Raw genomic sequence first — 55387 nt, forward strand, 5'->3', positions numbered from 1 at the left:
GCTGCATATCAGGCCATCAAGAAAATTCTTCTCTCGGCCGCCGCATCAGGTCAGACAGATGTCGAGCCGATGGAAGCTGCGCTCCTGCGCGCGCGCCATATGCGGCGCGTTGCCGAAGCCGCTCTCAAGGCCGAGCGCCGCCTGCACCCCTGGACCTACATCACGCATGACCCCGGCGAGCCCGCCGACCCTGCCGCAACCCCCGCCTAGAACTTCAGCAGCAACTGGCCGCTGGCCGTTGCCAGGGGCTGGAACAGATCCGTCCTCAGTGGCTGACGGGGAGCTGTCAAACCGAAGCGCGCCAATGCCTTGTGGAAACGCTGACTGATCAGGTCTGCCATCGGTCCGCTTCCGCGCCCGCGTTCGAACCATTTCGCATCATAGTCTCGCCCGCCGCGCATCTCGCGGATCAGGTTGATCACCCGCGCCGCCCGGTCAGGCACATGCTGCACCAGCCATTCGTGGAACAGGTCCTTGATCTCATAGGGCAGCCTGAGGACCACATACCCTGCCGACCCCGCGCCATGTGCCGCCGCCGCCTCCAGCAGCGCCTCGATCTCATGGTCATTCAGGCCCGGAATGATCGGCGCGGTCATCACAGTCACGGGAATGCCGGCCTGCGACAACGCCTTCACAGTTTCCAGCCGTCGCTCCGGTGTGGCTGCGCGCGGCTCCATCTTGCGCGCCAGCATCCTGTCCAGCGTCGTGATCGACACGCCCACCCGCGTCAGCCCCTTCGCCGCCATTGGCGCAAGAATATCAATGTCGCGCTGCACAAGTGCCGACTTGGTCAGCAACGTCACCGGATGATTATGCGCGGCGAGCACTTCCAGCACGCTCCGCGTGATCTTCTGCTCGCGCTCGAGCGGCTGGAACGCATCCGTATTCATACCCAGCGCAATGGGCCGCGGCACATAGCCCGGCCGCGACAGCTCCTGCACCAGCAAGTCCGCCGCATTCCGCTTCCGGAAAATGCGGCTCTCGAAATCCAGCCCCGGCGACAGACCCGCCCAGGCATGGGTCGGGCGCGCAAAGCAATAGATGCAGCCATGCTCGCAGCCGCGATACGGATTGATCGTCCGGTCAAAGCTGATGTCCGGCGAGGTATTGAACGTGATGATCGACTTCGCGGTATCGTCCAGAAGCTCCGTGTCGAGCCGCCCCGCCTCTTCCTCGATCGTGTCCCAGCCATCATCGAACGCGTCGCGGGTTTCCTTTTCATACCGCCCGGTCTGGTTCGAGATCGCCCCCCGCCCGCGATGCGCGAAACGCTCCGACACTTCGCGCGCTTCAAGCAGGGTCACGCGGCCTGATTTCTTCAGCTTCTGTCCGGTTCTCATGGCCGGAGAGAGCCACACTGAAAAGAACAAATCAAGAACTTTTGGAATGGTTTCTGGGGAAATCCAGACTGTAGTCAGGCCTTGGAAATGCCCGAAACACCGGCGAATGTGACCCCCGCCCGACAGGTGCAGAAGGAACTGGCCCCCCGATGAAATGGCATACGACCGCGCTGGCGCTGGCCTCCTCCATCGTCCTGACTGCCTGTTTCCTGTCGGGTGAAGCCCGCATCCAGACCGGCACCCTGCTTGCTGACGGTCCGGTCCGCTTCTGCACCGATGACAACCCGCCCTGCCAGACCGGTTTCCGCGAAGGCGACGGCTACATCATCTATTCTGGCGACCCGGAGGAAGAGGACATGCACCTGCGGTTCGAGGTGCTCACCGGCTCCGGCGTTTCAACCGTCTATGTCGGCGAAGCCGAACTGCGCGAAGACAGCGAGCCCGCTTGGGCCTATGTCCTCGTCCGCGCCTCGGCGGACCCGAGCGACGGCTTCCCGCAATTCGACCTGATCCTTCCGTCCTGCAATGACCGGGACGACGCGGCACACTCCGCATACGGCATAATCCGCTCGGATGCCTATACCTGTGAAGTCAGGGACTTTGCCGCCTTCAGGACCTATCTCATCGAGACCTATTCGGATCGCTTCTCCGATCCCGCTTTCTGGCGCGAAGGCGCCGCGAACTAGACCTTCCCGCCCATCATGAAGCGCACGAACTGGCCGGCATCCCGCCACGCCGTCCGCCGCCATCCGCCTTCAACATACCGCGCCGCCGAGCCCCGCGCTTCGGCATCCAGAGGCACGATCCGCGCCTTGCCAATCGCCCGCGCCAGCTTCAGGTCCTCCAGACGATCCGTATCCGGATAACCTCCCAGTTCATCATACAGCGCGCGAGAAACCAGCAGCCCCTGCGCGCCCACCGGCAGCCCGAACCACAGCGCCCGCCGGTTCATCCGCGCCTCGACCAGGCGCGCCTCGCGCGCGTCCGATCTCAGCCTGAACCGGAAAACCGCTGCCATACCCGGCCGCTCGTCGATTTGTGCGCCCGCCCGCTCCGGCCATTCCCGCGACAGCACAATGGATGGATAAAGAAACAACAGCCACTCGCCCCGCGCCGCCGCCGCGCCCGCGCGCAGCTGCCTCGCCCGGCCGGGCTCGCAGTCGATCACCACCGCGCCCGTTGCTCCCGCAATCGCCCGTGTCGCGTCTGCCGATCCGCCATCGGCAACAATCACTTCACGAATCAATCCCGCCTCCAGCCCCGGCAGCAGGCTTTCAAGACACGCCGGCAAGTCGTTCGCCGCATTCAGCGCCGGAATGATGATCGATACCGGCGCCGGCATTCAGCCGCCCAGCTCCGCCAGCCGCTTCTCGATAAGCAGCAGGTCGCGCCACGCCCGGCTCTTGTCCTGCGGCCGGCGCAGCAGGTAGGCCGGATGCAGGATCGGAATCAACGCCACCGAATATCCGCCCGGCGTCGCATACGCGAACTCGTTGCCGCGCAGCTTCATGATGCCGTCCGTGCTGGCGAGCAGCGACACCGCCGGCACCCCGCCCGCCGCCACGATCAGCTTCGGCTTCGACAGCTCGATCATCCGGTCCACAAACGGCCGGCACACGGCCAGCTCATCCGCCTCCGGATTACGGTTGCCCGGCGGACGCCAGTAATTGACGTTGGTGATCAGCGCGTTCTCGGCCCGAGACCGGCCGATCGCCGCCAGCATCTTGTCGAGCAGTTGCCCGGCCTTGCCGACGAACGGCAATCCGCGCCGGTCCTCCTCTGCGCCAGGCCCTTCCCCGATCACCATCAGGGATGCGCCGAACACGCCGTCGCTCACCACTGCCTGCTCGCAGGAGGCCTTCAGCGGGCTGCCCTCGAATCCCCGTATGGCTTCCGCCAGCGCGTCAAGCGTGGTCGCCGCCGCCGCTTTCGCTCGGGCCTCGGTCGCCCAGTCGGCAACAGTTTTCGCGCCCCTCCGGCGCACCGGCGCCGCCACAGGCGCGGCAGCCTCCGGCTTCGCCGCTTTCCTTTCATCCCCGGCAGGGGAAATCTTCAGCAGCGCCTCAACCCGTGCGATATCCACGGGCACGCCCATCTCCGTCCACCATTCGGTGAGCGCGGTCATCGGCTCTCTTGACGCAGGGGTGGGCATTGCGGACAGGGTGGACCTTCAGGAAACAGGCTGTAAGTGCTTACCCGTACAGGCATGAGCCGCAAAGACCAAACGAGGAGCTGACCTATGGCCGAGACCCCCGAACGCGAGTCGATGGAATTTGACCTCGTCATCGTCGGCGGCGGCCCGGCCGGACTCTCTGCCGCCATCCGCTTCAAGCAGCTCGCCAACGAATCGGGCCAGGACCTCTCGGTCGTTGTCATCGAGAAAGGCGGCGAGATCGGTGCACACATCCTCTCCGGCCTAGTGCTCGATCCCAAGGCGCTCGACGAACTCCTGCCCGACTGGCGCACCCGCGCCGACCGGCCGCTGACCACCGAGGTCAAGACTGACAGTTACAAGCTGCTAGGCGAGAACGGCTCGGCCGAAGTCGGCTGGGCGCCCTTCCCGCCGCTGATGAGCAATCATGGTTGCTTCATCGGCTCGCTCGCAAACGTCTGCCGCTGGCTCGGTGCCGAAGCCGAGAAGCTCGGCGTCGAAGTCTTCCCCGGCTTTGCCGCCTCCGAGATCGTCTATGATGACAAGGGCGCGGTGCGCGGCATCGTCGCTGGCGTCATGGGCATCGACAAGGAAGGCAAGCCGGGCCCGGACTACCAGCCCGGCATGGAACTGCTCGGCAAGTATGTCCTCCTCGCCGAAGGCGCGCGCGGCTCGCTCACCAAGCAGCTGCAGGCGAAATATGATCTGTGCAAGGACAGCGATCCGCAGAAATTCGGCATCGGCCTGAAGGAAGTCTGGTCGGTTCCGGAAGAGATTTTCGAGGAAGGTCTCGTACAGCATTCGTTCGGCTGGCCCGTCATGGGCAAGAACGGCGATGGCGGCGGCTTCCTCTACCACTTCCGCGACAAAGGCGAGGCCTTCGTCTCGGTCGGCTACGTCGTCCACCTCAACTACAAGAACCCCTATCTCGCGCCCTACAGCGAGTTCCAGCGCTACAAGCATCACCCCGATGTCATCCGTTACCTGAAAGGCGGCAAGCGCGTTGCCTATGGCGCGCGCGCGATCACCTCGGGCGGCATCCAGTCGATCCCGCAACTCGCCTTCCCCGGCGGCGCGCTGATCGGCTGCTCGGCCGGCTTCGTGAACCTGCCGCGCATCAAGGGTACGCACAACGCCATGAAGACCGGCATGCTCGGCGCCGAAGCTGCGTTCGATGCCATCATCGCCGGCCGCCAGAGCGATGTGCTCGAAAGCTATTCCGAAGCCGTGCGCGATTCCTGGGTCTGGAAAGACCTCTCGCCGGTGCGCAACATGAAGCCGCTGATGTCGAAATTCGGCACCCTCCTCGGCGCCATGATCGGCGTGCCGGACATGTGGATGCGCGTGCTGTTCGGCTTCGGCTTCCTGCCGACCTTGCATCACACCAAGACCGATGCGGAATCCCTCCAGCCCGCCAAGAACTTCAAGCCAATCGATTATCCGAAGCCGGACGGTGTCATCAGCTTCGACAAGCTGACCAACGTCTCCTTCACCAACACCTATCACGGTGAAGACCAGCCAGTGCACCTCATCGTTGCCGACATGGCCCTGCAGAAATCGTCCGAGCACGATGTATTTGCCAGCCCCTCGGCCCGCTACTGCCCGGCCGGTGTATATGAATGGGTGGGCGAAGGCGCAGACCTGAAGTTCCAGATCAACTCGCAGAACTGCATCCATTGCAAGACCTGCGACATCAAGGATCCGAACCAGAACATCAACTGGACTGTCCCCGAAGGTGGCGGCGGCCCGGCCTATCCGAACATGTGATCACATTCGTGTCGCCGGGGGCCTCTGTCCCGTTTTCACGCACCCGGCCGCCTTGCTCTTGCCCCAAGGGCCTGCTTCACTCCGGCACAATCCCGGTGGAGTCTCCCCTTGTCCAAGTCCGTAACGCCGAGCCTGCTCGTTTCTGCCCTTGCCCTGGCGCTGGCCGCCTGCACCACCACCAGCGGCTCGGCGCAGGCCCCCGTGCCCGCCCTCGCTGCGGAAACCGGCCCGGCCCTGTCGCCCGCCGCCCTCGCCACGGCCATCCGCCGCCCTGACGGATCGCGCGCCAGCTACGCCTCCGCGCTGGAGGCCCTCAAGGCGGGCGACACCGCCGGCTACCTCACCCAGCTCAGCCTCATGCCTGAAGGCGTGCGCGCCGAGGACCGCTTCAACACGGCCTATCTCGCGCTCGACCGCGCCGCGGCCGGTGACACGTCCGGTGCCCGCGCGCTGCTCGGCATCGGCGCGGACGAGGCAGACAATTTCACGGTTCCGGACTTCTTCCTCTGGATGGATGCCTGGTTCCTCGCGATGGACGGCGACCTGCCTGCAGCCATCGAACGCCACCGCAAGCATTCCAGCGGCATGCCCGGCATCACGGCCGATCTGTCCCTCGCCGCCCTGCTCGAGATCGCCGGCCGCAACGACGAAGCCCTGGCCGTCTACGAAGCCCTGACGCCGACCCTGATCAAGGCGCCCGAACACGAGTTCGACCCGCAAGGCATTGTCTTCGCCCATATCAGCACCGTCATCGTGCGCCATGCCCTGCTCCTGCAGCGCATGGGCCGCGTACAGGAGGCTCAGACCGTCTACCAGCAGCTCGCCGATGCCGAGCCGGAACAATCCACCAGCTACGCCGCCGCCATCGAGAGCCTCGAAACCGGCAAGAACCTCAAGAACAAACCCCTCACCGTCTCGGCCGGCTTTGCCCTCGCCCTGTCGGATGTCTCCTACGCGATGCAGCAACAGCGCTTCATCCAGACCATCATGATGGGCGGCACCATCGACGGCTTCGACGAACGCCGCGCCTCATTCGATCTCGTCACCCTGCTGATCGACCCGGCCAACGAAAACCTGCGCAGCAACATCATCGACGCCTATTATGAGGAGGCGCTCTATGCCGGCGCGGCGCATATCGCGACCACCGCGCCGGAAGCCACACCCTCGCTGGAGATCGCAGCCGCCCAGTCGCTCCTGATGGACGGCGACGAATCCGGCGCACGCACCGCCATCAAGTCCGCCCTGACCCTGACCAATGACGAGGATCGCCTGTCGACCCTCTACGGCGCCATGCAGATCCGCGCCCTGCTGAACGACCGGGACGCGGCCTATGCCATCGTTCCGGAACTTCTCAGCCTCGCCGAGAACCCGGCCGAGAAAGCCGCCGCCCACGGCGCCGCCAGCTCGATCTACCAGCACTTCGGCGAAATTTCGAAAGCTGCCGAACATGCCCGCGACGCCCGCCGGCTGGACGACACCCACCAGCGCCGCATGGCCCTTGCCGATGTCCTCGGCCAGGCCGGCGAGATCAATGATGCCCTCGTCATCCTGCGCTCCGAGCGGCTCGCCCGCCCGAACGATCCCTATACACTGAATTCCCTCGGCTATTTCCTCATCACCCGCACCGACCGCTACGAGGAAGGCTACAAGATCCTCGCCCGCGCCATGCTGCTGGCCGAGACCGACCCCTACATCGCCGACTCCTTCGGCTGGGCGCTCTACAAGCTCGGCGATCTCGAGCGCGCCCGCGACCTGATCGAAGCCGCCCGTGACGATCTGAAGCCCCAGAACCACTGGGAACTGGAGGATCATCTCGGCGACATCTACTGGCACCTCGGCCGCAAAGACGATGCCCGGACCGCCTGGGAAACCGCGCTGAACACCCATCCCCCGAAAGCCGAGCGCGACTCGATCGAGGCCAAGCTGAAGGACGGCCTGACAACGCCGCCCCCGGAAAAGCGCACCCTGCCCCAGATTTCCCTCGATGACCTCGAAATCGGACGGCAGGACATCTGACACCGGCCCCTTTCATGCGCCCCGGCGGCGCCATAGTATCGCCGGAAACGCATGCGACCCGTCCGGATGCCCGGTCAGGCCGGGCGATTGTGGCTCAAGACTGCCCGAATCACCGCACAGGTATTGTTGATGACTGACGCTCCTCCGCCGACCTTCCGGACCAGCAATCCGGACTCGTTCCTGCAGAAATATGCAGGCCCGCTGAAATGGGCCCGGCGCCTCGCGATCCTGGCCTTTGCGCTCGGTGTCATCGCCCTGATTGCCGTCTGGGGCTATTTCGCCGCGCTCGGCCGCGACGTCCCGTCAATTTCCAAGCTGAAACAGTACGAGCCGCCGATCACGTCGCGCGTGCATGCCGGCGACGGCAAGCTGATCGCCGAGTTCGCCGAACAGAACCGCGTCTTCGTGCCCTACGAGTCGATCCCGGACCATGTCATCCAGGCTTTCGTCGCGGCCGAAGATAAAAACTTCTTCACCCATGACGGCCTCGACTATGCCGGCATCGCGCGCGGCGGCATCAACACGGCGAAGAACAAGCTCTCCGGCTCCGGCGGCATGGAAGGTGGCTCGACCATCACCCAGCAGGTCGCCAAGAACATGCTGCTGACCAAGGACCAGAATCTCGAGCGCAAGGCTAAGGAAGCCATCGTCGCCCAGCGCATGGAGAAGGAGTTCACGAAGGAACAGATCCTCGAACTCTACCTCAACGAAATCTATCTCGGCGGCCAGTCCTACGGCGTCGCCTCGGCGGCCCTGAACTATTTCGACAAGTCGCTGTCAGAGCTCGACCTTTCGGAAGCAGCCGTCCTCGCCTCGCTCCCGAAATTCCCCGGCCGCGTAAACCCCTACACCAACCCCGACCGCGTGCTTGCGCGCCGCAACTATGTTCTCGATCGCATGCTCGAGGATGGCTACATCACAAAGGAAGCGCACGACGAAGCCCGCGCCCGCCCGCTCACCACGGTGAAACGCCTGCGCGGCCCGGAATACACCGCCACCACCTACTTCGTGCAGGAACTCCGCCGCGATCTGGAAAAGACCTATGGCGAGGACACACTGAAACAGGGCGGTCTGTCGATCCGTTCCACCATCGACACGCGCCTGCAGCTCGCCGCCCAGCAGGCCCTGCAGAACGGCCTCATCGCCTATGACCGCCGCCATGGCTGGCGCGGCCCGATCACCACCCTGCCCGTCGACGAGAACGCCGCTGCCGAACTCGGCCGTGTCAAGCTCCCCGGTGGCTACGGCACCTGGGAACCGGCGCTGGTAACGAAAATCGCATCCAACTCTGCCGACCTTCTCCTGAAGGATGGCAACACCATCAAGCTTCCGGCCGAGGAAGTGAAATGGGCCCAGACTTTCAAGCCTGATGGCGGCAAGGCCGGCCTGCAGGTGGGGCATGTCATCCTCGCGGAATTCCGCCGCGAAGAGAAGAAGCAGGACGCGCCCCCGCCAGTTCCGGCTGAAGGCGAAGAAGGTGAAGGCGTGGAACCGCCGGAGCCGCTGATGGTCCCCGTCGGCAACGCCACGCTGCGCCAGGTGCCGGACGTGGAAGGCTCGATCGTCGCGCTGGATCCGCACACCGGACGCGTCCTCGCGATGCAGGGCGGCTATTCCTTCTTCAAGTCACAGTTGAACCGCGTGACCCAGTCGCGCCGCCAGCCGGGCTCCAGCTTCAAGGCTTTCGTCTATGCCGCGGCCTTGGAAAAAGGCTACACACCGTCCTCGCGCGAGCTTGATGCCCCGTTCGTGTCGTATGACGTCTCGACCCAGAAGTACTGGGCGCCGAAAAACTACACGGCAGGCCAGTCCTACGGCAACGTCACGCTCCGTGTCGCGCTTGAGAAATCCTTGAACCAGGTCACCGCCCGGGTCGCCCAGAATATCGGCATGGAGGCTGTTTCCGACCTCTCCGAGCGCGTCGGTGTCTATGAGAAATTGCCGCCCTACGCTGCCATGTCGCTCGGCGCCGGCGATACCGAACTGATGAACCTGGTGCGCGGCTACGCCGCTTTCGTGAACGGCGGCAAGAAAGTCACGCCGACCCTGCTCGACCGTGTGCAGGACCGCTACGGGCGCACGCTCTACCGCAATGACAAGCGCATCTGCGATGGCTGCCAGGCGGCGGACTGGAACGGCGAAGAGCCCCCCGTCCTCGCCGACATGCGCGAGCAGGTTCTCGATCCCATCGTCGCCTACCAGATCACCCACATGATGGAGGGCGTGATCGAGCGCGGCACCGGCCGCCGCGCCCTTCGCGTCGGCAAGCCCCTCGCCGGCAAGACCGGCACGACGGACGACTACCGCGATGCCATCTTCGTCGGCTTCTCGCCGGACCTCGTGGTCGGTGTCCGCATCGGCTTCGATGACAACCGCTCGCTCGGCGAAGGCGAAGCTGGTGGCTCGCTAGCCGCGCCTATCTTCACCGAGTTCATGGAAAAGGCGCTTGAAAAGGAACCGCCAACGCCGTTCCGCATCCCGCCCGGAGTCCGCCTCGTGAAGGTCAATGCCGCAACCGGCGCGCCTGCGCCCGGCGGTGGTCCAGGCACCATCGACGAAGCCTTCCGGCCCGGCACCGAGCCCGGCCTGAACGTCTTCTCCGGCAGCGAAGACTGCCTGTCGATCTCCGGTTCCTGTGGACCCGATACGGATACGCCCACTGAAGACACGGCCACGGAAAACCTCGACGGCATCTTCTGACGCCGCCTGCAGCAATTCCGCCGCTTTGACCCTGACAGCCCGCGCCTATATAGGCCGGGTAAGCCCCCGATTTCCATCACACCGAGGAACCTCCCATGTCCGCCGAAATCCGCTCCCTGATCGATCAGGTCCGCCAGTCATCCGCCCTGCTACGGAGGCGTCTTTGACTGGGATACAGCCACAAAACGCCTCGATGAACTGACCGCCCTGTCGGAACGCCCGGACTTCTGGGACGACCCGCAGGAAGCCCAGAAACTGATGCGCGAGCGGCAGAAACTCGCTGACGGCATCGCCATGGTCGAGGCGCTGGAGAAAGAGATTGCCGACGCGCCGGAGCTGATGGAACTCGCCGAAGGCGACGCCGCCATGCTCGCCGACCTGCAGACCTCCCTCGCCCGCTCCGCCGAACGCGCCGCCAAGGCCGAACTCGCCGCCCTTCTCTCCGGCGAAGCGGACGGCAATGACTGCTACCTGCAGATCAACGCTGGCGAAGGCGGTACCGAAAGCCAGGACTGGGCCTCCATCCTGCGCCGGATGTATGTCCGCTGGGCCGAGAAGCATGGCTACCAGGTCGAGGAGCTCGACGAACGCGAAGGCGAGGAAGCCGGCATCAAGTCCGCCACCGTCCAGATCAAGGGCGAGAACGCCTATGGCTGGCTGAAGTCCGAAACCGGCGTGCACCGCCTCGTGCGCATCTCGCCCTTCGACTCCTCCGCCCGCCGCCACACCTCCTTCTCGTCGGTCAGCGTCACCCCGGTGATCGACGACAAGATCGATGTCGAGATCAACCCGTCGGATGTCCGCACCGACACTTACCGCGCCTCCGGCGCCGGCGGCCAGCACGTCAACCGGACCGACTCGGCCGTCCGCCTCACGCACATTCCCACGGGCACCGTCGTCCAGTGCCAGAGCGGCCGCTCCCAGCACCAGAACCGCGACGAGGCATGGCGCATGCTGCGCTCGAAGCTCTACGAGCTGGAACTGCAGAAACGCCAAGCCGTGGCCGATGCTCAGTATGCGGACAAGAGCGCCATCGGCTTCGGCCACCAGATCCGCTCCTATGTCCTGCAGCCCTACCAGATGGTGAAGGACCTGCGCACCGATGTCGAAACCTCCGACACGGACGGCGTACTCGACGGCGATATCGACCGGTTCCTCTCCGCTTCGCTCGCCGCCTCCGTGGCGAAGGAAGACGCGCCGTGACCCCGCCGGGACGCCCCTCCGAATCTGCGGCCCCGCCGCGGTCCAGAGGGCGTCTCGTCAGCTGGAATGACGAACGCGGCTTCGGCTTCCTCGCGCCCGAGGATGGCAGCGGCGATGTCTTCGCCCATGCCAACGCCTTCGTGAAGGAAGGCCGCCATATCGAAGTCGGCCTGACCTACGAATTCTCCCTCGAGATCGCCGCCGACGGCCGCCGCAAGGCAAAGCGCGTCACCCTGTACACCGCGCCGAAACAGGGCCCGGGCCTCGCCGCAAAAATCCTGCAGCGCGGCGCCCGCTTCCTTGTCATCCCGGCCTTCATCTTCATCGCGCTCGCCGTCGCCACCAGCGTGCCGGTCTCGCCGAACTGGTGGCTGATCTACGCCGTCGCCAGCTTCACCTGCTTCATCGGCTACGGCCTAGACAAGCGCGCCGCCGAGAACAAACGCTGGCGCGTCTCCGAAACCGTGCTCCTCCTCCTCGGCCTCGCCGGCGGCTGGCCGGGCGGCCTGATCGGACAGGAAGTCTTCCGTCACAAGACGCAGAAGAAAACCTTCCGTACACTGTTCTGGATGAGCGTCGCCATCAACATGGCCGCCTTCGTCCAGCTCAACGTTTTCGCCGCGCGCTGAGCCCCGCCAGCGCCGCCGCCTTGGCAAACACCGTCGGCAGCCCCGCCAGATCATCCGTCCCCGCCCAATACCCTTCCGGTAATTTCACCCGCCCGCTGCGCGCCTCATACACATCCAGCCGCAGCGTAAAATGCGTGAACACATGTCGCACTTCGCCCAGATGCGCCCAATTCGCCTCAACCGGGGGCGGCGCCTCATCCTTCGCCTCGCGCCATTCCGGCCCGGGCAAGCCCAGCATCCCGCCCAGCAGCCCCGAAGGCGGCCGGCGCACCAGCCACACCGCCTCCCCGCGCCGCAGCACATAAGCCGCGCCAAACCGCACAGGCTTCACCGCCTTCGCCGGCTTCAGCGGATACCGCTCCGGCGCGCCCTCGCGCCGCGCCGCACACTCCTCCGTGAGCGGACAGGTCCTGCAATTCGGCGCCTTCGGCGTGCACACGGTCGCGCCCAGGTCCATCAGCGCCTCGGCGAAGTCTCCCGGACGCGCCTCCGGCACCAGCGCCGCCACCTCCACTGCAATCCGCTTCTTCTCCTGCGCCCACTCGCCCTTGAGCGCCAACAGGCGCGCAAACACCCGGTCGACATTCCCGTCCACCGCCGCCGCCCTCTGCCCGAACGCAATCGCCGCAATTGCCCCTGCCGTGTACGGACCAATCCCGGACAGCTCCCTCAGCCCCTCTTCCGTCTCCGGAAACGCCCCCAGCGCCGCCGCTTCGCGTGCACATTTCAAAAGGTTGCGCGCTCGCGCATAATAGCCAAGCCCTGCCCAGGCCTGCATCACATCCTCATCCTTCGCCGCCGCTAGCGCCTCGACCGTCGGCCAGCGCCGGGTGAACGCCTCGAAATAGGGCGCCGCATGCGGCACAGTCGTCTGCTGCAGCATGATCTCGGCCAGCCAGACGCGGTAAGGATCACGCCGCACGCCGATCGGCGCGCGCCAGGGCAATGCCCGCGCATTCCGGTCAAACCAGGCCAGCAGTTTCGGGGCGAGCCCCTGAAGGCCAGCTTCACGATTGCGTTGCATGCCTTTCCCTCGCCGCAGAAGCCGTGCAGATTTCCGCTTATGGTGCAGAGATCAACCCTCGATCCGCTGGAAGAAGCCCGCGCGCTGGTCAAGCTGCGCTATTCGCGCGCACGCGCCTTGCACGCCTCCATGAAGCAGCTCGGCCTGACAGCCGACCGGGTCAGCCGCAAGGCGGGCTCCGCGAAGCTGCCGCCGCTGAAACTCCTTCAGGCCCGCTGGCGCCAGATCGCCGGCGACCAGATCTGGCGCTATTCCCAGCCGGAAAAGCTCACGTCCACGAAAGATGGCCGCGTCCTCACCCTGAAAGTCATCCCCCAGGCCGCCCCGCTGGTCCAGCACCAGTCGGAAACCCTCCGCCAGCGCATCTCGGTGGCCGCTGGCGGCGACATCACCGCCATCCGCATCGTCCAGGGCCCCATCCAGCGCGGCGCCGAGACAATTGCCTGGCGCCGACCGCCGCGAGCGCTAACGGCAGATGAAAAGGCCGTAATCGACTCAAAGGCTGCCCCGATCGAGAATCCGCGCCTGCGTGCTGCAATTGTTGCACTGGGCAAGGCTGTGCTATCGGCGGATTAAGTTAACCCGGAGGCCGGTATTGCTTAACCATTTGGCAACCGGTGCGACTCATTTCTTAACACGAGGCTTATGATCATGGCATCTCTTACCCGGCGTCTGGCCCTGCTGGCCCTTCCCGTCCTGGCGCTTGTCGCCTGCGGCGAAGCCAATGGTGCGGGCGGCAAAACTTCCGCTTCAGCCTCCGGCGCTGCTGGTGTCAGCACAGAGCTTGGCCATGCCAAGGGCGCCGCCGATGCCCCGATCACGCTGATCGAGTATGCCTCACCCACCTGCCCGGCCTGCAAATACTTCCATACGGAAGTGCTGCCTAAGCTGGATGAGAAATACATCGCCACCGGCAAGCTGAAATATGTCCTGCGCGAATACCCGCTGCACGGTAACGTCGATATTGCCGCCTTTGTCGTTGCCCGCTGCGCCGGTCCGGACAAGTTCTTTGACGTGATGGACGATCTCTTCGCCAGCCAGGAAGGCGTCGTGCAGGCGGCCCAGATCGGCGCCCTCAGCGCCACGCTCAAAACCATCGCAAAGCGCCACGGCATCGAATCCGACGAGGCCTTTGACGCTTGCATGAAAGAGCCGAAATACCGCGAGGAAATGTCGAAGGTCTACCAGTCCGCAGAGAAGTACAATGTCGGCGGCACGCCCACCTTCGTGCTCGACGGCAAAGTCCGCAACTTCGAAGGCGATTTCCGCACCGCTGAAGGCTTCTCGAAGCACATTGACGCCCTGCTCGCCGAAAAAGGCGTGCAGTAGGGATGAGGCGCCGGCATGCAGATCACTGAACTCCGCATCGCCGGCTTCAAGTCGTTCGTTGATCCGCAGACTGTGCCGATCGAGCCGGGGCTTACCGGCATTGTCGGCCCCAATGGCTGTGGCAAATCCAACCTGCTAGAGGCCCTCCGCTGGGCAATGGGCGCCAACTCCGCCAAGGCCATGCGCGGCGGCGAGATGGACGATCTCATCTTCTCCGGCTCGCAGACCCGCCCGGCGCGCGAGACAGCCGAAGTCACGCTCGTCCTCGACAATTCCAAACGCACCGCCCCGCCGGAATTCAACGGCTCGGACACGCTGGAAATCGAACGCAAGCTTCGCCGCGAAGCCGGCTCCAGCTACCGCATCAATGGCCGCACCGTGCGCGGGAAGGACATCCAGCTCCTCTTCGCGGATGCCTCCACCGGCGCCAACTCCCCAGCCCTAGTCCGTCAGGGCCAGATTTCGGAACTGATCGGCTCCAAGCCGCAGAATCGCCGCCGCATCCTCGAAGAGGCTGCCGGCATTGCGGGTCTCAACAGCCGCCGCCACGAAGCCGAACTGAAGCTCGACGCTGCCGAGGCAAACCTCCAGCGCCTGTCCGAAGTCTCCGCCGAAGTCGAACGCCAGCTTGCCAGCCTGAAGCGTCAGGTCACCAAGGCCCGCCGCCACCGCCGTCTCACGGATGAAATCCAGGCGCTCGACGCGCTCGTTGCTCACCTGCGCTGGGTCGAAGCCCGCCAGACAATGGAAACCGCCCGCGTCCAGCTCGACACGCTGAAGCGCCAGGTCGAAGACCTCTCGCGCGAAGACGCCCTGCGCGAGAAGGAGCGGATCGAAACCGCCGAAGGTCTCGGCCCCCTGCGCGATGCAGAGATGGAAGCCGCCGCTCGCCTCGGTCAGGCCCGCATCACGCTCGCCAAGCTGGAGACCGAACGCCGCATCGCTGCCGACGCCCATGCCCGCCTCGAGGCCGAAGCCGTCCGTCTCGGCTATGACTTCGAACGCGAAACCGCGACCCAGGCCGAAGCCGCAGCCGCCCTTGCCGCCGCGCAGGATGAAGCCGCTGCGCTGCCGCAGGAAGACGCTGCCCTCTCCGAACGCCTCGAAGCCGAAGCCCGCGCCGCGCTCGAAGCCGCCCGCAGCCGCCTCGTCGATGCCGAGAAGGCCGCCGACGACGCCCAGCAACGCCTCTCCGAAACCCGCGCCCGCCGCCGCGCCGCTGAAGATCAGGCGGCCGCCCAGTCGCGCCGTCAGGCCCAGCTCACCGCCGAGATTGACCGCCTGCGCAATGAGATGACCGGCATCGAAGATGCCGGCATCCAGCTCCTGCGCCTGCGCCAGGCCAAGAACGCTGAAGCCGAAGCCGAAGTCGCCCTCGACGGGGCCGAACGCGCGGTCGAAGCCGCCGAGACAGACCTTTCCCGTGCTCGCTCTGCCGAAGGCGAGGCCCAGCCGCCCTTCGACGCCGCCGACCATGCTGTCCGCGCCCTCGAAGCCGAAATCGCCGGCCTGAAACGACTCCTGCGCAAGGCCAGCGAAAACGCGGCGCCGCCAGTCCTCGAACGCATCCGCACCGGCGATGGCTACGAGAAAGCCGTCGCCGCCGCCCTCGGCGATGACATTGAAGCCCCCACCGATCGCACCGCCGCCCTCTACTGGACCGGCGCCTACGCCTCGCCCCAAACCCTGCCTGTCGGCGCCGAACCGCTCGGCGCCTATGTCGACGCCCCCGGCGAACTCGCCGCCCGCCTTGCCCAATGCGGCCTCGTCCCCGCCTCGCAGGGCGAGACGCTCATGGCCCACCTCAAACCCGGCCAGCGCCTCGTCTCCCGCGAAGGTCACCTCTGGCGTTGGGACGGCTTCATCCGTACCCCCGATGCCCCGGTCAGCGCCGCCGCCCGGCTCGAGCAGAAAGCCCGGATCGAAGCCGCTGAAGCCGAACTTTCGGGCCGCCGTGCGGAACTGGAAGAAATCAGTAAAAAGCTGGAATCGGCCAGAAAATCCCGCCAAACGGCTGAGGATAACCTGCGCCATGTGCGCCAGTTTGTGGGCCCTGCGCAGAAGGCCCTGAGCGATGCGCGCGCCGCCGCCATCGAAGCAACACAGGCCAACGAGCGCGCCGTAATGAAGCGCGAAGCCGGCGCGGAAGCCCTCGCCCGTGCCGAATCCGACCTAGCCGCCATCGCCGAAATGCTCGCCCTGGCCACACCCGGCGCCGGCATGGAAGAAGACGCCACCCTCGAAACTGCAGTAAGTACAGCACGTTTCGCCCTCGCCGCCGCCCGCGAAGCAGAAACCGAAACCCGCGGCCAGCTCGCCGATCTCCTGCGCGGACGCGAACAGGCTGCCGCCCGCCGTGCTGCCCTCACCCGCGACATCGAAGCCTGGACCCTTCGCCTCGCCTCCGCCAACGACCGCCTCGCCCAACTCACCGAACGCCGCGCTGATGTCGCCGCGACCTTGCATGCATCGAAGGAACGCCCAGAAGCGCTGAGGCAGGAAATCGAAGGCCTCTCCAGCGAAACGGAGAAGCTGGAATCCGAGCGCCAGGCTGCTGCCGATGCCCTCGCCCGCAAGGAAGCCGCCATCCGCGAAGCCGACAGCGCCGCCCGCCGCGCAACCGCTGCAGCCGCAGAAGCACGCGAGCAGACCGCCGCCTGGGCCGTGAAGCTCGAGAACGCCGAATCCCGTCTCGCAGACTGTATCGAACACGCCCGCAACGCCTTCCAGCGCACGCCGGAAGGCTTGCTCGCCATCGCTGAAGCTGGCCTCGACGAAGAAGAAATGGGCGCCTTCTCCCCGCGCGAAGCCGAGGCGAAACTCGACGGCCTGCGCCGCGAACGCGAACAGCTCGGCGGCGTCAATATGAACGCTGAGGAAGAAGCTGCGGAACTGGAAGCCCGCCTCGGCGTGCAGATCGCCGAGAAAGAAGACCTTGTCGCCGCCATCGCCCGCCTGCGCGAAGGCGTCGAAGCGCTGAACGTCGAAGCCCGCTCGCGCCTGCTCGAGGCGTTCGAGGCGGTGAACACCCATTTCAAGGCCCTGTTCGAGGCTCTCTTCGGCGGTGGCCAGGCCGAGCTGCGCCTCGTCGATGCCGAGGACCCGCTGAATGCCGGCCTCGAGATATTTGCCCAGCCGCCCGGCAAGAAGCTCGGCACACTCGCCCTGATGTCCGGTGGCGAGCAGGCTTTGACAGCCTCCGCGCTGATCTTCGCCGTGTTTCTCTCCCGCCCCGCCCCGATCTGCGTGCTGGACGAGGTGGATGCGCCGCTGGATGACGCCAACGTCGACCGGTTCTGCAACATGCTGAACGAGATGCGTCAGCGCACTGACACCCGATTCGTCATAATCACCCATAATCCTGTCACCATGAGCCGGATGGACCGGCTGTTCGGCGTCACCATGCGGGAAAAAGGCGTGTCGAAACTGGTTTCGGTCGACCTTGCCGGTGCCGAACGTCTCGTTGCGGCGGAGTAGCGCAGCCCGCGCAGGACTTTTGTCAATAAAATCAAGGCAATTCGCGCTCGCAATTCCCGTTGACTTGATAGGGGGTGCCTCATAGTTTGCGCGCAATTTCAAGGGGTGGGGCTCGTCGTCCCTCTGTCTCTGGCAGGAGCCTTTTTCGATGTCCGGACCTGATCCCTCGGATCTTACCGGCCGCATCGCGAAGGCGCAGGCACAACAGGCTGAGCGGGCGAACCAGGCTGAACGCCGGCGGAAGGAAAGCGCTGCATCTCCCACGAGCATGGCCTTGCGCTACAGCTCGGAGCTGGTGGCCGCGGTCCTCGTCGGAGTGGGTCTGGGCCTGCTGATTGACCATTTCGCGGGGACCTCACCATGGGGCCTGCTCGTGATGATGGGCTTCGGCATCGCGGCGGGCTTCCGGAATCTCCTTAGGGCAGCAAAAGAGCTGTCCGAACAAGCACAAGCGGCGGCCAAGCCCGCCGACACGACAGACGAGAAGGCCGAATGACCCTCAACCTGCCTGCCCTGCTCCCGAGCATCGCGACGGACCCGATCCATCAGTTCAAGATCTTCCCGCTGCTGGAATGGTCGGCCGGCGGCTATAACCTGTCCTTCACCAACTCCTCCTTCTGGATGCTGGTCTCGACCGGTCTTGTCCTCGTCATTCTCGGCCTTGCAGCCTCGCGCGGCGGGCTGATCCCGAACCGCCTGCAGTCCCTAGGCGAACTCTCTTACGGCTTTGTCGCGGACATGGTCCGCTCGACAGCCGGTGAGGAAGGCCTGAAATTCTTCCCCTTCGTTTTCACGCTGTTCTTCTTCATTCTCGGCGCGAACCTCGTCGGCATGTTCCCCTATGCCTTCACCACCACCAGCCACATCGCCGTAACCGGCGCTCTGGCGATTGTCGTGATCCTGATCGTCATTGGCTATGGCATCTATAAGAATGGCCTCGGCTTCTTCGGCCTTTTCGCCCCGCATGGCGTGCCGCTGCCGGTGCTGATCTTCCTCGTGCCGATCGAAATCATCTCCTTCCTGGCCCGCCCGATCACGCTCGGCATGCGTTTGTTCGCCAACATGATGGCCGGCCATATCATGCTGAAACTGCTGGCGATTTTCGTCGTCATGCTGGCCGGCGCCGGCCTCGCATGGGCGGCCTGGGTGCCGTATGTGCTGCTGATCCCGATCACCGCGCTAGAATTCCTTGTGGCCTTCCTGCAGGCGTATGTGTTCGCCCTGCTCACCTGCGTTTACCTCAAGGATGCGATCCACCCGTCGCACTGATGCGGAGACACCCCTAACGGTGCGTCCAAACGCACCAAGACCTGCCCCTTGACGGTTCCTGCGGAACACGCTTGAGGGGCGCCAAACAACCCGAAACACCAGATTCCAATCAGGAGAACTCCCATGGAAGGCAATATTCAAGAAGGTCTGCGTTACGTCGGTGCTGGCCTTGCCACGCTCGGCATGATCGGCGCGGCCATCGGCGTCGGCAACATCTTCGGTTCGTTCCTCGATGCCGCCATGCGCAACCCCTCGGCTGCTCCGCAGCAGTCGGGTAACCTCTTCCTCGGTATGGCGCTCGCAGAAGCCCTCGGCCTCTTCGCGTTCGTTATCTCGATGCTGATCCTGTTCGCCGCTTAATCGCAGCGAACATCCTAAGGAGCTCGGCGCGCGATGAGCCTGCTGGCATTTCTTGCTGAAACAGCCGCCCATGCGGGCGAGCACGGTGAAGCCGCGAAAGCGCCCTTCCCCGCGTTCGACATCACATGGTTTGCTTCACAGCTCTTCTGGCTCGCGGTCTTCTTCATCGCGCTCTACTTCGCGCTGTCGCGCTTCGTCCTGCCGAAACTCAGCGACACGCTGGAGAAGCGGGCGAACCGGATTGCGTCGGACCTTGATGAAGCCGCCCGCCTGAACAACCAGTCGGTCGAGGCCCAGAAGGCCCTCGAACTGCGCCTCGCTCAGGCCCGCTCGAAAGCCCGCGACACGGCGGACAAGGCCCGGGAGAAATCCGAAGCCGAACTCGCCAAGGAAACGGCCCGCGTCGATGCAGACCTCGCCCGCAAACTGGAAACCGCGGAAGCGCGGATTTCCAAGCTGCGTGCGGATGCGATGTCAAACGTCGAGCAGATTGCCGTCAATGCGGCAGGAGCCATGACGGCGCGCCTCGGCGTGAAGGCCGCTGATGGCGACCTGAAAAAAGCCGTTGCCGCTGCCCTGGAGAAACGCGGATGACCCTGCGCGCTATCGTTCCGGCCCTGATCGCTCTGGCTTCGGCTCCGGCTGCATATGCTGCTGAGGGGTACGGCCAGGACACGCTGCTGACGCCGTTCGGCGACACGGTCACGCACCTCGTCTTCATCGGTGTGCTGATCTTCTTCGCGATCATCTGGCGCCTCGGCGCCTTCAAGGCGGTCTTCGGGGGACTCGACAAGCGCGCCGATACGATCAAGGCGCAACTCGAAGAAGCCGCCAGCCTGCGCGAACAAGCCTCGGAGGCTCTCGCTCTCGCTGAGCGCCGTCAGCAGGACGCCGACAAGGAAGCCGAAGCGATCATCGAGCAGGCGAAAGCCGACGCGAAGGCGATGCTCGAAGAGGCCAAGAAAGACCTCGCCGACAAGATCGCGCGCCGCGAAGCCCAGGCTGCCAACCGAATCGCCCGCGCCGAAGCGGAAGCCGCCAACGAAGTACGCCGCGCCGCAGCTGATGCCGCGACGGAAGCGGCCCGCCGCGTGATGACCGAGCAGACGAGCGTCGACCAGTTCGAAGCTGCAGCCCGCGAGATTGAAAAAGCCCTGAGCTGATCCTTCCCGGATATCCCATGAAAAAAGCCGCCGGTCGCCCGGCGGCTTTTTTATTCCGTGGGCGGAGGATCAGCCCGGCTGTTCCGACGTATCGTCGATGATCTGCGGCTGGGTGTCATCGATGATCGGGCCCGGTTCCAGCACGCGCAGCATCGAGCGCGGCACCGTGCCGGCCGGGCAGGCTTCGATGGCGAGGCGCGAATTCGCGATCGCCGGGCTGCTGATGCCCGCAGGGCCAGCGGCTGGCTGCGAGCGGAAGGCCCAGGCCAGTATCAGCATCGCGAAGATGGCCGTGCCGACCGCTGCCATCGTGCCCATGCCGAGGGCTTCCTCGGCCATCGTTGCAGTGGTGAGGGCCCCGTCCGATTTGAGCGGCGCCGCGCCATTCGGACGGGCGGGCCCGGCTGACGGCGGCGGAACCGGCGGGCTCACGCGCATCGAAGCAGCGGCAAGGGCTGCGGCGCCAATCGCTTCGCGTGCCGGCGCGGGTTTGATGCCAAGGTCCTTCTCGCGCTTCTTCTTCGCGTCCAGCGCCAGCGGGTCTTCCGGGTGCGCGGCAAGCCAGTCGAGGCGTTCGTCTTCCTGCTGGGCGGTAAAGCCCATCCAGTCGCGCAGGTCCGTGCGGCCCTGCCGGCGGCCGAGTTCCTCGATCAGCTGGACGAAACCATCCGGCGTCTTGCGAGAGGTCATGCCGTCGAGGCTGAAGCGCTTGTGCTGGCGGAAGGGCTCGTAGGGGATCGTCTTGTCGAGCGCGGCTTCGGCCAGCGCCCCGGCGCGGGAATGGGCCACAGAGGCCGCGGCGCGCACCCAGTCGCTTTTCACCGCAGCGGCGGACCAGAGCACCAGCATGGACTGCGAATTCATCGCATCGCGGGCATCCTTGGCGTCAAAGGTCTCATCGACCTGCTTCTGATCGAACCAGACCTTGAACTTCAGGGCGCGCAGGCGCCGCGCGACCAGCTTGGCAGTGTCCCGGTCCTCCACAGCGGAGACGAGGAAAATGTCATAACTCATGGGCGCCTGTACCCTTCTGATACGGTTAACCGGGACAGAATAGCCCCAGCGGGCGGCGTTGCCACCCATTTGCACTGCGAAGCGATTTTTGTGCCTGTTTTTGCACAGCGAAAGCGGCTAAGGCCCCGGTTCAGTTAATCCGGAGGTATGGGAGCCATGGGCTTCAAATGCGGGATCGTGGGCCTGCCGAACGTTGGCAAATCCACCCTGTTCAATGCGCTGACCCAGACGGCTGCGGCGCAGGCCGCCAACTACCCGTTCTGCACCATTGAGCCGAACGTAGGCGAAGTTGCCGTGCCGGAGCCGCGCCTCGACAAGCTGGCCAAAGTGGCGGGCTCGAAAGAGATCGTGCCGGCGCGCATGAATTTTGTGGACATCGCCGGCCTCGTCGAAGGGGCGAGCCAGGGCGAAGGCCTCGGCAACAAGTTCCTCGCCAACATCCGCGAGACGGATGCGATCATCTATGTGCTGCGCTGCTTCGACAATGACGACATCACGCATGTGCGCGGCAAGGTCGATCCTGTGGCGGACTTCGAAGTGGTCGAAACCGAGCTGATGCTCGCCGATCTCGACAGTCTCGAGAAGCGCAAGGCGAACATCATCAAGCGGGCGAACACGGGTGACAAGGACGCCAAGGCACAGGTGGCGCTGATGGATCTGGCGCTGGACGAACTCAAGGAAGGCCGCCCTGCCCGGCGTGCGAAGGTCTCCGAGGACGATCTCAAGGCCTGGAACATGCTCCAGCTGCTGACCTCGAAACCTATCCTGTTCGTCGCGAACGTTGACGAAGCGAGCGCGGCAACCGGCAATGACTATTCGCGCCGTGTCGAAGAGCGCGCGAAACAGGAAGGCGCAGGCTGCGTGGTTTTCTCGGCGCAGATCGAGAGCGAACTCGCCTTGCTCGATGGTCCGGACCGGGATGAATACCTCGCCTCTCTCGGCCTGACAGAGCCGGGCCTCACCCGCCTGATCCGCGCCGGTTATGAACTCCTCGGCCTGCAGACCTACTTCACCGCCGGTCCGAAGGAAGCGCGCGCCTGGACCATCCGCAAGGGCTGGACCGCGCCGAAAGCTGCCGGTGTCATCCACGGCGATTTCGAGAAGGGTTTCATCCGCGCCGAGACGATTGCCTATCACGACTACATAGCCTTCGGCGGCGAAGTTGGCGCAAAGGACAACGGCAAGATGCGCTCCGAGGGCAAGGAGTATGTCGTGCAGGACGGCGACGTGATGCTGTTCCGCTTCAACGTCTGAGGCCTGTCAAAAGCCAAAAGAAAAGCCGGCCTTTCGGGGCCGGCTTTTTTGTTTGTGGACGGAAGGGCTCAAATCAGGGGACGCCTTCGAAGCCCGGGGTCTTGTCAGGCTGGTGAGAACGGATGTCCGCACCCAGCATCAGCACGATCGCGGCGGCAAAGAAGATCGACGAATAAGTGCCGATCAGGATGCCCCAAATCATGGCAACACTCATGCCCTGAAGCACCGGCCCGCCAAAGATGACAATGGCGAGGATCGCGATCAGCGTCGTGCCACCAGTCAGAATCGTGCGCGATAGAGTCTGGTTGGTGGCAATATCGATGACTTCGGTCGCCGGCATCTGCTTGTACTTCCGCCGCACCTCGCGAACGCGGTCGAACACCACGACGCTGTCGTTGATCGAATAGCCGATGATCGTCAGAAGCGCGGCAACGGTCGTCAGGTTGAACTCGATGTCGAGCAGCGAGAACAGGCCCATCGTGCCGATGGCGTCATGCACCAGGGCCGCAATGCCGCCCGCCGCATAGGACCAGCTGTAGCGGAACGAGATGTAGGCCAGCATCACCAGCGAAGCGACGCCGAGGGCAATCATGCTCTCGACGAACAGCTCGCCCGAGACTTTCGGGCCGACGGAATCGTTCTTCAGAATGTCGGTGTCCGCAAGATTGAACTCACGCTTCAGCGCGTTGACCACGAACGAGTTTGAGGCGACCGAGGCGCGCTCATCCTGCTGCTCCGGTGTCAGCGCCGCGAACTCCGGCCCGAGGAGCGCCCTGTCCACTTCGCCGAAGCGTATGACGACGAGCTTGTTTCCGGAACTCTCGGCCGAGTTCACAGTCAATCCGCCGGGGATCCGGCTGCGGACTTCGGAGACGGTGACGGTCTCGCTTTCGAGAACTTCGATGACCGAACCGCCAGCGAAGTCCACGCCGAGATTGAGGCCCTTGGTGAACAGCAGGCCAAGGGATCCCACGATCATGATGATCGACAGCGCCGCCCCGACAAAGCGGTAGCGCATGAAGGGGATCTTGGTTTCAGCGGGCCAGAATTTGATCAGCATGGTCTTCGCCCCTCACATTGCCAGGCTTTTTGGCTTGAAGGCTTTCATGTAGAAAACCGTCAGCATGCGGGTGAAAACAAAGGCCGTGAACACGGAGGTGATGATTCCGAAGGCCAGCGTGACCGCGAAACCTTTCACCGGGCCGGAGCCCAGGAAGTAAAGGATGGCTGCGGCGAACAGCGTGGTCAGGTTGGAATCGAGGATGGTGATCAGCGCGCGTTCATAACCTGCCTGCACAGCCGTCCAAACGGACCGTCCCGATCGCTGCTCCTCGCGGATACGCTCGAACACCAGCACGTTGGCGTCCACCGCCATACCGATGGTCAGGATGATCCCCGCGATACCCGGCAGGGTCAGCGTCGCGCCAAGGCCGGAAAGGCAGGCGAAGATCAGGACGATGTTCATCACCAGCGAGCAGACGGCGAATATGCCCTGCAGCCCGTAAGCAAGGATCATGAAGATGGCGACGAGGCCAAGGCCAACAGCCGCAGCCGTATAGCCCGACTGAATCGAATCCTCACCGAGGGTCGAGGAAACCACGCGCTGATCTAGGAACTGTACCTTCGCCGGCATTTCACCCGCCGCAATAATGGCGGCGAGGTCCTGCGCTTCCTCGATGGTGAAGCTGCCCGTGATGCGAACGTTTCCGCCGGGGATCGGCTCGTTGATGTTCGGGGCAGACATGACCACATCGTCGAGCACAATCGCGAAGCGCTTGTTGACGTTCGCACGCGTTGTTTCGAAGAACTTGCGGGCGCCGTTGCCATTGAGGCGGAAGTTGATCTCCGGCCGGTTGCCATCGCCGAAGCCCTGGCTCGCGGTCGCGATGTCAGAGCCGACGAGTTCCGGAATGTCGCGGATCAGCAGCGGCCCCGTCTCCGGTCCCGTCAGCAGGCGATACCCGGGCTTGGGCACGCCCGCTTGCGCCGCGGCGATCGAGGACGGGCTGTCATCGACGAGATTGAAGGTCATCTTGCCGTCACGGCTCAGAAGATCTTTCAGACGTTCAGGATCAGGTTCGCCGGGTGCTTCGAGGATCAGGCGGTTGGTGCCGGACGGGGTCAGCGAAATCTCTGCAACACCATCGGGGTCGATCCGGCGCGTGATGATCGTGCGGGTCTTGCTGAGCGCGTCTGTCATCATCAGGTTCACGGAATTTTCCGGCACCGTGATGATGATGGAGTCGAGGCCGCCTCGCACGACATTGTAAGTTTTCCCGCCCGCGAGACCGCCTTCCAGAGGGCCGTTCACGCGGTCGATACGCTGGATGGCATCCTCGATAGGGTAGTTGCCGGAAGCATCCGGCCGCGTCAGCCGCACGGTCATTGTGCGCCCATGCACTTCGGCGAGGTGTGGCACCTGCGCGTGCGCATCCGTGCGCGCGAGGGCGGTGCGTACATCCCGCGCAAACACCGCCAGCCGGGACCCGATCACTTCATCCTCGGGAATCTCCATCTCGAGATACACGCCGCCGCGAAGGTCGAGGCCGAGATTGACCGCCTTGTGCGGCACCCAGCTCGGCGCGCCCGACATGTTAACCACGTTTGGCAGCGACATGACCACGCCCCAGGTGAGCACGAGCAGGACGAGAATCACTTTCCAGGGGGGAAATTGCAGCATGGTGCTTTCCAGGGGTCAGCCGGACAGGCCGGCAGAGCCGTTAGTCGTTTGCAGGAACCGGCTCGGCCTTGTTGCGCACTTCGATGATCATCTGCTTGACCACCCGCACACGGACATTGTCGGCGAGGTCTAGCGAGATTTCTGTGTCGCTGACCTTGTTGACCTTGCCGATCAGGCCGCCGGAAGTAACGACCGTATCGCCACGCTTCACGGCGGCGACCATCTCGGCGTGTTTCTTGGCGCGCTGTTGCTGCGGACGGATCAGCAGGAAGTAGAAGATCAGGATCAGCGGCAGGAAAAACAGCAGCTGAGTGATGATGGAGGGGCCCGCCGGGGCGGCAGCGCCGGCAAAGGCTGGGGCTGCAATCATCGTCATGGCGGCGAGCGCCACTGCCAGTTTGTTCCGCATGCCCGTATCTCCTCGAATCCAGCCTTAATCTTGAGCAAGCTGCCGTATAGCGGGGGGGGCTGGCCTTGGCAAACGCCCCCTGCAGGCTGTCACATGGTGCCGGCCTTGCCCTCCACAAGGGGGAGAACCTGCTGAAAGAACGGGGTTCGGGAGATTTCGCCATCGCGGCTGAGCACGGCGATGCTGCGCCCTTTCCCCTCGCCCGAAGGGGCCACCAGACGCCCGCCTTTCGCCAGCTGGGCGAGCAGCGTTTCGGGCACATCGCTGACCGTGCCCATCAACACGATCCGGTCGAAACTCTCCGGCTCAGGCCAGCCATTGAGGCCGTCCGCCTGGCAGACGGTGACATTGCCGATACCTAGCCGTTCGAGCCGCGCGCGCCCCTCGCTGACCAGCGTGGCGTAACGGTCAATCGCATAGACCTGCCCGGCAAGGCTGGCGACCAGAGCAGAGGAATAGCCCGAGCCGAACCCGATCAGCAGGACGCGCGCCGTCCGGTCCTCCGGCAGGGCGAGCGCCTGAAGGAGATGACCTGTCGCCGCCGGGCGAAGGATCACCTGCCCGCACGGGATCGGCAGGACGGCATCCTCGAATGCGAGCGGGGCGAGGCTTTCATCATCCACGAAGGCGGCCCGGTCGATGGTCTCCATCGCCGTCAGCACCCGCGCATCGGTGACGCCCTCCTGCCGGAGGTGCAGCAAGAGCCGCGCAGCGCGGAACGGGTCGGCGATCAGTCCTGCCATGTCTCGCGCAGGGTTTGCAGGAACACCTCATGCGTCAAGTCCACATGCAGCGGCGAGACCGAAACATAGCCCTCATAGATCGCGCGCAGGTCAGTGCCTTCATCGGGACGGGAAAGCTTTCCGCGATAGCCGATCCAGTAATAGTCATTCCCGCGCAGGTCTTCGCGCCGGTCGGTGTGCAGGATGGTTTCGTCGCGCGCGCCCTGCCGCGTGATGCGGATGCCGCGCACATCGCCGGGCTCGACATCCGGGAAGTTCACGTTGAGCACGACCGAAGGCGGCCAGCCGATATCCAGCAGCGGACGCAGCGTGCGTGCGCCCCATGCCTTTGCCGTTGCCCAGGGCAGCGAGCCGCGGTCGCGGAAGTTCTGCGCCTGGCTGAGCGCGATAGAGGGAATGCCCATCTGCATGCCGAACATCGCGGCGGCCACCGTACCGGAAAAGCTCGTATCCTCGGCGATGTTCTGTCCGCGATTGACACCGGAGAGCACAAGGTCCGGCGGCTCCAGCATCAGCTCTTTCGTTGCCAGCAGCACGGCATCCGACGGCGTCCCCGACACCGCCCATGCCTTCGCCCCCACCTTGCGCACCCGCACCGGCTGCGTCAGCGAAATCGCCCGCCCCTTTCCGGACTGCTCCTCTTCGGGCGCCGATATCCAGATGTCATCGGACAGCTCCTTGGCAATGTCTTCCAGCACCGCGAGGCCGGGGGCGTTTATGCCGTCGTCGTTGGTGAGGAGGATGCGCATTCTATCCCTCTATCTCCCCTCACCCGTTTACGGGAGAGGGGGCCTTGGCCTTACTTTATGACCTCAACCCCGCCCATATACGGCACAAGCGCTTTCGGCACGGTGATCGATCCGTCCGTGTTCTGATAATTCTCCAGCACCGCGACCAGCGTGCGCCCGACCGCGAGGCCGGAGCCGTTGAGGGTGTGAACGAACTCGGTCTTGGCCTTGGGTTCGGGGCGGTAGCGCGCGTCCATCCGGCGGGCCTGGAAGTCGCCGCAATAGGAGCAGGACGAAATTTCGCGGTAGGTGTTCTGCGAGGGCAGCCAGACTTCAAGGTCATAGGTCTTGCGCGCCCCTGCCCCCATGTCGCCGGTGCAAAGCAGCATGCGGCGGAAGGGCAGTTCGAGGCGCTTCAGCACTTCCTCGGCGCAGGCGGTCATCCGGTCGAGCTCCTTCAGGCCCTCTTCCTCGTTGGCGACGATGGAGACAAGTTCGACCTTGTAGAACTGGTGCTGCCGGATCATGCCCCTGGTATCGCGCCCGGCGCTGCCGGCCTCGGAGCGGAAGCAGGGCGTGTGCGCGGTGAACCGCAGCGGCAGCTGCGACGCCTCCAGGATCTGTTCACGGACGAGATTGGTGAGCGGGACTTCGGAGGTTGGGATGAGGTATCGAGTGTTGATCTGTTCTTCTTTGCTTTGAAGCGACTGACGTAGAAGATTGAGAGCACGTTTGTGAGCGTCGATTCTCGCTCTCAGTTCCGCAGGCACGCTGTCAGCGGCGTACTGAGAAAACTCTTCAAAAAGCTGATTGTCATTCTCCAAAAGCATGCGTGACGAGTGATAGTGCTCATACATGGCTTTAGAAGCGTCAACCGAGAACAAATCCTCTTCAAACTTCGGCAGTTGCCCCGTACCCACCAGCGCCTGATCGCGCACCAGCAGCGGCACGCTCGTTTCCTGATAGCCATGCTCCGTAGTCTGAATATCCAGCATGAAGTTGGCGAGGGCGCGTTCGAGGCGGGCCATCTGACCGTGCAAGGCGACAAAGCGCGCGCCGCTCATCCGGGCGGCAGCTTCGAAGTCCATCAGGGAGAAGCCGCCCTGGCCTTTCAGGGCTTCGCCAAGATCGGCATGGTCCTTGGGATCGTTGATCCGCTTCGGCTCGCCCCAGCGGCCTTTCTCGATATTGCCATGCTCGTCCGTGCCTTCCGGCACTTCATCCAGCGGCAGGTTCGGCAGGCCCATCAGCACATCGTCGAGCGCCTTGCGGGCTTTCTCTTCTTCCTCGCCGGCAGTTTCGATTGTGGTCTTGGCATCCGCCACCAGCGACATCAGGCGCGCGGCTTCCGTCTCATCCTTTTTCGCCTTCGCCTGCCCGATCAGTTTTGAATTGGCATTGCGCGCACTCTCGGCTTCCTGCTTGGCCGAGGTGGCCGCGCGCCATTTCGCATCAAGCTCCAGAATCTTTGCCACCGACTCATCGCCCAGCCCCGCCTTGCGGCGGTTCCAGGCGCGGATGAAGGGCTCGGGATTGTCGCGGATCGCGCGGATGTCGAACATGGGAAACTCGGGTCTGGAATGGAATACGGGATACGGGGCAAGGCTCTAATCCGCGCCGCCCCCTTCTGTCCACTGACGGATGGTCAGGCCAAAAATCAAGCGGGACTGGTAATGGGCCGCGGGGCGGGCTCGTACTCTTCGCCCGCAGGCGATCGGGCCTCCTCGCGCGGCGCGTCTTCTGCCCCGGCGGAGACCGATCTCTGGGCGCTGCCGCCATCGCGCCAGATCACTTCGACCTTGCCCTTGCCGAGGCTGCGCACCTCGATCTCCGGATAGATCTGCGCGAGGCGGCGCATCAGGGCGGCGAAGTTCTTGTGGCCGAGCCAGGGGCGGATGCCGTTCTGATAGGTCGGCGTGAAGCCGGTGATGACCGTTAGGGCGCGCACGATCTTGGTTTTCGAGAGAACCTGATCGGGCATCCGCTCGCCCAGCGATTTGACGATATCGGCCGCGCGCGCGAGGTCCGGCGAAGGCCCACCGGGGCGCGGCGGGGTTTCGGATGCAGTCAGCGCATCGCGCACCCGGCCCATCAGCGCAGACTGGCGCTCGCGCTGGATGGTCAGCGGCGCAATCTGCGGCGGCGGCGAGCGCAGCTGGTACCATCTGCGCGGGGTGCGCTGGTAACTGAAGCCGGCCTTCAGGGCGGCGATATGGATCACCGCATCGGCGTGCTGGCTGTAGAGTTCGTAGGTCGGGTCGGTTTCCTTGCCCGCCGTGACGACCCGCAGACCGGGATTCTGCACGCGGTTGACCACAGGCACGAAGTCTGAGTCCGTTGTCAGGACGATCAGCTCCTCGAGCTTTTTCGTCTGCAGGGCGAGTTCGATGGCGTCCATCGTGATGACGATGTCGGCCGAGCTCTTGCCGGCGCTGATCTTGCGCTTGGCGAGGGCGCGGCAGTTGAAGGCCTCGAAGCCGGCTTCCTCGAATTCCGGGCGGAAGCGGTCGAATTGCAGGTTCCAGTAGACGCGCTTGTGCAGGAATGTCCGCCGCTTTCCGCCCGGCGAGAAGGCGCCGTCTTCCAGCCAGAGCAGCCAATTGGACAATGACGACACAACGTCTTCGCTGGTCGCCCCGTAGACGTTGTCGAAATCGACCAGCAAAACGCTTCTTACGCGCGCCACGCGGGAGGCTCCTCGCTTCTCGGGACCCGGTTGATTACCCGCCGCCCACATTCGGGGCCCTGCAAGAAAAATGCAACCGGGAGCCTGCAGGTAAGACCTTGTCCCATAAGGGTCAGGCCGCTGCTGCGTCTGCTGCAGCTGTGCGCTTCTCGATCAGTTTGACGCTGAAAATCGAGATTTCGTAGAGCAGGTAAACCGGCACGGCGAGCAGGATCTGGGACATCGGATCGGGCGGCGTGAAGATCGCGGCGAAGGCCAGGATGCCGACGATGGCGTACTTGCGCCCCTTGGCCAGCATGCCGGAGGACACCACTCCGATCCGGCCGAGCAGGGTCAGGATCAGCGGCAGCTGGAAGGAAATCCCGAAGGCCAGCATCAGGGCCATGACGAGGGAGAGATAGTCGGCAACCTTGGGCACGAGGCGAATGGTCGTGCCGGCGGAGTCGACCTGTTCCATCGAAACCGTGAAGTTCGCCAGCATCGGCAACATCAGGAAATAGACAAACAGCGCACCGAGCGAGAACAGGACCGGGGCCAGCACGAGATAGGGCCAGAAGGCGCCCCGCTCGTTCTTGTAAAGGCCCGGCGCCACAAAGGCGTAGACCTGCCAGGCGATGAAGGGGAAGGCGACAAAGACCCCCGCAAAGACAGAAAGCTTCAGCTTGGCGAAGAAGAATTCCATCGGCGCGGTGAAGATGAACTCCAGCGGCGCGCCGCGCAGGTCTTCAGCAATGGCGGCGAAGGGGCGGATCAGAAGCTCATAGATATCCCCTGCCAGCCAGAAACAGCCAATGGCGGCCACTGCCAGCGCCAGCAGGCTTTTGATCAGGCGCGAGCGCAGCTCGATCAGATGGTCGAGCAGCGGGGCGCGGCTCGATTCGATCTCGTCATTGATCTCGGGCTGCTCATCCTTCGGCGGCACATAGTTCATGCCTTGCCCTCCCCTTTGGAAGGCTCGGCGCCCGGCTCCGTTTCAGGCGCGGACGGATGATCGCGCATGACGGCGGAATTGATGTCCGCCTCGACCGCGGCGAGGTCTTCCTGCGCCTGCGTCATGGCGTTGGAGCGTTTCAGCTCCTGGATTTCCTTCTTCAGTTCTTCCAGCTCACTCTGGCGGGCAATGTCGTCGAAAGCGGCCTGGAATTCCCGCGCCATGCGCCGGCCCTTGCCGACGAACTGGCCGAGCTTGCGCATCATCAGCGGCAGGTCCTTGGGGCCGATGAAGATCAGCGCCGCAAGACCAAGAACGAGGATTTCGGAAAACCCGATGCCGGGCAGCATGGCGATGCGCCCTCCGGTCAGCGAATTACGAAGAGGACTTCGATTCGTCCTTCTTCGGGGTGATGTTCACAAGGTCGTCCTTGTTGGCGCCCTTGTCCTCATCCTTCAGGCCCTTGCGGAAGGCCCCGATGCCCTTCGCCATGTCGCCCATGATCGAGGAGATGCGTCCGCGCCCGCCGAACAGCAGGATCGCTACGACGACCACCAACAAAATCTGCATCCAACCTGGGGCCATGAGCCTGCTCCTGATGATTTGCGGGATTATAGGCCCCCCCTCCCGCTGGAACAATGGGGCGAAGCTGTTATGCAAGGGGCATGCGTATCGCGACCTGGAATGTCAATTCGATCAAGGCACGCCTGCCGACGGTTCTCGAGGTGCTGAAGAGCATCGAGGCGGATGTTGTCTGCCTTCAGGAGCTGAAGTGCGAGACCAGTGCCTTCCCCTATCTCGAGATCGAGGAACAAGGCTGGAACTGTGCCATTCATGGACAGAAGACCTATAACGGCGTCGCCATCCTGTCGAAATATCCGCTGGAGGATGTGACGAAGGAAATGGGCACGCTGAAGGACGATCAGGCCCGCTATATCGAGGCGACCGTGCTGGCCGGCCGGCCGGTCCGGGTTGCCGGCGTCTATGTGCCCAACGGCAATCCGGCGCCGGGCGAGAAATATGACTACAAGCTCGAATGGATGGACGCGCTGGAGCGCCATGCAGCGGCGATGCTGCGCGATGAGCAGCCCTTCGTGATCTGCGGCGACTACAACGCCATCCCGGCCGCGGAGGATTGCTGGGACGATACGGTGTGGAATACCGACGCACTCGGCCTGCCGGACACGCGCGCGGCTTACCGGCGGCTGAAACATCTCGGCCTAACGGACGCGTTCGCCGCGTGTGACGGGCGGGCACATCAGTACACTTTCTGGGATTATCAGGCAGGCGCCTTCCAGAAGGATCACGGCATCCGCATCGACCACGTCCTCACCTGCCCCCGCATGACCGACCGGTTGACGGGGTGCGAGATTTTCCGGAAGGCGCGCGCGATGGAGAAACCGTCAGACCATGTGCCAGTGATCGGCGTGTTTGCGGATTGAGGGATGAGTGCAGTACTTTTGGCCGGACGCAGCTAGGGCTGGCCGGTTTATGTTTCCGATTTCCATTTCCTGTCATCCCGGACAAGGCGCATTGCGCCGCCGATCCGGGACCCAGACTTGAGGCGACGCGCGTGGCGGCCTCCGGGTCCCGGTTTTCGCCGGGATGACACGAAAAGAGAGCGACGGGGTTTGGTTCGCTCTGGGATTTGTCTTTGCGGTTTGCCGGCCGTTACAGGCGATTCCAGCTTTTTACAGGTTAGCCGCGCAGGTCGTGGCCGATGTTCTGGAGGACGGCGTTGGCGAATTTGGCGTCGGTTTCTTCGAAGAAGTCGTGCGCCAGGGAGACGTATTCGTCGAGGATGACTGCTTCGGAGAGTTCCGGATGGGCGATGAATTCGGCGCCGGCGGCGCGCAGGAGGGCGCGCATGGTGGTGTCGAGGCGGGTAAGTTTCCAGCCCTTGGCGAGGCGGCCGAGGATGGCATTGTCGATGCGGGCCTGGTGTTCGACGACGGCGTTGACGATGGCCTTGAAGAGGTCGGGATCGGCCTCTTCGACGGGCGCGCCGTCCGGGCCGAGGCCGAGGCGGTCTTCCATGAAGTCGCGGATGGTGGCGCGGGCGGATTTCTCCGTCTGGTCCATCTCGTAGAGCGCCTGCACGGCGGCAAGGCGCGCGCCGGCCCGGCGGGCGCGGGTGACGTCGAAGGGGATTTTCTGGGAACTCAACGAATGAGCTCCTTGCGGAACTTGATCATCGCGAGGCAGGCATTGGCCGCTTCGGCGCCCTTGTTCTTGCGCTTGCGGTCTGCGCGCGCGAGGGCCTGGGCCTCGTTTTCGACGGTGAGGATACCGTAGCCGATAGCCTGGCGGCGCTGGACGATCAGGTCCATCAGGCCGCGGGCGCTCTCGCCGCAGACATAGTCGTAATGGGTGGTTTCGCCGCGGATGACGCAGCCGAGGGCGACAAAGCCGTCGAACCGGCCGGAATCGGCGGCCATGGCGATGAGGCCCGGCACTTCGAAGGCGCCCGGCACTTCCATGACGGTGACTTTCGCACCGGCGGCTTCCAGCGCCTCAAGGCAGCCAGCCTCCAGCTCGTCGCTGATATGTTTGTAGTAACGCGAGATCGCGACAAGGACGCGGTCGGCCATCAGGGGGTCTCCTCGTTCAGGCGGCGCCAGCCCTCTATCGTCAGGCCGTAGCCGTCAAGCCCCGCAACGCGGGTGGGCTGCGTATCGGAAAGGTAAATCATGCGCCGGACGCCGAGATCACGCAGGATCTGGGCCCCGACCCCGTATTCGCGCAGCGGCGCGGTGGGGTCGCGCGGGGCGGCGGATTTGAGGCCGAGGCGCTCGGCTATGGCGTTCGGGTGCATGGTGTTGACGAAAACCACGACGCCGGGCTCGGGCGCTTCGGCAATGATCCGCATCGCCTTGGCGACGAGACCCTCGCGGGGCCCCTTCTCGCCGAGGATGTCGGCGAGGACATCCGTGCGGTGGACGCGGACGAGCGTGGTGGAGTCCGGTGTGATGTCGCCGTGGACGATGGCAATGTGTTCGGAATTGTCGAGTGCGTTGCGGAAGCAGACCGTGCGGAAGCCGGCGCCGAAAGCGGAGTCGAGCGGGGCTTCGACACGGCGCTCGAGGAAACGGTCATTCTGGCGGCGCCAGTGGATGAGGTCAGCGATGGTGCCGATCTTGAGATTGTGCAGCTGGGCGAAGGCGACCAGCTCCGGCAGGCGGGCCATCGTACCGTCATCATTCATGATCTCGCAGATGACGCCGGCGGGATAGAGGCCGGCCATGCGGGAGATATCGACGGCGGCTTCGGTGTGACCCGCGCGCACGAGGGTGCCGCCTTCCTTGGCGATCAGCGGGAAGACGTGGCCGGGCGTGACGATGTCATCATGGTCGAGCGTCGGGTCGATGGCGACGGCGATCGTCCGTGCACGGTCATGTGCGGAAATGCCGGTGGTTACGCCCTCTTTCGCTTCGATGGAGACGGTGAAGGCCGTGCCCATGCTTTCGCGGTTGTTGCGGGTCATCATGTCGAGGCGCAGCGTGTGGGCGCGCTCCTGAGTCATGGCGAGGCAGATGAGGCCGCGGCCATAGCGGGCCATGAAGTTGACCGCTTCGGGCGTGGCGAAGGTGGCGGGGATGACGAGGTCGCCCTCGTTCTCGCGGTCTTCGGCATCGACGAGGATGAACATGCGCCCGTTGCGGGCGTCCTCGATGATTTCCTCGATGGAGGAGATGGCAGAGTGAAAATCGCTGTCCATGGGTCAGCTCCCTTGCGGCGCATCCGCGCCAATCATGCGCGCCACATAGCGCGCCAGCATGTCGATCTCGAGGTTTACCTTCGTGCCGGCCTTCAGTGTACCGAGGGTTGTCACGTCCCAGGTGTGGGGAATGATGGCGACCTGAAAGTCGCCGTTTGGCAGGGCTGCCGCTACAGTGAGGGAGACACCGTCGATGGCGGCGGAGCCCTTGGTGGCGAAGTAGCGCGCGATGGCGGCGGGCGGGCGGATGGTGACGCGGAAGGACTGGCCTTCCGGCTCGACCGAGACGATCTCGCCGACGCCGTCGACATGGCCGAAGACGAAATGGCCGCCGAGTTCGTCGCCGAGTTTGAGGCTCTGTTCGAGATTGACGCGGGAGCCTTGCTGCCAGCTGCCGAGGGTGGTTTTTGACAGGGTTTCGGGGACAGCCTCAACCGCGAACCAGGCGCCGCGGGCGCCCTGCCCCTTATCCACCACGGTGAGGCAGACGCCGGAGTGCAGCACGGAGGCGCCCATGGCGATCTGTTCAGGCGGATAGCCGCTCTCGACCTCAAAACGTGTCAGGCCGTTGCGGTGCTCCGCGCTGCGGACAGTGCCGACATCGGTGACAAGGCCAGTGAACATGGGGCGTTTCCTGCTTCGGCCTATTGCTCAGATCGAACATAAGTATCGAGCACATCGTCTCCAATCCGTTCCGTCGCGACAGGGCGCCAGCGCGCCGCAGTCTTCAGGTCGGTGAGTCCGAGGGCGCCGATGCCGGAGAGGCCTTCCTCGCCGATGAGGATGGGCGCGCGGAACCAGGCGATCTCGTCGATCAGGCCGGCGCGGACGAAGCTTGCGGCGAGCTGGCCGCCGCCTTCGATCAGGATCGTATTGATCCCTTCAGCAGCAGCGCGGCGGACGAAATCCTGCGGGTTGACGCGGATGGTGTTGCCGCAGCGCCAGACCTGCGCGCCGGCGGCGGCGTGCTGCGGGGCTTCTGCGCCGGCAGTGACGATGGCGACGGGGGCAGCGTTGAGTGTGGTCATCAGCTTCGAGGTGAGCGGTGTGCGGGCCTGCGAGTCGGCGACGAGGCGCAGCGGCTGGCGGTCGGGCAGCGGCACGGTGCGGGCGGTGAGCAGCGGATCGTCCTTCAGGACGGTGCCGATTCCGACCATGACGGCGTCATGCGCAGCGCGCAGCTCATGCGCGCGGGCGCGGGAGGCGCTGGAGGTGATCCACTGGCTGGTGCCGTCGGCGAGCGCGATGCGGCCGTCGAGGGAGGTGGCGAGTTTGAGGGTGATGCGGACGGGGCTCATGCCTCGCCCGCGTCTTCTTCATCCAGCGCGGCCTTCTCGATGAACTGCGCGAAGTCGCTCGGATCCTTGAAGTCGCGGTAGACGGAGGCGTAGCGGACATAGCCGACGGGATCGACCCGCTTCAGCGCTTCCATCACCAGCTCGCCAACCTCCGAGGACGGAATTTCGGACTCGCCGCCGCTTTCCAGCTTGCGGACGATGCCGGAGACCATCTGATCGATCCGTTCACGGTCGACCGGGCGTTTGCGCAGGGCGACGAGGATGGAGCGCTGCACCTTCTCGCGGTCGAACAGCGCACGTTTGCCGTCGCGCTTGACGACCATGATCTCGCGCAGCTGCACGCGTTCGAACGTGGTGAAGCGGGCGCCGCAACTGTCGCAGACGCGGCGGCGGCGCACAGCGGTATCGTCTTCAGCCGCGCGGCTGTCCTTGACCGAAGTATTTTCTGATCCGCAGAAAGGACACCGCAACGGGCTTCAGGCTCCCAGACCTTCATAGATGGGGAAACGGGACGTAAGGGCTTGGACTTCGCCGCGCACGCGCTCTTCGACAGCGCCGTTGTCCTGCGTCGCAAGCGCATCGACAATCTCGCCGATCCATTTGCCGATCTGGGTGAACTCGGCCTCGCCGAAGCCGCGCGTGGTGCCGGCGGGCGAGCCGACGCGGATGCCGGAGGTGATGGTGGGCGGCGCAGGATCGAACGGGATGCCGTTCTTGTTGCAGGTGATGAAGGCACGCTCGAGGGCGGCTTCGGCATCCTTGCCGGTGACGCCTTTCGGGCGCAGGTCGATCAGCGCGACGTGCGTGTCGGTGCCGCCGGAGACTACATCCAGGCCGGCCTCCTTGCACGCCTTCGCCATCGCGCGGGCGTTGGCCACGACCTGCGAAGCATAGGCGCGGAATTCCGGCGTCAGCGCTTCGCCGAAGGATACTGCCTTGGCGGCGATAACGTGCATCAGCGGGCCGCCCTGAATGCCCGGAAAGATGGCCGAGTTGATCTTCTTCGCGAGCGCTTCGTCATTCGTCAGGATCATGCCGCCGCGCGGGCCGCGCAGGGTCTTGTGCGTTGTGGTGGTGGCGATGTGGGCATGGTCGAGCGGGTTCGGGTGGACGCCGCCGGCGACGAGGCCCGCGAAGTGGGCCATGTCCACCAGGAAGACGGCGCCGACTTCATCAGCAATCTCGCGGAAGCGGCGGAAATCAATCTGGCGAGGATAGGCGGAGCCGCCGGCGATGATCATATGCGGGCGGTGGGCGCGGGCGAGGCGCGAGACTTCCTCGAAGTCGATCAGATGGTCATCCGGGCGCACGCCGTACTGGACGGCATTGAACCATTTACCGGACTGGTTGGGCTTGGCGCCGTGGGTCAGGTGGCCGCCGGCGGCGAGGCTCATGCCGAGGATGGTGTCGCCGGGCTTGAGGACGGCCTGGAAGACACCCTGATTCGCCTGGCTGCCGGAGTTCGGCTGGACGTTGGCGAAGCCGCAACTGAAGAGTTTCTTTGCCCGCTCGATGGCGAGTTCTTCGGCAATATCGACGAATTCGCAGCCGCCATAATAGCGCTTGCCGGGATAGCCTTCGGCATACTTGTTGGTCAGGATCGAGCCCTGGGCTTCAAGAACTGCCCGGGAAACAATGTTCTCCGAGGCGATCAGTTCGATCTGGTGCTGCTGGCGGGTCGCTTCCTTGCCGATGGCGGCGGCCAGTTCCGGGTCGCGCTCGGCGAGCGTTGCCGAGAAGAAGCTGTCATTGAGCGACTGGGACGTGTGCGCGGCGTCGGCCATCTGGGATCCTCTGGGAGCTGAGTCAGGGGCTGTTTACGCGCCCCGGCCCGCCGGAGCAACAGGCGGCGCTACAGGACGCGCATCGCCTCTATAATTGGCATTCATTCAATTATTTCATGAGGATGCGGCTTAGATACTTGCCGGAAGTCTGTTATTACAATTAAACGATTTCCTTCACTGAATTCTGGTTCCTCGAATACAGGTTCAGTATGGGGTGGGACAATGAAAGAACTTGAGGAATCCGAGCTGCTCGAGATGACCGTTGAAATCGTGTCGTCTTATGTGGCCAACAATGCCTTGCAGGCGGGCGCACTGCCGGACCTGATCAAGACCGTGCATTCAACCATCGTGGGACTGAGCCGGGACAGCTCCGCCCCGCAGGAGAAGCCGGAACCGGCCGTGACCGTGAACAAGTCGGTGATGCCGGAATATATCGTCTGCCTGGAAGACGGGCGGAAGCTGAAGATGCTGAAGCGCTACCTGCGGACGCGGTATGACATGACGCCGGAGGAATACCGGGCGAAGTGGAACCTGCCGGCGGACTATCCGATGGTGGCACCGAACTATGCCAAGCTGCGCTCGCGCCATGCGAAGCAGATCGGCCTCGGAAAAAAGAAATAACGGAAGCGCCCGAAGGCCGTGCGAAACGGCCGGGTCGCGGCAAGGCCGCTTCCGATACGCCAGCGAAAAAGGGCCGCAAGCGGCCTTCCTAAGGTGAGGCTCAGGCCGCCTTGTCGAGGCCCAGTTGTTTCCAGACGGCAAGGATGGCGGCGACGAGTTCGTCCATCATCACTTCGTCATGCACCGGGCTCGGAGTGAAGCGCAGGCGCTCGGTGCCGCGGGGCACGGTCGGGTAGTTGATCGGCTGGACGTAGATGCCGAAGTCGAACAGCAGCGTGTCGGACAGGGCCTTGCAGCGTTCCGGGTCGCCAACGAGCAGCGGCACGATGTGCGAGGGCGATTCCATCACCGGAAGACCGGCCTCGACGAATTTCTCTTTCAGCTGCGCGGCTTTGAGCTGATGGGATGCGCGCAGGCGGCGGCCTTCGTCGGTGCGCAGCTTGCGGATGCTGGCAAGCGCGCCGGCAGCCATGACCGGGCAGGTCGAGGTACTGAAGATGAAACCGGAGGCCATCGAGCGGATGGCGTCAACGACCGTGGCGTGGCTGGCGATATAGCCGCCCATGACGCCGAAACCCTTGGCGAGCGTGCCTTCGATGATGTCGATGCGGTCGCCAAGGCCGAGCATCTGCGCAACGCCCGCGCCCTGCTCGCCATAGAGGCCGACGGCGTGGACTTCGTCGAGATAGGTCAGCGCGTCGAACTCGTCGGCAAGATCGCAGATTTCCTGCATGCGGCCGAAATCGCCGTCCATCGAATAGACGCTTTCGAAGGCGATCAGTTTCGGACGATCCGGATCGTCGTTTTCGAGCAGCGAGCGCAGATGATCGACATCGTTATGGCGGAAAACGCGGTAGTCGGCGCCGGAACGGCGGATGCCTTCGATCATCGAGGCGTGGTTCAGCGCGTCGGAATAGATGATCAGGTTTTTCATGATCTTGCCGAGCGTCGACAGGGTCGCGTCGTTCGACACATAGCCGGAGGTAAACAGCAGCGCGGCCTGCTTGCCGTGCAGGTCGGCGAGTTCGCGCTCGAGATCAACGTGGAAACGGGTGGTGCCGGAGATGTTGCGGGTGCCGCCGGAGCCGGCGCCGAAGCTGTCGATGGCCTCGTGCATGGCGTTGATGACATCGTCATCCTGACCCATGCCGAGATAGTCGTTCGAACACCAGATGGTGACTTCGCGCTCGCCGTCCTCAAACCGGGCGGTGGCCTTCGGGAAACGGCCCTTGTGACGGTGCAGGTCCACGAACACCCGGTAGCGGCCTTCGCCGTGGATGGTGTTCAGGGCATCTTCGAACGCTTTGATATGCTTCATGACCTAACGCGAACCTTCAGAAACGGGCGCCCCCGATATGGGACGCCGGGCCCGATGTCTCTAGGCCCGGCGGTAATTATGACCGATCCGGTAAAATACCTATGCGGCATAACCGGGCAGGTCCCGGTCCAGCTTGCGCAGCAGGGCCGGCCAGACCAGCATTTCCGTCAGTTTCGACATGCCCGAGCTGTGCTGGGTCATGCCGCCCTGCCCGGCGACCTTTTGCTGAAGCGGTTCGTCGCACTCGAGGACGCCGTCGCGGCCCGCCGAAAGGGCCATGATCTGCATCTTGCAGGCCCGCTCGAGGAAGAACATGCGCGAGAAGGTCATCGCCGCGGTCTCGCCGCAGGTGAGCGTGCCGTGGTTGCGCAGCAGCATGGAATGCTTCTTAGGGCCAAGGTCGCGCACCAGGCGCTCGCGCTCGTCAAGGTCGAGGGCGACGCCCTCATAGTCGTGATAGGCGACGTCTTCGCGCACGATCATGGCCGTCTGGCTGATCGGCAAGAGGCCCTCCTTCTGGGAGGACACCGCCACGCCCTGATCGGTGTGCAGGTGCATCACGACATGCGCATCTTCGCGGGCAGCGTGGATGGCGGAGTGGATGGTGAACCCGGCAGGGTTGATCATCGCGTCGGTCTCCTGGACGATATTGCCGTCAAGGTCGACCTTGACCAGCGAGGAGGCGGTGATTTCCTCGAAGAACCAGCCATAGGGGTTGATCAGGAAGTGGTGTTCCGGGCCCGGTACACGGTGGGAGATGTGGGTGAAGATCATGTCGTCCCAGCCATAGAGGGCTGTCAGGCGGTAGAGGGCGGCGAGATCGACCCGCGCTTTCCACTCCGCCTCGGACACGGACTTACGGATATCGATCTGGGCTGCGCCGTCGGCCATGTGCATTTCTCCCTGTTCTGATGGACTATTCATACCCGATCCGGGCCTCCGGCGCCAGATGAAGGTGACGCGCGTGTCACCTTGGGACGCGGGGGAAAGCCGGGGCGCCTTGACGGCTAACCCAAAGCATTCCCACATGGCCGGGCATGGCTGATGTAAAACTTGCCTTTTTCGCCTCCAAACGTCCCGAAGCGCAGCAGGCCCTGCCCCTGCTCGCGTCGAAATATGGCAATGTTCCAGAGGAGGAGGCCGATGTCGTGGTCGCCCTCGGCGGGGACGGCGCGATCCTCGACACGCTGCGCCGCCGGTTTGCCGATAACAAGCCGGTCTATGGCATGAACCGGGGCACGATCGGCTTCCTGATGAACGAGTACCAGGCCGAGGGACTGATCGAGCGGATCGATGCAGCCGAACGCGCGACGCTGGTGCCGCTAAGGATGTATGCGCTGGACATTCACGGCGCCGAGCACCGGGCGCATGCGATCAACGAAGTCTCGCTGCTGCGGCAGATGGCGCAGTCCGCGCGGCTGAAGATCGCGGTCGACGGGCGCACGCGGCTGGACGAACTTTCCTGCGACGGGGTGATGGTGGCGACCCCGGCGGGCTCGACGGCATATAACCTGTCCGCCCACGGCCCGATCCTGCCGATCGGGGCGAACCTGCTGGCCCTGACGCCGGTTTCTGCGTTCCGGCCCCGGCGCTGGCGCGGCGCACTGCTGCGCCATGATGCCCGTGTGGATATCGAAGTGCTGGCGCCCGACCGCCGGCCGGTGTCGGCCTCGGCCGACAATCAGGAAGTGCGTGATATCGTGAAAGTGTCGGTCGAGGCCGATCCGTCGCGCCGCCTCACCCTGCTGTTTGATCCCGGCCATGCCCTGGATGAGCGTATCCTGACCGAACAGTTTGCTTTCTAAGGGAATAAACGCTCCGTCAGCAGAGTGTTAATTCTTGGCCATTAACCTCGAGGGATAGACTCAAGAGGCCTCAAAAAATGCTTGGTAGACTGCTTTCCACCGCGTCCGGCGCTCTCTCGAAGAATCGCCGGCAGAGCCAGCCCCTGCCCCCGCCGGACATCTCGCGCGTGCTGAAGCCGCAGCATAGCGAGACCGCAACCGTCGCAGCGCTGGCGCAGGCCGAATCGCTGGGCGAAGAGGCCGAGCGCGCGATCGACGGGCTGACCGAACAGTTCGAGACCTGGATGCGCCGCGACCTGGAAGCGCTGCGGTCTGCCTGGGCAGAGGCGCAGCTGCCCGAGGCGGGCGCCGAAGACTATCGCCGCCTCTATACCTGCGCCCACAATATTACCGGCGCGGCCCCCTCCTATGGATATCCGGCCGTCTCGCGCCTGTCCAAATCGCTGTGCACGCTGCTCTCGAACACGAAGCCGGGCGAGAATGCGCCGCTGATCAACCTGCATGTCGAGGCCTGCCGCGCCGCGATTGCAGCCGGCCCGGAAGGCGATGCCAGCCATTCGGTGGCGGATGCCGTGTGTGATGCGCTGGAGCGCCGGGTTGCCGCCAAGCTGGCGGGCTGATCAGACTTTCACGTTTGAAAGCAGTTCCATCGTCTGGCCGTAGCCGGCTTCTTCCGGGATGAAGAGGCAGGGCGCGCCGTCTTCGGTCTTGCCCGGTTTTGGCAGTACACTGACGACCGGTTCGGCGCCGAAGGTCTTTACGGCAAACTCAACGGATGTCGCGCGGGCGAGCTTCACAAGGTTCATCCGTGTCGGGAAGATGATGGTGGCCTCACCTTCCTTCTCCTGACGCAGCGCCTCGGTGGCGGAGAGCCAGACAGCATCGGTCGTCTCGCGGCCATCATGGGCGGCGATCTGACGTTCCGGAGCGGGCGCGAGATAGAAGTGCGTGTCGAACCGCTTCGGCATCATGATCGGCGTGATCCAGTGGCCGAAATGGACGAGGCTGTCGAGCGCGAGCACGAGATCTTTCGACCGGATCAGTTCGAGGAATGATGCTTCGCCCTTGTCGACCGCGCTGCGATACGGCGACAGAAGGTCCGCGATTTCTGCATCTACCAGCGGGGCATCCGGGCCGCGCGCGGTGCGGTGGCGGGCTATGACGAGGCCGGATTCCTCATAGGCCTCGCGGATGGCGGCGATGCGGGCATCCTGCTGGACCGGCCCGAAATCACCATCGGTGTACGCGTCCCAGCCCGGATCGGCATCGCCGGCGGCGGCCTTGCCGCCCGGAAACACCAGCGCGCCGGCCGCAAAATCGATTTCGTAATGGCGCTTCACCATCAGCACTTCGGGCGCCGGCTGGGCGTTTCGCAGCAGCAGAACGGTTGCGGAAAGCTTCGGGTCCGAGGGGGGCCGTTCAGTCATGGTGGCCAAAATCCTTAAAATTTGCCGGAAATCTTACCCGGCGCCTGCGCGTGATGTTCAACTCCCGCCGTTAGGGAAGGCAAGAGCACCAGAATAGTGACGCCGAGGACACGCCCATGCGCCCCTACCCCCGCCCGAACACGAGCCTTCTCAAGGCTGTAGAGTCGCCGCTTGTCCGGTTCATGCCGGTCGTGCACCTGCTGGGCGGGGATTCCCTGGGCCTTGTGGCCGACGAGCCTGTGGAATTTGAAGAGCGCGCCGTGTTCGGCCGCGTTGCCGGTGAAGCGCAGAATGCCGCGAAATGGATGGCCATGCGCCTCGAGCGCGTTGCAAGCGCGGCCTGTGCGCAGGAACAATCCCCCCGCCCGATCCTGGTGACGGCGCCGATGGCGGCTCTGGCAGATCCGAACACCGCCGTTGCCTGCGACGCCGCGGTGCGCCGCACCATCCTCTGCCAGCAGGAATTCTGCCTGATGTTCCCGGATGCCGCCCTTGCCGGCGACCCTGCGGACGTGACCACGCGCCTTGCGCGCCTGCGCAAGGCGGGCTTCCGTGTCGGCATCGACATGCGCCATTCCTGGCAGACGCCGCTGAGCGAAACCGTCCGTATCCTGATCGATACGATCCGGGTGGATGCGGACGCTGTTGAGGCGTCGCAAGAGCTGTGCGATGTGGCCGCGACGGCGCATGCCTCCGGCATCCTGGTGGTAGCAGATCACGCGAACTGGCGCGACGGCGGCAATCTCGCGGACTACGGCGTGGCAGGCGCCGTGGCGCCGAGGACGGACGCTTAAGCGGCGTCTGTGTCCGCGCCCGTTTCTTCGCGGGCAGCCATTTCGGAATAATAGTCGAGCTTGTCGAGCAGGTAGTCGAGGTCGTCCTTGGGGATGGCCTGGAACTGCGTCAGCACGCGCTCGATCATCCGTGCACGGAAGCGGGCGCGATCGTTCGGGCCGCCGTCATGCTGGGTTTCGTGGAACACATTCACCGCAGCCTTGAAGGCCGGCAGCATCTTGCGCGGTAGGCCGGCACGGTCGAACACCGCCTGCAGGCCGAGCGGGCCGGCATCGTGGATCATCAGCCAGACGCGCTGGTGAGCCACACCGGAAAGTTCCGACAGCGCATGCTCCACGAAGCGCATCTGCCCGCAGCACAGCGCGCGCATGATCAGCGAGTTGGTGAGGCGACCGTTGAGGTTCAGCTGGGCGACGAAGCGCGGCAGGTCGTGCGTGCGGCCAGCCTGCTCGACGAGGTCAATCGTTGCCCGCTCGCGCGCGCTGGCGGCGAGATCGATGGCGAGCTGGGCGGGCAGTTCGTGGCGGTTGACGAGGATGTCGAAGAGCTGGCCGGAAACCATCGACACCATCTTCTCGGCGATATGCGTCGGGATGAAATCGCGCTTGATCAGGCCGGCCTGAACAATCTCGTCCTTGCCATAGCGGCGGATCGTGTCGTCGAAGGCCTTGTCGCTCCACTCGGCGCCATTGTTCATCGACAGGGCACGGACGGCTTCCACCGATCCGTGCTCGGAGATGATCTCCGAGAGCGTGATCGACACCGTTTCGCGGCTGGCGATGGCGGCCTGCTTGGCGGCAGTGACGGCGAGGACGAGTTCGACGAGGTCTTCCTCGGTCAGCACCGGGGATTCCTGCAGGATCGGGATCGCGACCGCCTCGATATCCTGCGCCAGTTTCAGGGCGACTTCGCGCGGCAGGATCGGCGATGAGCGCAGCGTGACAGCCAGCGTGCGGCGCACGAGATCGGCAGCGTCTTCGGCGAGAATGCCGATGATTTCCTCCGCGAAGGCTTTCTCGCGGTCTGACAGCACGTCCAGCGCGATGCGGCGGCACAGGCGATGGGCTACCGAAGCGCGCTGTTCCGGCGTCTCGCCGCGCATCAGGCGGACGATGTCGTCTTCGGACAGCTGCGGGCGAATGCTCTGAACCGTCATGGCGGGCAAAATCCTCGAGAATCGTTAGTCCCTGTGACCTTGCCTCCGCGCTGGTTAATATCGGTTTACCAAGGCGCGCACCCTGCCCCGCCCAGCAAAAAAGCCGGCGAGGATATCCCGCCGGCCCTTTGATTTCAGACGCTTTTTAAAGGCGCGGCCAGATCAGCCCTCGTCTTCCTTGAAGAGCTCTTCGCGGCTGACGGAGGTTTCTTCCACAGTGGCGACAGCGAGGATGTGGTCGACGACTTTGTCCTCGTAGATGGGCGCGCGCAGCTGGGCCATCGCGTTCGGGTTTCGCTGGAAGAACTGCACCACTTCCTTCTCCTGGCCCGGATACTGGCGCGCTTCGCGGATCAGGGCCTGGTTTACTTCCTGCTCGGTGATGCGAACATCCGAGACGCGGCCGATTTCAGCCAGCACGAGGCCGAGGCGCACGCGGCGCTCAGCGATCTTGCGGTATTCGGCTTTCAGCTCGTCTTCCGGCTTCTTCTTCTCTTCGTCGGTGACGCGGCCGGCATCCATCTCGCGCTGGAGCTGTTGCCAGATCTGGTCGAACTCCTGGTTCACCATGCCTTGCGGCAGCTCGAAGTCGTGAGCGGCGTCGAGCTTGTCGAGCAGGTCGCGCTTGGCTTTCGAGCGGGACGCGTTCGCATGCTCGGCAGACAGCTGGTCCTTAACGAGGCCGGTCAGCTGCTCGAGGCTTTCGAGGCCGAGGCCTTTGGCGAACTCATCGTCCACTGCCGGGGTCTGCGGGGCGCGCACTTCGTGAACTTTCGTCTCGAATGTGGCGGCCTTGCCGGCGAGGTTGGCGGACGGGTAGTCGTCCGGGAAGGAGACGTTCAACACTTTCTCATCACCAGCTTTGACGCCGACGAGCTGCTCCTCGAAGCCCGGGATGAAGCGGTTCGAACCAAGAACGACTGACTGCTGTTCAGCCGCGCCACCTTCAAAGGCTTCGCCGTCGATCTTGCCGACAAAGTCGATGATGACAGCGTCACCGTCCTGGGCCGCTGCGCCCTCTTCGCGGGGCTCGTACTTCATGTTCTGACCGGCAATGCGGCCGAGGGCCTCGTCGATCTGCTCCTGCGAGACTTCCGCAACCGGGCGCGTGATCGTCAGCGTGGCGGGATCAATGGGCGTGAATTCCGGCATCACATCGACATTCATCTGCCATGCGAGATCGGCCTCACCCTTCACGACCTTCTCGATATCGCCTTCCAGCTGCACCTGTGGAGTGCCGGCGGGGCGCAGCGAGGCGTCGTCGAGGGCTTTCTGGTTGGTCTCGTTGACCAGCTTGTCGAGCAGCTCGCCCATCAGGTCGCGGCCATACATCTTGCGCACATGGGCCGCCGGCACCTTGCCGGGGCGGAAGCCCTTGAGGCGCATGCCGGGGCGCACTTCCTCGATTCGCTGGTCGAGTTTCGCCTGAAGTTCCTTCACGGTAACCTTCACCGCAAAGGTGCGGCTGAGACCTTCTGCCTTGGTCTGGGTGACTTCCATGTCCACGTCTTTCGTAAATGCACGCAGTTCCGGGGCGCCCACTCAGGGCCCCGGACCTGCCAAAACCTGCCTTGAAGCGGCGGCTTATGTCATATGGCAGGGGCCCTGTCCACGCCGCGCAGCGGGCGAGTGCAGTGCCCCCGGATCGCCCGCACAGACGGGTCATTGCGGGGGGCCGCCCCCTCGCGTAAGAGGCAGGCTCGTGCGGATGTGGCGGAATTGGTAGACGCACTGGATTTAGGTTCCAGCGCCGCAAGGTGTGGAGGTTCGAGTCCTCTCATCCGCACCAGAGACTTCGCACGGCGCTATCTCGGGGCGAGTGCGAGCTTTTTCTGGGTTCCGGTCATCTTCCTGCGGATTTCCGGCAGCGCGCGGACCAGGCAGAAGATGAAAGAGATCACCAGCAGGATCGCTTCTTGCAGCGTCAATTCGACGACCCGGAAAATAACCACCGAGAACACGGCGAGAAAGCAAAGCCGCACCATCTGGCTGGATAGCAGATGTTCATCGCCACCGGCACGGCGGATGGCGTACATCGCCCAGGTGCGCACCATCTGGGCGAGGCCCAGCGCGACACCGGCCGGGTGTGCGGTGAGGAAGATCAGCGGACCAAAATACTTGGTCGCGTGGAGTGGAAGATAGACGAAGACCCGCCAAGCCAGAGGCGCATGATTGAAAACCCAGAAGACCGCGCGTGAGAGCAGCAGGAAGGCCATCCAGATGCCCGAGAGCGCCAGGATTTCGATGGCGGTGCCCTCCAGCCCCGGCAGGCCTGCATACCGGGCAATCGCTGCGCGCTCTACCTCTGGCGTGATCGAGAAGCCCAGGAGCGTGACGCCGGCCGCCCAGACCCAGGCATCCGGCTGCATCCGGATCGTCTTGCTCTCAAAATAGCGCGCGCTGAGTTTTGGGCGCACCTCTTTCTGTTCGCCGACCCGGTCATTCTCGGCATAGCCGATTTCGTAGACAAGCATGTAGGCGATGAAGAGCATCGTGATCAGAATCAACACCGGGATCGCGAGCGCAATATCAAGAACGGCGAACATCAGAAGGATGATGGGAAGTTCTTCGAGAAAGACCTGCTTGACGAGAAACCCCGGCGACCGCTTGATGCGCGCCGTGTAGAAGAACGGGAAGTAAGCGTCTGCATGGGCCGGCCGGGTGACCGCCTCCGGCCATTCCACGACGTGGGATTTCTGCGCGGCAGCGAGCAGGTCGGCGTCGTCCTTCGCAGAGTCTGTGATCACGATATCCGCAGACGGATCAATCTCGACACCGGCTTTTCTCAGCATCTCAACTTTTCCCCGCGCACGGGCGCCGGGCTGGCCGAAGAGTCCGGGGGCAACAAGGGTCGCCTGCGCGTAACGGCTGCCGGCAAGCAGCGGCCGGATGACGGATGCCAGCCCGAAACTGACGATCACGATCCGAGACGGGTCGATGCCCTGCAGCATCGCATCAAGGCGGGCGTTGAGGTGCGCCGCGAACAGGTCCGGCGCGCGCTTTCCAAAGCTGCCCCGGGTCCAGGGCGCGAACACCATGACGAACAGCAGGCGGACGAAATCCCGCCAGACGAAATAACCATTGCGACCAAAGGCGCGCCACGGAACGAGCCCGGAGATGAGCTTCAAGACTGGCGCAAAAACACCGCTCGGGCGGACTTCGTCCAGATAGGCCTCGGTCGAGTTCCAGAGGAACAGCGTGTGATCAAAGTCGACAAAAATGCGCACACCGGGCGCGGTATGCCGCAGGTCTGCCTGAAGGCGATCTGCCGCTGCGCTGTCGGAAACTCCCGCGTGATCGCGACCTTTCAAGGGGTTCATTCCGGGGCTCTCCAATCCATACTATGTGGGGGCCCGTTCCCCGGGATAGTCACATCATTTGCCTATGCGTTCAGGTGCTCGACAACTCCTACCCGGATGCCGGACAGGATTAAAGCCTGAATGATCGCCGCAGGGCGCCTGCCTGTTGCAATTCCTGTGCAGGATGCGACATGCGCAGCGAAACCGGCAATCCGACCGCGCCCTCAGCGAACCGGGCACCAGTATCTCGCCCGAGAGGCGAATTCTGTGTCGCGTGGTTTCAGCCTGCAAACTCAAGACTGCGGCGTAAGTTCCCCGTGCAGCGCGCTGAGGATATCCGGCAGTTCCTGTTCCAGGTCTTCCGAGATCAGGCCGGCGCCGATGCGGATGCCGGCTTCGCCGTGGATCCAGGTGGCCATGGCGGCGGCGGTGAAGGTGTCGACGCCCTGTGACATGAAGCCGGCCATGAAGCCGGCGAGCACGTCGCCGGAGCCGGCGGTGGCGAGCCAGCGGGTGGCGTGTGTGTTGACGAGGGCGTTGCCGCCGGGCTCGGCGATCACCGTGTCGGCGCCTTTCACGACGACGACGCAGCCCGCCTTTGCTGCGGCGGCGCGGGCGGCTTCGATCTTGTTGGGCGCGGCGGTGAGCAGGTCGCCGAACAGGCGTTGGAACTCGCCGGTATGCGGGGTCAGCACATCGCCGGGGCGCAGCTGCGCGAAGAGACGCGCGGGATCGTCGCTGAACACGGTGAGCGCGTCGGCGTCCAGAACGCAGCGGGCGGGTGATTTCAGCAGGGTTTCGGCATAGGCCAGGGTACGCGCCGTCAGGCCTGCGGCAGGGCCGAGGATGACGACATTGGCATTCGCAGCGGACTCGGCCAGCGCATCTGCTCCGTCCACGGAGGACAGCATGATGGCGGTGAGGTGCGTGGCATTGACCATCATCGCATCCGGCGGCGACAGCAGCGTCACCAGCCCTGCCCCGGCGCGCAGGCCGGCGCGTGCGGCGAGCCGTGCAGCGCCCGTGGAGGTCATCGGTCCACTGACGACCTTGAGATGGCCGCGGCGGTGCTTGTAGTCACTCTGTCCCGGCTGCGGCATCTGGCCGACCCAGAGCGCCGGGCTGTTCTCGACCGCCTTGGTCTGCACCGGCACACCGATATCGGCGACCATCACCGCGCCGCAGAAGGCTGCGCCGGGCAGCAGCACATGCGCGGGGCGCAGAGCGGCGAAAGTGAGCGTGCCTTCGGCGCGGAAGCAGGGGCCGATGGGCTTTGCCGTGGCGCCGTCTATGCCGGAGGGCACGTCGATGGAAATCACCCGCGCGGGACGCTCCGCAAGCGCAGCGGCGACGCCATCGAGCGGTCGCGACAGGCCGCCGCCATAGAGCGCGTCGAGCACCAGATCGTGCGGCGCGGTGAGCGCCTCCTCCAGCGTGCCGACCTTGCCTTCCCAGAGTGCAGCGGCCTTGGCGGCGTCGCCTTTCAACTCAGCGACGGGAACCACGCAGAAGACTTCCACCTTGCGCCAGAGCTTGGCCAGTTTCGCAGCGGCGACGAAGCCGTCGCCGCCATTCCCGCCGGGGCCGCATAGAACCTGGATCGTGCCGTCCGGCCAATGGGCGTGGACAAACTCTGCCACTGCTTCGCCGGCGCGTTGCATCAGGACGAAACTGTCGAGCCCTGCATCGAACAGTGCCTGCTCAGCGGCGCGCATTTCCTGTGGTGTGAGTATCGGCCTGCCCATACCGGCGGCTCATAGCACGCGAGTCGCGGCTTCGCTTCCATATTCTGCCACGCGCAGGGCCCCGCCCCGGCGCTCCAACCGCGTGATCGAACAATGGCCGGGCCGGAACACGGTCACGCGGTCATCGTTTTCGAACAGGCCGCAGAGCGCATTGATGGCGACAAAGTGGGAGAAGACCACGGTGCCTTCCGGCAGGGCTTCGACGAAGTCTCCGGCGCGGCGGCGCCAGGCGGTGTAGGTCTCGCCTGCTTCGCTCCATGTGCCGGTCATGATGCCGCGCAGCCAGCTGGCGCGATCTTCGGTGCCTGCGGGCGCCGTGATCTCGCTGACTTCCGTGGCGATGGCCGGGGCGAGCGCGAACTGTTTCGAGGTGGGCGCAGACGTTTCGCGGCATCGTTGCATGGGGCTGGAGATCAACCCGCGCACCGGCAGCGGCGCGAGGATTGCGGCGGCGACTTCGGCCTGCCTGTGGCCAAGGTCGCTGAGGCCGGGATCGGCATGGTCGCCCCAGCCGGCAGCGGCCTCGCCGTGTCGGATCAGCCAGATCACGCGGCGACGGGCTCGGCGTCGATTGCCTGCGGCTGGAGGGTCGGCGTGTAGCCATGCTGTTCCAGCAGGGCGAGCGTTTCGCGGTAGATGACGGGCGGCTGGATGCCGAGGCGCGCGCGGGCGGCCTCAAGCGGCTCGTGCATCAGGGCGAGGATGTCCTGCTGGATGATCTTTTCGGCAAGTGCGCCGTTGCGTTTGCCTTCCCGGAAGCAGTCCATCACACGTGCGCCCTTCGGGGCATGCTTTGCGATGGTGCGGCAGCCCATGAAGGCGATGAAGATGACGCCGAGGCCGGGGTTCTGGCTGTAGGTGAAGGCGAGCAGCGAGGCTTCGCCCAGCGCATCGCGGTTATAGCCGGTGAGGACATGGAACAGGTCATGCGTGTCGCGCAGGCGATTCGCATACCAGAGCATGTCGTCATCGAACTCGCGCGATTTGGACTGGTGCTTCATGCTTTCATCGACCAGGCCCTGCGCCGTGAGGCCTTCGCGTTCCATGAATTCGGCATAGGCGCGGCCAACGGTGCCCTCCGGCAGGGCATGGATCCAGCTGTGGTCATCCAGGACTGGCGGCAGGTAAGGCTTTTCCTGAATCAGCTTCTGGCCGGCCGGCGTGTTCACGAATGCCCAGAAATTGCGCTCGAAAGCGTTGCCGTTCAGGGCCTCGATGATGTGGAAGACCTGTTCGGTGTCTTCCTTGTCGGCGATCAGCTTCTGCATGTGGTTCCACGCCTTGAGGGGGCGGAAGGCGCCGCGGCGGCGTTCTGGATGCACATACACTTCAGCGGTCATAGGCAGGTCTCCGAGCATTGGTTACGGCCATATCACACACACAGATTGCTGAAAAGTGACGCTAGCGTCATTTTTATCAACGAAAGCGTGGAAACGCCCTGCCCAATGGTTAGGCGGACATGCCCGTTTTTTTACCACCCGGCGGCTGCGGCGGGCGACTCCCGCCAGTTGCCCTCGCCTCAGCCCGAAACACCCCATACGCACGGATGAAATCTTAACCCGGCGGCTGGGGAGAACCACGCATGAAGAAAATCGAAGCGATCATCAAACCCTTCAAACTCGACGATGTGAAGGAAGCCCTTCAGGAAATCGGCCTGCAAGGCATGACGGTGATCGAAGCCAAGGGCTTCGGCCGCCAGCGCGGCCATACCGAACTCTATCGCGGCGCGGAATATGTCGTCGACTTCCTGCCCAAGCTGAAGATCGAAGTCGTTCTCGCCGACAGCGCAGTCGAAAGCGCCGTCGAGGCGATCAAGAAAGCGGCCCACACTGACAAGATCGGCGATGGCAAGATCTTCGTTTCTGACGTTATTGACGCAGTGCGCATCCGCACGGGTGAAACTGGCGACGCAGCGCTCTAGGAATATCCCGGGCTCACGCAGTCCGGGAAAACAAAGGGAGGCGCGCGCCCCAGCGCTCCTTCAGGACTGACAGCTCAGACAGCTCACAAGAAGGCAATATCAATGGCTGAAAACCTGCTCAAAATCATGAAGGACCAGGACGTCCAGTACGTCGACCTTCGCTTCACGGATCCGCGCGGCAAGACGCAGCACGTTTCCTTCCACAAGGACATGGTGGACAAGGAATTCTTCGAAGAAGGCCAGATGTTCGACGGCTCCTCAGTTGCCGGCTGGAAAGCCATCAACGAGTCCGACATGCTGCTGAAGCCCGACCTCTCGACCGGCTTCATCGACCCCTTCTTCCAGCAGACGACGCTGGCCGTGTTCTGCGACGTACTCGATCCCATCTCGGGCCAAGCGTACAACCGCGACCCGCGCACCACCGCGAAGAAGGCTGAAGCCTACCTCGCCGCTTCGGGCGTCGGCGACACCGCCTTCTTCGGACCGGAAGCCGAGTTCTTCATCTTCGACGATGTGCGCTGGTCCACCGACCCGCACAATACCGGCTACAGCTTCGACTCGACCGAACTGCCGGTGAACACCGGCAAGATCTATCCGACCGGCAACATGGGCCACCGCCCGGGCCCGAAGGGCGGCTATTTCCCGGTTCCGCCGATCGACTCCGAACAGGACATGCGCGGCGAAATGCTGACGATCATGGGCGAAATCGGCCTGCAGCCGGAAAAGCACCACCACGAGGTGGCCCCCGCCCAGCACGAGCTTGGCCTCAAGTTCTCGACGCTGACGGTGATGGCCGACCGGATGCAGCTCTACAAGTACGTCATCCACAACGTTGCCCACCAGTACGGCAAGACGGCGACCTTCATGCCGAAGCCGATGTACAAGGACAACGGCTCGGGAATGCACGTTCACCAGTCGATCTGGAAAGGCGGCAAGCCGCTGTTCGCCGGCAACAAGTATGCCGACCTCAGCGAGATGTGCCTCTACTACATCGGCGGCATCATCAAGCACGCGAAAGCGCTGAACGCGATCACCAACCCGTCGACGAACTCCTACAAGCGTCTCGTGCCGGGCTATGAAGCGCCGGTCATGCTCGCCTACTCGTCGCGCAACCGTTCGGCCTCGATCCGCATTCCGTTCGGCTCGAACCCCAAAGCCAAGCGGATCGAAACGCGCTTCCCTGATCCGATGGCGAACCCCTACCTCGCCTTTGCCGCGCTGCTGATGGCCGGTCTTGATGGCATCGAGAACAAGATCCATCCCGGCGACGCAATGGACAAGGACCTCTACGACCTGCCCCCGGCAGAAGCGAAGAGCATCCCGCAGGTCTGCGGTTCGCTGCGCGAAGCCCTGGCGGCGCTCGACGCCGACCGCGCCTTCCTCAAGAAAGGCGGCGTGTTCGACGACGACCAGATCGACAGCTATATCGACCTGAAAATGGAAGAGAACATGAAATACGAACTCCATCCGCACCCGGTCGAATTCGACATGTACTACAAGATGTAAGGCACGAGGGGCGTTCGTGTCTTCTCAGGGGGGCCGGCATCTTCGGATGCCGGCCTTTTGCTTTTCGCGGTCCTGCCTTTCCTTTGCCATCTGCATCCCCGATCAGGGAAACCATGACATTCAAGCTCCTGATCTTCTGGGCGAGTTGGGCCTGGTTTCCGTTCGCGGCAGCCTGCCTCTGGCTGATCTTTCGCGGCAGCCCGCGCCGGCGCATGGTTGCGGCTGCGTTGCTGATGGTCACGGCCGTGCCGGCCTATGCGCGCTTCATCGAGCCACGGATGCTGACCGTGCACGAGGAGACCATCCTCCTGCCCGGCGCCAGCGAGACATCCCCCTCCATCCGCATCGCCCTGTTGGGCGATCCGCATATCGGCATCTTCGGCAATGCCGTGCCGATCCGCCGGATTGTCGACCGGATCAATGCGGAGAAGGTCGGGGCCGTTTTCCTGGCGGGAGACCTCACCTATCATCCGCGTGCCGAGGATGTCGCGGGCGACTTTGCGGCGCTGGCAGACCTCGAGGCGCCACTGTTCGCCGTGCTGGGAAATCACGATGTCGGTTTTCCCGGCGAAGACCTGACGGATGCCCTGCTGGCCGCACTCGGCGAGAGCGGCGCAACCTTCGTGCAGAACCGCGCGATCGAGACTGAGATCAGTGGCCAGCGCGTCGTTGTATCCGGCGCCTCTGACCTCTGGCAACGCCGGCAGGATTTCAGCTTCTCAGCCGCCCTGCCGGACGGCTTGCCCGTGCTGCTGCTCACCCACAATCCGGATACGGCGCTCGTCGTGCCGGACAGTTTCCGCTACGACCTGATGCTCGCCGGGCACACGCATGGCGGGCAGGTTCGCATTCCCTTGCTCTACCGGCACGTCCTTCCGGTCACCGGCCCCTTCGACAAGGACCTGCACCGCATCGAAACCCGGGGCGGCGAGCGCCTCGTCTATGTGACCACCGGCACCGGGATGGTCGGCCTGCCGCTGCGCTTCCTGATGCCGCCGCGGATCGACATACTCACTTTGCACCTGCCGGAATGAAAAAGCCCCGGCACGATGGCCGGGGCTTTTGATCTGTATCCGGACGAAAGGATCAGCCCGCTTCGGTCTGCGCCTTGTTGGCGTGCACGTAGAGCGGCTCGGCATTGCCTTCGACCACTTCGGCGTTGATCACGACTTCCTCGACACCGCGCAGGTTCGGCAGCTCGAACATCGTGTCGAGCAGGATGCCTTCCATGATCGAGCGCAAGCCGCGTGCGCCGGTCTTGCGGGTGATCGCCTTGCGGGCCACCGATACCAGCGCTTCCGGCGTGAAGGTCAGCTGGACATTCTCCATGTCGAACAGCTTCTGATACTGTTTCAGAAGCGCGTTCTTCGGCTGCGTCAGAATCTGGATGAGGGCTTTCTCGTCCAGATCTTCCAGCGTTGCGATGACCGGCAGGCGGCCGATGAATTCCGGAATCAGGCCAAACTTCTGCAGGTCTTCCGGCTCGGTGCCGCGCAGGGTTTCGCCGACGCCTTTATCGTTGGCGTTCTTGATCGTGGCGCCGAAGCCGATCGAGGCATTGTCACCGCGTGCGGCGATGATCTTCTCGAGGCCTGCAAACGCGCCGCCACAGATGAAGAGGATGTTGGTCGTGTCGACCTGCAGGAATTCCTGCTGCGGATGTTTCCGGCCGCCCTGCGGCGGAACGGCCGCAACGGTGCCTTCCATGATCTTCAGGAGCGCCTGCTGCACACCCTCGCCCGACACGTCGCGCGTGATCGAGGGATTGTCCGACTTGCGGCTGATCTTGTCGATCTCGTCGATATAGACGATCCCGCGCTGCGCGCGCTCAACATTGTAGTCCGCCGCCTGGAGCAGTTTCAGGACGATATTCTCGACATCCTCACCGACATAGCCAGCTTCGGTCAGCGTCGTGGCGTCGGCCATCGTGAAGGGCACGTCGAGGATACGGGCGAGCGTCTGGGCGAGAAGCGTCTTGCCACAGCCCGTCGGGCCAACGAGCAGGATGTTCGACTTCGACAGCTCCACCCCATCTGCCTTGCCGGCATGGGAGAGGCGTTTGTAATGGTTGTGGACGGCCACCGACAGGATGCGCTTGGCGTAGCGCTGGCCGATGACAT

At 64.1% G+C, this 55387-nt stretch carries 56 protein-coding genes and 1 tRNA gene (2 of these 57 cut by a window edge); 25 read left to right on the forward strand and 32 right to left on the reverse strand.

The features are described from left to right. A protein-coding gene (locus ACK4TE_RS00480) for a Na/Pi cotransporter family protein (RefSeq protein ID WP_409909493.1) crosses the window boundary here: on the forward strand, positions 1-210 show its end. Its footprint begins 1431 nt before the window's first position; only the last 210 of its 1641 coding nucleotides appear in the window; its start codon lies off the left edge, out of view; it ends in the stop codon at positions 208-210. On the opposite strand, the gene ACK4TE_RS00485 is transcribed toward ACK4TE_RS00480, so the two are convergent. Beyond that, entirely contained in the window at positions 207-1340 is a 1134-nt protein-coding gene (locus tag ACK4TE_RS00485) for a PA0069 family radical SAM protein (protein WP_409909494.1), read from the reverse strand. The genes ACK4TE_RS00480 and ACK4TE_RS00485 overlap by 4 nt on opposite strands. 149 nt (positions 1341-1489) lie before the next feature. Between ACK4TE_RS00485 and ACK4TE_RS00490 the strand changes: the two genes are divergently transcribed. Beyond that, positions 1490-2026 carry a hypothetical protein gene (locus ACK4TE_RS00490; protein WP_409909495.1) on the forward strand — a complete coding sequence of 179 codons (537 nt, stop codon included), beginning with the start codon at positions 1490-1492 and terminating at the stop codon, positions 2024-2026. Here ACK4TE_RS00490 and ACK4TE_RS00495 read toward each other — a convergent pair. Beyond that, positions 2023-2682 (reverse strand): glycosyltransferase, encoded by a 660-nt coding sequence (locus ACK4TE_RS00495; RefSeq protein WP_409909496.1) that lies wholly within the window; start codon positions 2680-2682, stop codon positions 2023-2025. The genes ACK4TE_RS00490 and ACK4TE_RS00495 overlap by 4 nt on opposite strands. Next, positions 2683-3465, reverse strand: a complete 783-nt coding sequence (locus ACK4TE_RS00500; RefSeq protein ID WP_409909497.1) for a uracil-DNA glycosylase family protein — start codon at positions 3463-3465, stop codon at positions 2683-2685. It abuts the gene before it with no gap. A 114-nt stretch (positions 3466-3579) separates the two neighbouring features. Here ACK4TE_RS00500 and ACK4TE_RS00505 point away from each other — a divergent pair, with 114 nt between their 5' ends. From ACK4TE_RS00505 to ACK4TE_RS00525, 5 genes are all read left to right on the forward strand, one after another. Further along, entirely contained in the window at positions 3580-5259 is a 1680-nt protein-coding gene (locus ACK4TE_RS00505; RefSeq protein WP_409909498.1) for an electron transfer flavoprotein-ubiquinone oxidoreductase, read from the forward strand. A 108-nt stretch (positions 5260-5367) separates the two neighbouring features. After that, positions 5368-7275, forward strand: a complete 1908-nt coding sequence (locus ACK4TE_RS00510) for a tetratricopeptide repeat protein (protein WP_409909499.1) — start codon at positions 5368-5370, stop codon at positions 7273-7275. Positions 7276-7404: 129 nt separating this feature from the next. Further along, on the forward strand, positions 7405-9975 hold the full coding sequence (locus tag ACK4TE_RS00515) for a penicillin-binding protein 1A (RefSeq protein WP_409909500.1): 2571 nt from the start codon (positions 7405-7407) through the stop codon (positions 9973-9975). A 95-nt stretch (positions 9976-10070) separates the two neighbouring features. After that, positions 10071-11178 (forward strand): peptide chain release factor 2 gene (gene prfB, locus ACK4TE_RS00520; protein ID WP_409909501.1). Its coding sequence is split into 2 segments (ribosomal slippage): positions 10071-10139 and positions 10141-11178, totalling 1107 coding nucleotides; the frame shifts between segments, so codons are not numbered across the junction. Then, entirely contained in the window at positions 11175-11807 is a 633-nt protein-coding gene (locus tag ACK4TE_RS00525; RefSeq protein WP_409909502.1) for a DUF1294 domain-containing protein, read from the forward strand. The genes prfB and ACK4TE_RS00525 overlap by 4 nt, the downstream gene beginning before the upstream one ends. Here ACK4TE_RS00525 and mutY read toward each other — a convergent pair. After that, entirely contained in the window at positions 11785-12831 is a 1047-nt protein-coding gene (gene mutY / locus ACK4TE_RS00530) for an A/G-specific adenine glycosylase (RefSeq protein ID WP_409909503.1), read from the reverse strand. The genes ACK4TE_RS00525 and mutY overlap by 23 nt on opposite strands. A 39-nt stretch (positions 12832-12870) precedes the next feature. On the opposite strand from mutY, the gene ACK4TE_RS00535 reads away from it, so the two are divergent. The 8 genes from ACK4TE_RS00535 to ACK4TE_RS00570 all read left to right on the forward strand — a co-directional run bounded on the left by ACK4TE_RS00535 (position 12871) and on the right by ACK4TE_RS00570 (position 20429). After that, positions 12871-13407, forward strand: a complete 537-nt coding sequence (locus tag ACK4TE_RS00535; protein WP_409909504.1) for a DUF721 domain-containing protein — start codon at positions 12871-12873, stop codon at positions 13405-13407. A 75-nt stretch (positions 13408-13482) separates the two neighbouring features. Further along, positions 13483-14160, forward strand: coding sequence for a thioredoxin domain-containing protein (locus tag ACK4TE_RS00540; RefSeq protein WP_409909505.1), 678 nt, complete (start codon positions 13483-13485; stop codon positions 14158-14160). Between the two features lie 15 nt (positions 14161-14175). Then, on the forward strand, positions 14176-17637 hold the full coding sequence (locus tag ACK4TE_RS00545) for an AAA family ATPase (RefSeq protein WP_409909506.1): 3462 nt from the start codon (positions 14176-14178) through the stop codon (positions 17635-17637). A gap of 148 nt (positions 17638-17785) precedes the next feature. After that, the gene (locus ACK4TE_RS00550; RefSeq protein ID WP_409909507.1) at positions 17786-18133 is read left to right on the forward strand and encodes an AtpZ/AtpI family protein; all 348 of its coding nucleotides are present in this window, start codon (positions 17786-17788) and stop codon (positions 18131-18133) included. Then, the gene (locus tag ACK4TE_RS00555) at positions 18130-18906 is read left to right on the forward strand and encodes a F0F1 ATP synthase subunit A (RefSeq protein ID WP_409909508.1); all 777 of its coding nucleotides are present in this window, start codon (positions 18130-18132) and stop codon (positions 18904-18906) included. The genes ACK4TE_RS00550 and ACK4TE_RS00555 overlap by 4 nt, the downstream gene beginning before the upstream one ends. A gap of 123 nt (positions 18907-19029) precedes the next feature. Next, positions 19030-19266, forward strand: coding sequence for a F0F1 ATP synthase subunit C (locus tag ACK4TE_RS00560; RefSeq protein WP_409909509.1), 237 nt, complete (start codon positions 19030-19032; stop codon positions 19264-19266). 33 nt (positions 19267-19299) lie between these two features. After that, positions 19300-19860: a hypothetical protein gene (locus ACK4TE_RS00565; RefSeq protein WP_409909510.1), complete on the forward strand. Its 561-nt coding sequence runs from the start codon at positions 19300-19302 to the stop codon at positions 19858-19860. Next, complete coding sequence (locus tag ACK4TE_RS00570; protein ID WP_409909511.1) at positions 19857-20429, forward strand: F0F1 ATP synthase subunit B; 573 nt, start codon at positions 19857-19859, stop codon at positions 20427-20429. The genes ACK4TE_RS00565 and ACK4TE_RS00570 overlap by 4 nt, the downstream gene beginning before the upstream one ends. Before the next feature lie 69 nt (positions 20430-20498). On the opposite strand, the gene ACK4TE_RS00575 is transcribed toward ACK4TE_RS00570, so the two are convergent. Next, complete coding sequence (locus ACK4TE_RS00575; protein ID WP_409909512.1) at positions 20499-21443, reverse strand: toll/interleukin-1 receptor domain-containing protein; 945 nt, start codon at positions 21441-21443, stop codon at positions 20499-20501. Between the two features lie 156 nt (positions 21444-21599). Between ACK4TE_RS00575 and ychF the strand changes: the two genes are divergently transcribed. Continuing rightward, a complete protein-coding gene (ychF, locus tag ACK4TE_RS00580; RefSeq protein ID WP_409909513.1) occupies positions 21600-22697 on the forward strand; it encodes a redox-regulated ATPase YchF in 1098 nt (365 codons plus the stop codon). Between the two features lie 73 nt (positions 22698-22770). Here ychF and secF read toward each other — a convergent pair whose 3' ends face one another. From secF to tatA, 10 genes are all read right to left on the reverse strand, one after another. Continuing rightward, positions 22771-23757, reverse strand: a complete 987-nt coding sequence (gene secF, locus ACK4TE_RS00585; protein WP_409909514.1) for a protein translocase subunit SecF — start codon at positions 23755-23757, stop codon at positions 22771-22773. A 12-nt stretch (positions 23758-23769) separates the two neighbouring features. Next, positions 23770-25377 (reverse strand): protein translocase subunit SecD, encoded by a 1608-nt coding sequence (gene secD, locus ACK4TE_RS00590; protein ID WP_409909515.1) that lies wholly within the window; start codon positions 25375-25377, stop codon positions 23770-23772. A 40-nt stretch (positions 25378-25417) separates the two neighbouring features. Continuing rightward, entirely contained in the window at positions 25418-25747 is a 330-nt protein-coding gene (gene yajC, locus ACK4TE_RS00595; RefSeq protein WP_409909574.1) for a preprotein translocase subunit YajC, read from the reverse strand. A gap of 128 nt (positions 25748-25875) precedes the next feature. Continuing rightward, a complete protein-coding gene (locus tag ACK4TE_RS00600; RefSeq protein WP_409909516.1) occupies positions 25876-26529 on the reverse strand; it encodes a protein-L-isoaspartate O-methyltransferase family protein in 654 nt (217 codons plus the stop codon). After that, positions 26517-27278 (reverse strand): 5'/3'-nucleotidase SurE, encoded by a 762-nt coding sequence (gene surE / locus ACK4TE_RS00605; RefSeq protein WP_409909517.1) that lies wholly within the window; start codon positions 27276-27278, stop codon positions 26517-26519. Before surE ends, ACK4TE_RS00600 begins: the two co-directional genes overlap by 13 nt. A gap of 50 nt (positions 27279-27328) precedes the next feature. Continuing rightward, positions 27329-28819 carry a serine--tRNA ligase gene (gene serS / locus ACK4TE_RS00610; protein ID WP_409909518.1) on the reverse strand — a complete coding sequence of 497 codons (1491 nt, stop codon included), beginning with the start codon at positions 28817-28819 and terminating at the stop codon, positions 27329-27331. Positions 28820-28914: 95 nt separating this feature from the next. Next, positions 28915-29943 (reverse strand): NYN domain-containing protein, encoded by a 1029-nt coding sequence (locus ACK4TE_RS00615; RefSeq protein WP_409909519.1) that lies wholly within the window; start codon positions 29941-29943, stop codon positions 28915-28917. 112 nt (positions 29944-30055) lie between these two features. Then, positions 30056-30874, reverse strand: coding sequence for a twin-arginine translocase subunit TatC (gene tatC / locus ACK4TE_RS00620; protein ID WP_409909520.1), 819 nt, complete (start codon positions 30872-30874; stop codon positions 30056-30058). Further along, the gene (gene tatB / locus ACK4TE_RS00625) at positions 30871-31224 is read right to left on the reverse strand and encodes a Sec-independent protein translocase protein TatB (RefSeq protein ID WP_409909521.1); all 354 of its coding nucleotides are present in this window, start codon (positions 31222-31224) and stop codon (positions 30871-30873) included. The genes tatC and tatB overlap by 4 nt, the downstream gene beginning before the upstream one ends. Positions 31225-31249: 25 nt before the next feature. Then, entirely contained in the window at positions 31250-31459 is a 210-nt protein-coding gene (gene tatA, locus ACK4TE_RS00630) for a twin-arginine translocase TatA/TatE family subunit (protein ID WP_409909522.1), read from the reverse strand. 80 nt (positions 31460-31539) lie between these two features. Between tatA and ACK4TE_RS00635 the strand changes: the two genes are divergently transcribed. Then, a complete protein-coding gene (locus ACK4TE_RS00635; protein ID WP_409909523.1) occupies positions 31540-32316 on the forward strand; it encodes an exodeoxyribonuclease III in 777 nt (258 codons plus the stop codon). 256 nt (positions 32317-32572) lie between these two features. Here the strand turns inward: ACK4TE_RS00635 and nusB are convergent, their stop codons facing one another. The 7 genes from nusB to glyA are packed head-to-tail and all read right to left on the reverse strand — an operon-like array spanning position 32573 to position 37674. Continuing rightward, complete coding sequence (nusB, locus tag ACK4TE_RS00640) at positions 32573-33040, reverse strand: transcription antitermination factor NusB (RefSeq protein ID WP_409909524.1); 468 nt, start codon at positions 33038-33040, stop codon at positions 32573-32575. After that, positions 33037-33465, reverse strand: a complete 429-nt coding sequence (ribH, locus tag ACK4TE_RS00645; RefSeq protein ID WP_409909525.1) for a 6,7-dimethyl-8-ribityllumazine synthase — start codon at positions 33463-33465, stop codon at positions 33037-33039. The genes nusB and ribH overlap by 4 nt, the downstream gene beginning before the upstream one ends. Continuing rightward, positions 33465-34592: a 3,4-dihydroxy-2-butanone-4-phosphate synthase gene (gene ribB, locus ACK4TE_RS00650; RefSeq protein WP_409909526.1), complete on the reverse strand. Its 1128-nt coding sequence runs from the start codon at positions 34590-34592 to the stop codon at positions 33465-33467. The genes ribH and ribB overlap by 1 nt, the downstream gene beginning before the upstream one ends. A 3-nt stretch (positions 34593-34595) precedes the next feature. Beyond that, the gene (locus ACK4TE_RS00655; protein WP_409909527.1) at positions 34596-35216 is read right to left on the reverse strand and encodes a riboflavin synthase; all 621 of its coding nucleotides are present in this window, start codon (positions 35214-35216) and stop codon (positions 34596-34598) included. Between the two features lie 20 nt (positions 35217-35236). Then, positions 35237-35890 (reverse strand): RibD family protein, encoded by a 654-nt coding sequence (locus ACK4TE_RS00660; RefSeq protein WP_409909528.1) that lies wholly within the window; start codon positions 35888-35890, stop codon positions 35237-35239. After that, a complete protein-coding gene (gene nrdR / locus ACK4TE_RS00665) occupies positions 35887-36360 on the reverse strand; it encodes a transcriptional regulator NrdR (RefSeq protein ID WP_409909529.1) in 474 nt (157 codons plus the stop codon). The genes ACK4TE_RS00660 and nrdR overlap by 4 nt, the downstream gene beginning before the upstream one ends. A gap of 6 nt (positions 36361-36366) precedes the next feature. Continuing rightward, positions 36367-37674, reverse strand: a complete 1308-nt coding sequence (glyA, locus tag ACK4TE_RS00670) for a serine hydroxymethyltransferase (protein ID WP_409909530.1) — start codon at positions 37672-37674, stop codon at positions 36367-36369. 222 nt (positions 37675-37896) lie between these two features. Between glyA and ACK4TE_RS00675 the strand changes: the two genes are divergently transcribed. Continuing rightward, on the forward strand, positions 37897-38295 hold the full coding sequence (locus ACK4TE_RS00675; protein WP_409909531.1) for a MucR family transcriptional regulator: 399 nt from the start codon (positions 37897-37899) through the stop codon (positions 38293-38295). A 100-nt stretch (positions 38296-38395) separates the two neighbouring features. Here the strand turns inward: ACK4TE_RS00675 and hemA are convergent, their stop codons facing one another. Then, entirely contained in the window at positions 38396-39613 is a 1218-nt protein-coding gene (hemA, locus tag ACK4TE_RS00680; RefSeq protein ID WP_409909532.1) for a 5-aminolevulinate synthase, read from the reverse strand. A gap of 99 nt (positions 39614-39712) precedes the next feature. Continuing rightward, positions 39713-40504 carry a class II aldolase/adducin family protein gene (locus ACK4TE_RS00685; RefSeq protein WP_409909533.1) on the reverse strand — a complete coding sequence of 264 codons (792 nt, stop codon included), beginning with the start codon at positions 40502-40504 and terminating at the stop codon, positions 39713-39715. Between the two features lie 146 nt (positions 40505-40650). Here ACK4TE_RS00685 and ACK4TE_RS00690 point away from each other — a divergent pair, with 146 nt between their 5' ends. After that, complete coding sequence (locus ACK4TE_RS00690; protein WP_409909534.1) at positions 40651-41418, forward strand: NAD kinase; 768 nt, start codon at positions 40651-40653, stop codon at positions 41416-41418. Positions 41419-41495: 77 nt separating this feature from the next. Further along, positions 41496-42038: an Hpt domain-containing protein gene (locus ACK4TE_RS00695; RefSeq protein WP_409909535.1), complete on the forward strand. Its 543-nt coding sequence runs from the start codon at positions 41496-41498 to the stop codon at positions 42036-42038. On the opposite strand, the gene ACK4TE_RS00700 is transcribed toward ACK4TE_RS00695, so the two are convergent. Then, positions 42039-42845, reverse strand: a complete 807-nt coding sequence (locus ACK4TE_RS00700; RefSeq protein WP_409909536.1) for an NUDIX hydrolase — start codon at positions 42843-42845, stop codon at positions 42039-42041. A gap of 116 nt (positions 42846-42961) precedes the next feature. Between ACK4TE_RS00700 and ACK4TE_RS00705 the strand changes: the two genes are divergently transcribed. Beyond that, positions 42962-43639: a hypothetical protein gene (locus ACK4TE_RS00705; protein ID WP_409909537.1), complete on the forward strand. Its 678-nt coding sequence runs from the start codon at positions 42962-42964 to the stop codon at positions 43637-43639. On the opposite strand, the gene ACK4TE_RS00710 is transcribed toward ACK4TE_RS00705, so the two are convergent. Together ACK4TE_RS00710 and tig are read right to left on the reverse strand one after the other, a co-directional pair. Beyond that, positions 43636-44796 (reverse strand): DUF2336 domain-containing protein, encoded by a 1161-nt coding sequence (locus ACK4TE_RS00710; RefSeq protein WP_409909538.1) that lies wholly within the window; start codon positions 44794-44796, stop codon positions 43636-43638. The two genes, ACK4TE_RS00705 and ACK4TE_RS00710, sit on opposite strands and share 4 nt — an antisense overlap. A gap of 162 nt (positions 44797-44958) precedes the next feature. Further along, complete coding sequence (gene tig / locus ACK4TE_RS00715; protein WP_409909539.1) at positions 44959-46296, reverse strand: trigger factor; 1338 nt, start codon at positions 46294-46296, stop codon at positions 44959-44961. A 204-nt stretch (positions 46297-46500) separates the two neighbouring features. Between tig and ACK4TE_RS00720 the strand changes: the two genes are divergently transcribed. Then, a tRNA-Leu gene (locus ACK4TE_RS00720) sits at positions 46501-46585 on the forward strand. Between the two features lie 16 nt (positions 46586-46601). On the opposite strand, the gene ACK4TE_RS00725 is transcribed toward ACK4TE_RS00720, so the two are convergent. The 4 genes from ACK4TE_RS00725 to ACK4TE_RS00740 form a co-directional block, all read right to left on the reverse strand. Beyond that, positions 46602-48116, reverse strand: coding sequence for a haloacid dehalogenase-like hydrolase (locus ACK4TE_RS00725; RefSeq protein WP_409909540.1), 1515 nt, complete (start codon positions 48114-48116; stop codon positions 46602-46604). A gap of 272 nt (positions 48117-48388) precedes the next feature. After that, on the reverse strand, positions 48389-49840 hold the full coding sequence (locus tag ACK4TE_RS00730; protein WP_409909541.1) for an NAD(P)H-hydrate dehydratase: 1452 nt from the start codon (positions 49838-49840) through the stop codon (positions 48389-48391). A gap of 9 nt (positions 49841-49849) precedes the next feature. Then, positions 49850-50389 (reverse strand): histidine phosphatase family protein, encoded by a 540-nt coding sequence (locus ACK4TE_RS00735; protein ID WP_409909542.1) that lies wholly within the window; start codon positions 50387-50389, stop codon positions 49850-49852. Further along, positions 50386-51180, reverse strand: a complete 795-nt coding sequence (locus ACK4TE_RS00740) for a Coq4 family protein (protein WP_409909543.1) — start codon at positions 51178-51180, stop codon at positions 50386-50388. The genes ACK4TE_RS00735 and ACK4TE_RS00740 overlap by 4 nt, the downstream gene beginning before the upstream one ends. A gap of 242 nt (positions 51181-51422) precedes the next feature. Between ACK4TE_RS00740 and ACK4TE_RS00745 the strand changes: the two genes are divergently transcribed. The 3 genes from ACK4TE_RS00745 (at position 51423) to ACK4TE_RS00755 (ending at position 54301) form a co-directional block, all read left to right on the forward strand. Continuing rightward, the gene (locus ACK4TE_RS00745; RefSeq protein ID WP_409909544.1) at positions 51423-51761 is read left to right on the forward strand and encodes a P-II family nitrogen regulator; all 339 of its coding nucleotides are present in this window, start codon (positions 51423-51425) and stop codon (positions 51759-51761) included. Between the two features lie 102 nt (positions 51762-51863). Beyond that, positions 51864-53267, forward strand: a complete 1404-nt coding sequence (gene glnA, locus ACK4TE_RS00750) for a type I glutamate--ammonia ligase (protein ID WP_409909545.1) — start codon at positions 51864-51866, stop codon at positions 53265-53267. 113 nt (positions 53268-53380) lie between these two features. Then, positions 53381-54301 carry a metallophosphoesterase gene (locus tag ACK4TE_RS00755; RefSeq protein ID WP_409909546.1) on the forward strand — a complete coding sequence of 307 codons (921 nt, stop codon included), beginning with the start codon at positions 53381-53383 and terminating at the stop codon, positions 54299-54301. A gap of 52 nt (positions 54302-54353) precedes the next feature. Here ACK4TE_RS00755 and clpX read toward each other — a convergent pair whose 3' ends face one another. Further along, a protein-coding gene (gene clpX, locus ACK4TE_RS00760; RefSeq protein ID WP_409909547.1) for an ATP-dependent Clp protease ATP-binding subunit ClpX crosses the window boundary here: on the reverse strand, positions 54354-55387 show its 3' portion. The gene runs 229 nt beyond the window's last position; 1034 of the gene's 1263 nt are visible here — the last part of the coding sequence; the start codon falls outside the window, past its right edge; its stop codon occupies positions 54354-54356.

Source organism: Hyphomonas sp., from assembly GCF_046313975.1.
Lineage (GTDB): Bacteria > Pseudomonadota > Alphaproteobacteria > Caulobacterales > Hyphomonadaceae > Hyphomonas.

Bases quoted from the DNA above. Each gene is read 5' to 3' on its own strand.
- ACK4TE_RS00485 (WP_409909494.1), bottom strand. From the start codon at position 1,340: ATGAGAACCGGACAGAAGCTGAAGAAATCAGGCCGCGTGACCCTGCTT.
- ACK4TE_RS00490 (WP_409909495.1), top strand. From the start codon at position 1,490: ATGAAATGGCATACGACCGCGCTGGCGCTGGCCTCCTCCATCGTCCTG.
- ACK4TE_RS00495 (WP_409909496.1), bottom strand. From the start codon at position 2,682: ATGCCGGCGCCGGTATCGATCATCATTCCGGCGCTGAATGCGGCGAAC.
- ACK4TE_RS00500 (WP_409909497.1), bottom strand. From the start codon at position 3,465: ATGACCGCGCTCACCGAATGGTGGACGGAGATGGGCGTGCCCGTGGAT.
- ACK4TE_RS00505 (WP_409909498.1), top strand. From the start codon at position 3,580: ATGGCCGAGACCCCCGAACGCGAGTCGATGGAATTTGACCTCGTCATC.
- ACK4TE_RS00515 (WP_409909500.1), top strand. From the start codon at position 7,405: ATGACTGACGCTCCTCCGCCGACCTTCCGGACCAGCAATCCGGACTCG.
- mutY (WP_409909503.1), bottom strand. From the start codon at position 12,831: ATGCAACGCAATCGTGAAGCTGGCCTTCAGGGGCTCGCCCCGAAACTG.
- ACK4TE_RS00535 (WP_409909504.1), top strand. From the start codon at position 12,871: ATGGTGCAGAGATCAACCCTCGATCCGCTGGAAGAAGCCCGCGCGCTG.
- ACK4TE_RS00540 (WP_409909505.1), top strand. From the start codon at position 13,483: ATGGCATCTCTTACCCGGCGTCTGGCCCTGCTGGCCCTTCCCGTCCTG.
- ACK4TE_RS00545 (WP_409909506.1), top strand. From the start codon at position 14,176: ATGCAGATCACTGAACTCCGCATCGCCGGCTTCAAGTCGTTCGTTGAT.
- ACK4TE_RS00550 (WP_409909507.1), top strand. From the start codon at position 17,786: ATGTCCGGACCTGATCCCTCGGATCTTACCGGCCGCATCGCGAAGGCG.
- ACK4TE_RS00555 (WP_409909508.1), top strand. From the start codon at position 18,130: ATGACCCTCAACCTGCCTGCCCTGCTCCCGAGCATCGCGACGGACCCG.
- ACK4TE_RS00560 (WP_409909509.1), top strand. From the start codon at position 19,030: ATGGAAGGCAATATTCAAGAAGGTCTGCGTTACGTCGGTGCTGGCCTT.
- ACK4TE_RS00565 (WP_409909510.1), top strand. From the start codon at position 19,300: ATGAGCCTGCTGGCATTTCTTGCTGAAACAGCCGCCCATGCGGGCGAG.
- ACK4TE_RS00570 (WP_409909511.1), top strand. From the start codon at position 19,857: ATGACCCTGCGCGCTATCGTTCCGGCCCTGATCGCTCTGGCTTCGGCT.
- ACK4TE_RS00575 (WP_409909512.1), bottom strand. From the start codon at position 21,443: ATGAGTTATGACATTTTCCTCGTCTCCGCTGTGGAGGACCGGGACACT.
- ychF (WP_409909513.1), top strand. From the start codon at position 21,600: ATGGGCTTCAAATGCGGGATCGTGGGCCTGCCGAACGTTGGCAAATCC.
- secF (WP_409909514.1), bottom strand. From the start codon at position 23,757: ATGCTGATCAAATTCTGGCCCGCTGAAACCAAGATCCCCTTCATGCGC.
- secD (WP_409909515.1), bottom strand. From the start codon at position 25,377: ATGCTGCAATTTCCCCCCTGGAAAGTGATTCTCGTCCTGCTCGTGCTC.
- yajC (WP_409909574.1), bottom strand. From the start codon at position 25,747: ATGATTGCAGCCCCAGCCTTTGCCGGCGCTGCCGCCCCGGCGGGCCCC.
- ACK4TE_RS00600 (WP_409909516.1), bottom strand. From the start codon at position 26,529: ATGGCAGGACTGATCGCCGACCCGTTCCGCGCTGCGCGGCTCTTGCTG.
- surE (WP_409909517.1), bottom strand. From the start codon at position 27,278: ATGCGCATCCTCCTCACCAACGACGACGGCATAAACGCCCCCGGCCTC.
- serS (WP_409909518.1), bottom strand. From the start codon at position 28,819: ATGTTCGACATCCGCGCGATCCGCGACAATCCCGAGCCCTTCATCCGC.
- tatC (WP_409909520.1), bottom strand. From the start codon at position 30,874: ATGAACTATGTGCCGCCGAAGGATGAGCAGCCCGAGATCAATGACGAG.
- tatB (WP_409909521.1), bottom strand. From the start codon at position 31,224: ATGCTGCCCGGCATCGGGTTTTCCGAAATCCTCGTTCTTGGTCTTGCG.
- tatA (WP_409909522.1), bottom strand. From the start codon at position 31,459: ATGGCCCCAGGTTGGATGCAGATTTTGTTGGTGGTCGTCGTAGCGATC.
- ACK4TE_RS00635 (WP_409909523.1), top strand. From the start codon at position 31,540: ATGCGTATCGCGACCTGGAATGTCAATTCGATCAAGGCACGCCTGCCG.
- ribH (WP_409909525.1), bottom strand. From the start codon at position 33,465: ATGGCCGACCGCGTCCTTGTCGCGATCTCGCGTTACTACAAACATATC.
- ribB (WP_409909526.1), bottom strand. From the start codon at position 34,592: ATGGACAGCGATTTTCACTCTGCCATCTCCTCCATCGAGGAAATCATC.
- ACK4TE_RS00655 (WP_409909527.1), bottom strand. From the start codon at position 35,216: ATGTTCACTGGCCTTGTCACCGATGTCGGCACTGTCCGCAGCGCGGAG.
- ACK4TE_RS00660 (WP_409909528.1), bottom strand. From the start codon at position 35,890: ATGAGCCCCGTCCGCATCACCCTCAAACTCGCCACCTCCCTCGACGGC.
- glyA (WP_409909530.1), bottom strand. From the start codon at position 37,674: ATGGCCGACGCCGCGCACACGTCCCAGTCGCTCAATGACAGCTTCTTC.
- ACK4TE_RS00675 (WP_409909531.1), top strand. From the start codon at position 37,897: ATGAAAGAACTTGAGGAATCCGAGCTGCTCGAGATGACCGTTGAAATC.
- hemA (WP_409909532.1), bottom strand. From the start codon at position 39,613: ATGAAGCATATCAAAGCGTTCGAAGATGCCCTGAACACCATCCACGGC.
- ACK4TE_RS00685 (WP_409909533.1), bottom strand. From the start codon at position 40,504: ATGGCCGACGGCGCAGCCCAGATCGATATCCGTAAGTCCGTGTCCGAG.
- ACK4TE_RS00690 (WP_409909534.1), top strand. From the start codon at position 40,651: ATGGCTGATGTAAAACTTGCCTTTTTCGCCTCCAAACGTCCCGAAGCG.
- ACK4TE_RS00695 (WP_409909535.1), top strand. From the start codon at position 41,496: ATGCTTGGTAGACTGCTTTCCACCGCGTCCGGCGCTCTCTCGAAGAAT.
- ACK4TE_RS00700 (WP_409909536.1), bottom strand. From the start codon at position 42,845: ATGACTGAACGGCCCCCCTCGGACCCGAAGCTTTCCGCAACCGTTCTG.
- ACK4TE_RS00705 (WP_409909537.1), top strand. From the start codon at position 42,962: ATGCGCCCCTACCCCCGCCCGAACACGAGCCTTCTCAAGGCTGTAGAG.
- ACK4TE_RS00710 (WP_409909538.1), bottom strand. From the start codon at position 44,796: ATGACGGTTCAGAGCATTCGCCCGCAGCTGTCCGAAGACGACATCGTC.
- tig (WP_409909539.1), bottom strand. From the start codon at position 46,296: ATGGAAGTCACCCAGACCAAGGCAGAAGGTCTCAGCCGCACCTTTGCG.
- ACK4TE_RS00725 (WP_409909540.1), bottom strand. From the start codon at position 48,116: ATGAACCCCTTGAAAGGTCGCGATCACGCGGGAGTTTCCGACAGCGCA.
- ACK4TE_RS00730 (WP_409909541.1), bottom strand. From the start codon at position 49,840: ATGGGCAGGCCGATACTCACACCACAGGAAATGCGCGCCGCTGAGCAG.
- ACK4TE_RS00740 (WP_409909543.1), bottom strand. From the start codon at position 51,180: ATGACCGCTGAAGTGTATGTGCATCCAGAACGCCGCCGCGGCGCCTTC.
- ACK4TE_RS00745 (WP_409909544.1), top strand. From the start codon at position 51,423: ATGAAGAAAATCGAAGCGATCATCAAACCCTTCAAACTCGACGATGTG.
- glnA (WP_409909545.1), top strand. From the start codon at position 51,864: ATGGCTGAAAACCTGCTCAAAATCATGAAGGACCAGGACGTCCAGTAC.
- ACK4TE_RS00755 (WP_409909546.1), top strand. From the start codon at position 53,381: ATGACATTCAAGCTCCTGATCTTCTGGGCGAGTTGGGCCTGGTTTCCG.